The 56,379-nt window shown below is 68.1% G+C and carries 47 protein-coding genes, 1 pseudogene and 1 riboswitch (2 of these 49 only partly in view); of the genes and pseudogenes, 28 read left to right on the top strand and 20 right to left on the bottom strand.

Annotated features, from left to right (window positions below; genetic code table 11):
- A protein-coding gene (locus tag ACTWJ5_RS06100) for a DciA family protein (protein ID WP_009617929.1) crosses the window boundary here: on the bottom strand, nt 1-333 show its 5' portion. Its footprint begins 123 nt before the window's first position; the window shows 333 of its 456 coding nt (coding positions 1-333); its start codon is at nt 331-333; the stop codon falls past the left edge of the window.
- A gap of 305 nt (nt 334-638) precedes the next feature.
- Between ACTWJ5_RS06100 and secA the strand changes: the two genes are divergently transcribed.
- From secA to ACTWJ5_RS06120, 4 genes are all read left to right on the top strand, one after another.
- A complete protein-coding gene (secA, locus tag ACTWJ5_RS06105; RefSeq protein ID WP_444437787.1) occupies nt 639-3,392 on the top strand; it encodes a preprotein translocase subunit SecA in 2,754 nt (917 codons plus the stop codon).
- A 95-nt stretch (nt 3,393-3,487) separates the two neighbouring features.
- Nucleotides 3,488-4,705, top strand: coding sequence for a bifunctional glutamate N-acetyltransferase/amino-acid acetyltransferase ArgJ (gene argJ, locus ACTWJ5_RS06110; protein ID WP_043272380.1), 1,218 nt, complete (start codon nt 3,488-3,490; stop codon nt 4,703-4,705).
- A 121-nt stretch (nt 4,706-4,826) separates the two neighbouring features.
- Nucleotides 4,827-5,450 (top strand): glutathione S-transferase family protein, encoded by a 624-nt coding sequence (locus ACTWJ5_RS06115; RefSeq protein WP_009617934.1) that lies wholly within the window; start codon nt 4,827-4,829, stop codon nt 5,448-5,450.
- A 28-nt stretch (nt 5,451-5,478) separates the two neighbouring features.
- Nucleotides 5,479-6,429: a Nudix family hydrolase gene (locus tag ACTWJ5_RS06120; protein ID WP_444437790.1), complete on the top strand. Its 951-nt coding sequence runs from the start codon at nt 5,479-5,481 to the stop codon at nt 6,427-6,429.
- 447 nt (nt 6,430-6,876) lie between these two features.
- On the opposite strand, the gene ACTWJ5_RS06125 is transcribed toward ACTWJ5_RS06120, so the two are convergent.
- The 4 genes from ACTWJ5_RS06125 to ACTWJ5_RS06140 are packed head-to-tail and all read right to left on the bottom strand — an operon-like array spanning nt 6,877 to nt 11,473.
- Entirely contained in the window at nt 6,877-7,449 is a 573-nt protein-coding gene (locus ACTWJ5_RS06125) for a cob(I)yrinic acid a,c-diamide adenosyltransferase (RefSeq protein ID WP_074977793.1), read from the bottom strand.
- A 3-nt stretch (nt 7,450-7,452) separates the two neighbouring features.
- Nucleotides 7,453-9,498: a sensor histidine kinase gene (locus ACTWJ5_RS06130; protein WP_024128173.1), complete on the bottom strand. Its 2,046-nt coding sequence runs from the start codon at nt 9,496-9,498 to the stop codon at nt 7,453-7,455.
- A gap of 58 nt (nt 9,499-9,556) precedes the next feature.
- Nucleotides 9,557-10,471: a putative 2-dehydropantoate 2-reductase gene (locus tag ACTWJ5_RS06135; RefSeq protein WP_256514421.1), complete on the bottom strand. Its 915-nt coding sequence runs from the start codon at nt 10,469-10,471 to the stop codon at nt 9,557-9,559.
- 36 nt (nt 10,472-10,507) lie between these two features.
- Entirely contained in the window at nt 10,508-11,473 is a 966-nt protein-coding gene (locus ACTWJ5_RS06140) for a response regulator (RefSeq protein WP_043272385.1), read from the bottom strand.
- Nucleotides 11,474-11,623: 150 nt separating this feature from the next.
- On the opposite strand from ACTWJ5_RS06140, the gene ACTWJ5_RS06145 reads away from it, so the two are divergent.
- The gene (locus ACTWJ5_RS06145; protein ID WP_249917727.1) at nt 11,624-12,103 is read left to right on the top strand and encodes a YajQ family cyclic di-GMP-binding protein; all 480 of its coding nucleotides are present in this window, start codon (nt 11,624-11,626) and stop codon (nt 12,101-12,103) included.
- Nucleotides 12,104-12,222: 119 nt separating this feature from the next.
- A complete protein-coding gene (locus tag ACTWJ5_RS06150) occupies nt 12,223-13,071 on the top strand; it encodes a mechanosensitive ion channel family protein (RefSeq protein WP_074977801.1) in 849 nt (282 codons plus the stop codon).
- A 262-nt stretch (nt 13,072-13,333) separates the two neighbouring features.
- Here ACTWJ5_RS06150 and ampG read toward each other — a convergent pair whose 3' ends face one another.
- Nucleotides 13,334-15,148 (bottom strand): MFS transporter AmpG, encoded by a 1,815-nt coding sequence (gene ampG, locus ACTWJ5_RS06155; RefSeq protein ID WP_444437794.1) that lies wholly within the window; start codon nt 15,146-15,148, stop codon nt 13,334-13,336.
- Between the two features lie 39 nt (nt 15,149-15,187).
- On the bottom strand, nt 15,188-15,568 hold the full coding sequence (locus tag ACTWJ5_RS06160) for an MGMT family protein (RefSeq protein ID WP_444437796.1): 381 nt from the start codon (nt 15,566-15,568) through the stop codon (nt 15,188-15,190).
- A 192-nt stretch (nt 15,569-15,760) separates the two neighbouring features.
- On the opposite strand from ACTWJ5_RS06160, the gene ACTWJ5_RS06165 reads away from it, so the two are divergent.
- Nucleotides 15,761-16,765, top strand: a complete 1,005-nt coding sequence (locus tag ACTWJ5_RS06165; RefSeq protein ID WP_064582111.1) for a DUF481 domain-containing protein — start codon at nt 15,761-15,763, stop codon at nt 16,763-16,765.
- 368 nt (nt 16,766-17,133) lie between these two features.
- Here the strand turns inward: ACTWJ5_RS06165 and ACTWJ5_RS06170 are convergent, their stop codons facing one another.
- On the bottom strand, nt 17,134-17,892 hold the full coding sequence (locus ACTWJ5_RS06170; protein ID WP_074977803.1) for an SDR family oxidoreductase: 759 nt from the start codon (nt 17,890-17,892) through the stop codon (nt 17,134-17,136).
- A gap of 106 nt (nt 17,893-17,998) precedes the next feature.
- Here ACTWJ5_RS06170 and ACTWJ5_RS06175 point away from each other — a divergent pair, with 106 nt between their 5' ends.
- From ACTWJ5_RS06175 to ACTWJ5_RS06230, 12 genes are all read left to right on the top strand, one after another.
- On the top strand, nt 17,999-18,736 hold the full coding sequence (locus ACTWJ5_RS06175) for a HugZ family pyridoxamine 5'-phosphate oxidase (protein ID WP_444437798.1): 738 nt from the start codon (nt 17,999-18,001) through the stop codon (nt 18,734-18,736).
- 64 nt (nt 18,737-18,800) lie between these two features.
- On the top strand, nt 18,801-19,268 hold the full coding sequence (locus ACTWJ5_RS06180; protein ID WP_074977807.1) for an FxsA family protein: 468 nt from the start codon (nt 18,801-18,803) through the stop codon (nt 19,266-19,268).
- A gap of 192 nt (nt 19,269-19,460) precedes the next feature.
- Nucleotides 19,461-19,754 (top strand): co-chaperone GroES, encoded by a 294-nt coding sequence (locus ACTWJ5_RS06185; RefSeq protein ID WP_009617968.1) that lies wholly within the window; start codon nt 19,461-19,463, stop codon nt 19,752-19,754.
- A gap of 46 nt (nt 19,755-19,800) precedes the next feature.
- Nucleotides 19,801-21,441, top strand: a complete 1,641-nt coding sequence (gene groL / locus ACTWJ5_RS06190; RefSeq protein WP_074977810.1) for a chaperonin GroEL — start codon at nt 19,801-19,803, stop codon at nt 21,439-21,441.
- A 75-nt stretch (nt 21,442-21,516) separates the two neighbouring features.
- Nucleotides 21,517-21,580, top strand: a riboswitch (Fluoride riboswitch).
- 63 nt (nt 21,581-21,643) lie between these two features.
- Nucleotides 21,644-22,027, top strand: a complete 384-nt coding sequence (gene crcB, locus ACTWJ5_RS06195) for a fluoride efflux transporter CrcB (RefSeq protein WP_074977812.1) — start codon at nt 21,644-21,646, stop codon at nt 22,025-22,027.
- A gap of 172 nt (nt 22,028-22,199) precedes the next feature.
- Entirely contained in the window at nt 22,200-22,883 is a 684-nt protein-coding gene (locus tag ACTWJ5_RS06200; RefSeq protein ID WP_009617976.1) for a response regulator transcription factor, read from the top strand.
- On the top strand, nt 22,873-24,150 hold the full coding sequence (locus tag ACTWJ5_RS06205) for a sensor histidine kinase (RefSeq protein ID WP_074977814.1): 1,278 nt from the start codon (nt 22,873-22,875) through the stop codon (nt 24,148-24,150). Before ACTWJ5_RS06200 ends, ACTWJ5_RS06205 begins: the two co-directional genes overlap by 11 nt.
- A 79-nt stretch (nt 24,151-24,229) precedes the next feature.
- Nucleotides 24,230-24,901 (top strand): class I SAM-dependent methyltransferase, encoded by a 672-nt coding sequence (locus tag ACTWJ5_RS06210; protein WP_009617980.1) that lies wholly within the window; start codon nt 24,230-24,232, stop codon nt 24,899-24,901.
- 2 nt (nt 24,902-24,903) lie between these two features.
- Nucleotides 24,904-25,608, top strand: coding sequence for a lipopolysaccharide kinase InaA family protein (locus ACTWJ5_RS06215; RefSeq protein ID WP_074977817.1), 705 nt, complete (start codon nt 24,904-24,906; stop codon nt 25,606-25,608).
- The gene (locus ACTWJ5_RS06220) at nt 25,605-25,835 is read left to right on the top strand and encodes a hypothetical protein (protein WP_009617982.1); all 231 of its coding nucleotides are present in this window, start codon (nt 25,605-25,607) and stop codon (nt 25,833-25,835) included. The genes ACTWJ5_RS06215 and ACTWJ5_RS06220 overlap by 4 nt, the downstream gene beginning before the upstream one ends.
- Before the next feature lie 770 nt (nt 25,836-26,605).
- Nucleotides 26,606-27,814 (top strand): nicotinate phosphoribosyltransferase, encoded by a 1,209-nt coding sequence (gene pncB, locus ACTWJ5_RS06225; RefSeq protein ID WP_253391506.1) that lies wholly within the window; start codon nt 26,606-26,608, stop codon nt 27,812-27,814.
- 81 nt (nt 27,815-27,895) lie between these two features.
- Nucleotides 27,896-29,371: a helicase HerA-like domain-containing protein gene (locus tag ACTWJ5_RS06230; protein ID WP_069861808.1), complete on the top strand. Its 1,476-nt coding sequence runs from the start codon at nt 27,896-27,898 to the stop codon at nt 29,369-29,371.
- Nucleotides 29,372-29,908: 537 nt separating this feature from the next.
- Here ACTWJ5_RS06230 and ACTWJ5_RS06235 read toward each other — a convergent pair.
- The 6 genes and pseudogenes from ACTWJ5_RS06235 to ACTWJ5_RS06260 form a co-directional block, all read right to left on the bottom strand.
- Complete coding sequence (locus ACTWJ5_RS06235; RefSeq protein ID WP_444437805.1) at nt 29,909-31,798, bottom strand: methyl-accepting chemotaxis protein; 1,890 nt, start codon at nt 31,796-31,798, stop codon at nt 29,909-29,911.
- 621 nt (nt 31,799-32,419) lie between these two features.
- Nucleotides 32,420-33,184 carry a methyl-accepting chemotaxis protein gene (locus ACTWJ5_RS06240; RefSeq protein WP_444439543.1) on the bottom strand — a complete coding sequence of 255 codons (765 nt, stop codon included), beginning with the start codon at nt 33,182-33,184 and terminating at the stop codon, nt 32,420-32,422.
- Nucleotides 33,185-33,322: 138 nt separating this feature from the next.
- Nucleotides 33,323-34,315: pseudogene (locus ACTWJ5_RS06245) on the bottom strand (cache domain-containing protein); the annotation flags it as partial.
- 121 nt (nt 34,316-34,436) lie between these two features.
- Nucleotides 34,437-34,913 carry an A24 family peptidase gene (locus ACTWJ5_RS06250; protein ID WP_074982944.1) on the bottom strand — a complete coding sequence of 159 codons (477 nt, stop codon included), beginning with the start codon at nt 34,911-34,913 and terminating at the stop codon, nt 34,437-34,439.
- Nucleotides 34,914-34,986: 73 nt separating this feature from the next.
- Nucleotides 34,987-36,456, bottom strand: a complete 1,470-nt coding sequence (locus tag ACTWJ5_RS06255) for an inorganic phosphate transporter (protein WP_074982946.1) — start codon at nt 36,454-36,456, stop codon at nt 34,987-34,989.
- Between the two features lie 162 nt (nt 36,457-36,618).
- The gene (locus tag ACTWJ5_RS06260; protein ID WP_074982948.1) at nt 36,619-36,843 is read right to left on the bottom strand and encodes a hypothetical protein; all 225 of its coding nucleotides are present in this window, start codon (nt 36,841-36,843) and stop codon (nt 36,619-36,621) included.
- Nucleotides 36,844-37,017: 174 nt separating this feature from the next.
- Between ACTWJ5_RS06260 and ACTWJ5_RS06265 the strand changes: the two genes are divergently transcribed.
- Nucleotides 37,018-37,320 carry a PsiF family protein gene (locus tag ACTWJ5_RS06265; RefSeq protein ID WP_009618000.1) on the top strand — a complete coding sequence of 101 codons (303 nt, stop codon included), beginning with the start codon at nt 37,018-37,020 and terminating at the stop codon, nt 37,318-37,320.
- Between the two features lie 779 nt (nt 37,321-38,099).
- On the opposite strand, the gene ACTWJ5_RS06270 is transcribed toward ACTWJ5_RS06265, so the two are convergent.
- The 3 genes from ACTWJ5_RS06270 to dmeF form a co-directional block, all read right to left on the bottom strand.
- Nucleotides 38,100-38,234, bottom strand: a complete 135-nt coding sequence (locus ACTWJ5_RS06270) for a hypothetical protein (RefSeq protein WP_009618002.1) — start codon at nt 38,232-38,234, stop codon at nt 38,100-38,102.
- 117 nt (nt 38,235-38,351) lie between these two features.
- Complete coding sequence (locus ACTWJ5_RS06275; RefSeq protein ID WP_444437808.1) at nt 38,352-39,251, bottom strand: pseudouridine synthase; 900 nt, start codon at nt 39,249-39,251, stop codon at nt 38,352-38,354.
- A gap of 71 nt (nt 39,252-39,322) precedes the next feature.
- A complete protein-coding gene (gene dmeF / locus ACTWJ5_RS06280) occupies nt 39,323-40,261 on the bottom strand; it encodes a CDF family Co(II)/Ni(II) efflux transporter DmeF (RefSeq protein ID WP_444437810.1) in 939 nt (312 codons plus the stop codon).
- Nucleotides 40,262-40,324: 63 nt separating this feature from the next.
- On the opposite strand from dmeF, the gene ACTWJ5_RS06285 reads away from it, so the two are divergent.
- The gene (locus tag ACTWJ5_RS06285) at nt 40,325-40,603 is read left to right on the top strand and encodes a metal/formaldehyde-sensitive transcriptional repressor (protein WP_074982956.1); all 279 of its coding nucleotides are present in this window, start codon (nt 40,325-40,327) and stop codon (nt 40,601-40,603) included.
- A 1-nt stretch (nt 40,604) separates the two neighbouring features.
- Here ACTWJ5_RS06285 and ACTWJ5_RS06290 read toward each other — a convergent pair whose 3' ends face one another.
- Nucleotides 40,605-40,835, bottom strand: a complete 231-nt coding sequence (locus ACTWJ5_RS06290; RefSeq protein WP_444437812.1) for a DUF2789 domain-containing protein — start codon at nt 40,833-40,835, stop codon at nt 40,605-40,607.
- A 146-nt stretch (nt 40,836-40,981) separates the two neighbouring features.
- On the opposite strand from ACTWJ5_RS06290, the gene ACTWJ5_RS06295 reads away from it, so the two are divergent.
- Nucleotides 40,982-42,184 (top strand): MFS transporter, encoded by a 1,203-nt coding sequence (locus tag ACTWJ5_RS06295; RefSeq protein WP_444437813.1) that lies wholly within the window; start codon nt 40,982-40,984, stop codon nt 42,182-42,184.
- Nucleotides 42,185-42,215: 31 nt separating this feature from the next.
- Nucleotides 42,216-43,079, top strand: a complete 864-nt coding sequence (locus ACTWJ5_RS06300) for a LysR family transcriptional regulator (protein ID WP_043272399.1) — start codon at nt 42,216-42,218, stop codon at nt 43,077-43,079.
- Here the strand turns inward: ACTWJ5_RS06300 and ACTWJ5_RS06305 are convergent.
- Together ACTWJ5_RS06305 and ACTWJ5_RS06310 are read right to left on the bottom strand one after the other, a co-directional pair.
- Nucleotides 43,076-44,215 (bottom strand): HPP family protein, encoded by a 1,140-nt coding sequence (locus tag ACTWJ5_RS06305; RefSeq protein ID WP_074982961.1) that lies wholly within the window; start codon nt 44,213-44,215, stop codon nt 43,076-43,078. The two genes, ACTWJ5_RS06300 and ACTWJ5_RS06305, sit on opposite strands and share 4 nt — an antisense overlap.
- A gap of 244 nt (nt 44,216-44,459) precedes the next feature.
- A complete protein-coding gene (locus ACTWJ5_RS06310; RefSeq protein WP_253391513.1) occupies nt 44,460-45,062 on the bottom strand; it encodes a glutathione S-transferase family protein in 603 nt (200 codons plus the stop codon).
- Between the two features lie 139 nt (nt 45,063-45,201).
- Between ACTWJ5_RS06310 and ACTWJ5_RS06315 the strand changes: the two genes are divergently transcribed.
- The 5 genes from ACTWJ5_RS06315 to ACTWJ5_RS06335 form a co-directional block, all read left to right on the top strand.
- On the top strand, nt 45,202-46,104 hold the full coding sequence (locus ACTWJ5_RS06315; RefSeq protein ID WP_061560804.1) for a LysR substrate-binding domain-containing protein: 903 nt from the start codon (nt 45,202-45,204) through the stop codon (nt 46,102-46,104).
- Nucleotides 46,105-46,983: 879 nt separating this feature from the next.
- Nucleotides 46,984-50,472, top strand: a complete 3,489-nt coding sequence (gene recC, locus ACTWJ5_RS06320; protein ID WP_444437817.1) for an exodeoxyribonuclease V subunit gamma — start codon at nt 46,984-46,986, stop codon at nt 50,470-50,472.
- Nucleotides 50,469-54,149 (top strand): exodeoxyribonuclease V subunit beta, encoded by a 3,681-nt coding sequence (recB, locus tag ACTWJ5_RS06325; protein ID WP_444437819.1) that lies wholly within the window; start codon nt 50,469-50,471, stop codon nt 54,147-54,149. Before recC ends, recB begins: the two co-directional genes overlap by 4 nt.
- Nucleotides 54,146-56,188, top strand: a complete 2,043-nt coding sequence (gene recD / locus ACTWJ5_RS06330) for an exodeoxyribonuclease V subunit alpha (RefSeq protein WP_444437821.1) — start codon at nt 54,146-54,148, stop codon at nt 56,186-56,188. Before recB ends, recD begins: the two co-directional genes overlap by 4 nt.
- Before the next feature lie 76 nt (nt 56,189-56,264).
- A protein-coding gene (locus tag ACTWJ5_RS06335) for an ATP-binding protein (protein ID WP_444437823.1) crosses the window boundary here: on the top strand, nt 56,265-56,379 show its 5' end (the start). 2,684 nt of this gene lie beyond the right edge of the window; only the first 115 of its 2,799 coding nucleotides appear in the window; it begins with the start codon at nt 56,265-56,267; its stop codon lies beyond the right edge, outside the window.

Below are 56,379 nucleotides of genomic sequence, written 5' to 3' on the forward strand. Positions count from 1 at the left end.
GCGCACCGGCGCCTGGCGCTCGACCTGGGGCTGGACCTTGAACAGGATGTGCTGCAGCCCGGCGAACTCGTCGAACATCTGCAACTGGCGCAGCAGGCGCTTCTGCTGGTAGCGCAGGCGCGTGGCCCAGTGCGCGTCGGTGAGCACCAGCAGCAGGTTGCCACCGCGCCAGGAGGCGACCCTGCAGTGCGGGCGCGCGGCCGGCTGCAACTGGCTGTCGAGCAGCTGTTGCAACTGGGCGAGGCGCTGGGCCTCGTTGAACAGCGACTGCAGCGGCTTGGCTTCGCGCAGCAGCTTGGTGGTGGCCTGTGCGGGCAGCGGGCGGAACGCCATGGTGAAAATTCCGGGGTTGTTGAGCGCCGATGGTATCAGAATGCGGTCATCGCCGGCCGTCGCGCCGACGCCCGCCGACGTCGAGCCTTGAACTTTGCCTGCGCGACACAATATAAAGCAGGCGGACTGCCAGTCCTCCCCCGAGTTCCTGCCGGGCAATGTGCGCGCATGGAAAGTCCCCGGCATGACCTGGGCACTTCTTTCGTTCACGTTTCCGAGTAGAATGCCCCCTTTGCCGTCGATGCAAGCCGCGGCCAGCCAGTCGGGCAGCCCTCCATTCCCCAAGTTCGGATGACCCAGTCGATATGTTTGCGCCTTTGTTGAAAAAACTCTTTGGAAGCAAGAACGAGCGCGAAGTGAAGCGCATGGCCAAGCAGGTCCAGGCCATCAATGCGCTCGAACCACAGATGGTGGCGCTTTCCGATGAGCAACTGAAGGCCAAGACCGAAGAGTTCAAGGCGCGCGTGGCCAAGGGCGAAAGCCTCGACGAGCTCCTCCCTGAAGCCTTCGCCGTGTGCCGCGAGGCGGGCAAGCGGGTGATGGGCATGCGCCACTTCGACGTCCAGCTGATCGGCGGCATGACCTTGCACGAGGGCAAGATCGCCGAGATGCGCACCGGTGAGGGCAAGACCCTGGTGGGCACCCTGGCGGTGTACCTGAACGCGCTGTCCGGCAAGGGCGTGCACGTGGTCACCGTGAACGACTACCTGGCCCGCCGCGACGCCAACTGGATGCGTCCGCTGTACGAGTTCCTCGGCCTCTCGGTGGGCATCGTCACGCCCTTCCAGCCGCCGGAGGAGAAGCGCGCGGCCTACGCCTCGGACATCACCTACGGCACCAACAACGAATTCGGCTTCGACTACCTGCGCGACAACATGGCCTTCAGCCTGCAGGACAAGTTCCAGCGCGAGCTGAACTTCGCCGTGGTCGACGAAGTGGACTCCATCCTCATCGACGAGGCACGGACCCCGCTGATCATCTCCGGCCAGGCCGAAGACAGCTCCGAGCTGTACATCAAGATCAACAAGCTGATCCCGCGCCTGAAGCGCCACATCGAGGAAGTCGAGGGTCAGGTGACCCAGCAGGGCCACTACAGCATCGACGAGAAGACCCGCCAGGTCGAACTCAACGAGCAGGGCCACGCCTACGTCGAGGAACTGCTGAGCCAGGCCGGCCTGCTCGGCGAGGGCGAGAGCCTCTACTCGGCGCACAACCTCAGCCTGCTGACCCACGTCTACGCCGCGCTGCGTGCCCACACCCTGTTCCACCGCAACGTCGAGTACATCGTCCAGGGCGACCAGGTCCTGCTGATCGACGAGCACACCGGCCGCACCATGCCCGGCCGCCGCCTCTCCGAAGGCCTGCACCAGGCCATCGAGGCCAAGGAAAACCTGCCGATCCAGGCCGAGAGCCAGACCCTGGCCTCCACCACCTTCCAGAACTACTTCCGCCTCTACGCCAAGCTGTCCGGCATGACCGGCACCGCCGACACCGAGGCCTTCGAGTTCCGCCAGATCTACGGCCTGGACGTGGTGGTGATCCCGACCCACCGCCCGGTCGCGCGGAAGGACTTCAACGACCTGGTCTACCTGACCCAGGAAGAGAAGTACGCCGCGATCATCACCGACATCCAGCAGAGCCAGGCCCTGGGCCGCCCGATCCTGGTCGGTACCGCGTCCATCGAGACCTCCGAGTACGTGTCCAAGCTGCTGGAACAGGCCGGCATCGAGCACAAGGTGCTCAACGCCAAGTACCACGAGAAGGAAGCCGAGATCATCGCGCAGGCCGGTGCGCCGGGCTCGGTGACCATCGCCACCAACATGGCCGGCCGTGGTACCGACATCCTCCTGGGCGGTAACTGGGAAGCCGAGATCGCCAGCCTGGAGAACCCCAGCGACGAGCAGATCGCCCAGATCAAGGCCGAGTGGCAGAAGCGCCACCAGCAGGTGATCGAGTCCGGCGGCCTGCACGTGATCGCCTCCGAGCGCCACGAATCCCGCCGCATCGACAACCAGCTGCGGGGCCGTTCCGGCCGCCAGGGCGACCCGGGCTCCAGCCGCTTCTACCTGTCGCTGGAAGACAACCTGATGCGCATCTTCGCCTCCGACCGGGTGAAGAACTTCATGAAGGCCCTGGGCATGCAGCCGGGCGAGGCCATCGAGCACCGCATGGTCAGCAACGCCATCGAGAAGGCGCAGCGCAAGGTCGAAGGCCGCAACTTCGACATCCGCAAGCAACTGCTCGAGTTCGACGACGTGGCCAACGAGCAGCGCAAGGTGATCTACCACATGCGCAACAGCCTGCTGGCCGCGGAGAACATCGGCGACACCATCGCCGAGTTCCGCGAGGAAGTGCTGAACAACACCATCAGCCAGCACATCCCGCCGCAGTCGCTGCCCGAGCAGTGGGACATCGCCGGCCTGGAAGCCGCGCTGTACAGCGACTTCGGCCTGAAGCTACCGGTCCAGCAGTGGCTGGACGACGACGAGAAGCTCTACGAGGAGACCCTGCGCGAGAAGATCCTCGCCGAGCTGGTCGCCGCCTACAACGAGAAGGAAGATCTGGCCGGCGCCGAGGCCCTGCGCACCTTCGAGAAGCAGATGCTGCTGCGCGTGCTGGACGACCTGTGGAAGGACCACCTGTCCACCATGGACCACCTGCGCCACGGCATCCACCTGCGCGGCTACGCGCAGAAGAACCCGAAGCAGGAGTACAAGCGCGAGTCCTTCAACCTGTTCCAGGAACTGCTGGACTCGATCAAGCGCGACACCATCCGCGTGCTGTCCTTCGTCCAGGTCCGCCGCGAGGACCCGGCCGAGGAAGAGGCGCGCCTGCGCCGCGAAGCCGAGGAAATGGCCAAGCGCATGCAGTTCCAGCATGCCGAGGCGCCGTCCATCGACCAGGCCCCCGATGCCGAGGAAGGCGAAGAAGGCGAGCAGGGCCCGGGCCAGGTCGTGCCGCTGGAGCCGGTGCGCGCCGAGCCGAAGATCGGCCGCAACGAGCTGTGCCCCTGCGGTTCCGGCAAAAAGTACAAGCATTGCCACGGCCAGGTGAACTGATCCGCCTGCCGTCGTAACCCCCGACGCCGCGACCGGCCCTGCCGCTCGCGGCGTTTTTCACATTCGATCCACCCTTTTTCCTGAGGAGCACATCCATGGCTGTCGGTCTCGGCCCCATCTCCACCCTGCACCCGGTCCCCGGCTTCGAACTCGGCATCGCTTCCGCCGGCATCAAGCGCCCCGGTCGCAAGGACGTCGTGGTGATGCGCTGCGCCGAAGGCTCCAGCGTGGCGGGTGTGTTCACCACCAACGCCTTCTGCGCCGCGCCCGTGCTGCTGTGCAAGCAGCGCTTCCTCGGGCCGGTGCGCTACCTGGTGACCAACACCGGCAACGCCAACGCCGGCACCGGCGAGCCGGGCCTGGCCAACGCCTCGGCGGTGTGCGCCAAGCTGGCCGAACTGGCCGGAGTGGACGAAAGCCAGGTGCTGCCGTTCTCCACCGGGGTGATCGGCGAGCCGCTGCCGGTGGCCAAGATCGAAGCCGCGCTGCCGGCCGCCCTGGCTGCCCTGGGCCCGGACAACTGGGCCGAGGCCGCCGCCGGCATCATGACCACCGACACCCTGCCCAAGGGCGCCAGCCGCCAGTTCGTGCATGACGGCGTCACCGTCACCGTCACCGGCATCAGCAAGGGCGCCGGCATGATCAAGCCGAACATGGCCACCATGCTCGGCTACATCGCCACCGACGCCAAGGTCGCCCAGGGTGTGCTGCAGGACCTGCTGCGCGACGCGGCGAACAAGTCGTTCAACCGCATCACCATCGACGGCGATACCTCCACCAACGACAGCTGCATTCTGGTCGCCACCGGCCAGGCCGCGCTGCCGGAGATCACCCAGGCCAGCGGCGCGCTGTTCAGCGCCCTGAAGCAGGCGGTGATCGAGGTGTCCATGGAGCTGGCCCAGGCCATCGTCCGCGACGGCGAGGGCGCCACCAAGTTCGTCACCGTGCAGGTCAACGGCGGCGGCACCCACCAGGAGTGCCTGGACGTCGGCTACGCCGTGGCCCACTCGCCGCTGATCAAGACCGCGCTGTTCGCCTCCGATCCTAACTGGGGCCGCATCCTGGCCGCGGTCGGCTACGCCGGCGTGCCGAACCTGGACGTCAGCAGGATCGACGTCTTCCTCGACGAAGTCTGCATCGCCAGCCGCGGTTGCCGCGCCGCCAGCTACACCGAGGACCAGGGCGCGCGGGTAATGGCCCAGGAAGAGATCACCATCCGCATCGAGCTGGGCCGCGGCGACTGCAGCGAGACCATCTGGACCACCGACCTGTCCCACGAGTACGTGAAGATCAACGCGGAATACAGGACTTGAAAGCGGCTATAGGCTGAAGGCTGTAGGTACGAGCGATAGAGCTTGATGTCCGGCGCGGGGTGATACGCTCTTCGCCTTCAGCCTTCAGCCTTCAGCCTTCAGCCGGCGCGAGGAACGAGCGATGAAACTGGTCATTGGCAGCAAGAACCTATCGTCCTGGTCGTTGCGTGGCTGGCTGGCCATGCAACTGACCGGCGCGGAATTCGAAGAAGTGCTGATCCCGCTGGGCGGCGTCGACACCGCGCGGCGCATCCGCGAGCACTCGCCCACCGGCAAGGTGCCGGTGCTCAAGTGCGAGGACGGGGTGATCTGGGATTCCCTGGCGATCGCCGAATACCTGGCCGAACGCTTCCCCGAGGCGCACCTGTGGCCGCGCGGCGAGGCGGCCCGGGCGCTGGCGCGGTCGATCTGCGCGGAGATGCACAGCGGCTTCCTCGCCCTGCGCTCGCACATGCCCATGGACCTGCAGCGGCACAAGCCGCTGGCCAAGGTGCCGCCCGAAGTGGAAACCGACATCGCCCGCGTCATCGAGCTGTGGACCCTGTGCCGCCAGGGCTTCGGCCAGGACGGGCCGTTCCTGTTCGGCCACGCCAGCATCGCCGACGCCTTCTACGCGCCGGTGGCCACGCGCCTGCGCAGCTACGCCGTGGAGCTGCCGCCGCTGGCCAAGGCCTACGTGGACACCATCTACCAGTGGGCGGCCTTCCAGCCCTGGCTGCAGGCCGCGCTGGCCGAGCGCCCCTGAGCGCCGGCAACCGACGAGGAGTAATGCTGTGAAACGAGTACATGTCGCCGCCGCCGTGATCCGTGGCGCCGATGGCCGCGTGCTGATCGCCCGGCGCCCGGACGACAAGCACCAGGGCGGCCTGTGGGAATTCCCCGGCGGCAAGGTGGAGGAGGGCGAGCCGGTGCAGGCCGCGCTGGCCCGCGAGCTGGAAGAGGAGCTGGGCATCCGCGTCGAGCGCGCCCGGCCGCTGATCCGCGTGGCCCACGACTACCCGGACAAGCAGGTGCTGCTGGACGTCTGGGAGGTCTCGGCGTTCTCCGGCGAACCCCATGGCGCCGAAGGCCAGCCGCTGGCCTGGGTGGCTCCCCGGGAGCTGCCTGACTACGAATTCCCCGCCGCCAACCGGCCCATCGTGCAGGCCGCGCGGCTGCCCGAGCGCTACCTGATCACACCCGACGGGCTGGAGCCGCAGGAAGTCCTGCAAGGCATCCGCGCCGCCGTGGCTGAGGGCGTACGCCTGATCCAGCTGCGCGCGCCGAACATGTACAGCCCGGAGTACCGCGACATGGCGGTGGACGCCGTCGGGCTGTGCGCGGGCAAGGCGCAACTGATGCTCAAGGGTCCGCTGGAATGGCTGGGCGACTTCCCCGCCGCCGGCTGGCACCTGACCGCCGAGCAACTGCGCAAGTACGCCCCCAACGGCCGCCCGTTCCCCCAGGACCGCCTGCTGGCGGCGTCCTGCCACGGCGCCGAGGAACTGGCGCTGGCTAGCGCCATGGGCGTGGACTTCATCACCCTGTCGCCAGTGCAGCCGACCCAGAGCCATCCGGGCGAACCGGCGCTGGGCTGGGATGTGGCGCAGCAACTGGTGGAAGGCTTCAACGAGCCGGTATTCCTCCTCGGCGGCCTGGGCCCGCAGGACCTGGAGCGTGCCTGGCAGATCGGCGCCCAGGGCGTGGCGGGCATCCGCGCGCTCTGGCCGAAGGCCGGGGCGTAGGCCGGAGCAGCCAGGCCGTACCGAGGTGCTCTTCGTAGGAGCGAGCTTGCTCGCGAATGAGCCCCGCAGCGGTTCCTGTTCGCGAGCAAGCTCGCTCCTACGAAAAGCCGTGTTCCCCAGCAACGTAGGAGCGGACCTTGTCCGCGATAGCCGGACGTATCGGCGCGGATCGCGGATGAGATCCGCTCCTACGCTGCCCCACTCACTCATGCCATTCCCATTGTAGGAGCGCGCCCTGCGCGCGATTCGCGGGCAAGGCCCGCTCCTACAGTTTTGCCGTGAGGCATGGCGTTTCCCCGTAGGAGCGGACTCTGTCCGCGATAGCCGGAGGTATCGGCGCGATTCGCGGATGAGATCCGCTCCTACGCTACCCCACTCATGCCATTCCCATTGTAGGAGCGCGCCCTGCACGCGATTCGCGGGCAGGGCCCGCTCCTACAGTTTGTTTCAGGCGGGCTTTTCCGCCGCCTTCCACAGCACTTCGGCGACGCCCTGGCGCTTGGCGGCCATGCGGGCCGCCACGAACAGCAGGTCCGACAGCCGGTTCAGGTAGCGCAGCCCGGCGCCTTCCAGCGGCTCCTCGGCGTTGAGCTGCTGGCAGCGGCGCTCGGCCTTGCGCGCCAGGGCGCGGCATACGTGGATCTGCGCCACCAGCCGGGAGCCGCCGGGGAGGATGAAGTCCTTCAGCGGTTCCAGTTCCTCGTTCCAGGCGTCGATGGCCTGCTCCAGGCGCGCCACCTCGTGGTCGTCCAGGGCGCGGTATTCCGGCATCGCCAGTTCGCCGCCGAGGTCGAACAGGCGGTGCTGCACCGGCGCCAGCACCGTCAGCAACTGGTCCAGCGCGGCGCTGCGGGCTTCCTGCAGGTCGGCCAGCAGCAGCCCCAGCTGGCTGTTCAGCTCGTCCACGCAGCCGATGGCTTCGATCCGCGGGTGGTGTTTCGGCACCCGGCTGCCGTCGGCCAGGCCGGTCTCGCCGGCGTCGCCCGTGCGGGTGTAGATCTTCGACAGGCGATAGCCCATGCCTCAGAGCTCCTTGTTCTGCGGGGGCGGCAGCGCCACCGGCGCCACGGGCTCGTCGCCCAGCGGCAGGCGCAGGGTGAAGCAGGTGCCCTGGCCGAGTTCCGATTGCACTTCCATCTGCCCCTTGTGGTTGTTGGTGATGATGAAATACGACACCGACAGGCCCAGGCCGGTGCCCTGGCCCACTTCCTTGGTGGTGAAGAAGGGCTCGAAGATGCGCTTGCGCACCGTTTCCGGCATGCCGCAGCCGTTGTCTTCCACCTGCACTTCCGCCCACGGCGGGTTGAGCCGGGTGCGCAGGACGATGCGGCCGTGCTCGCCTTCCTCTTCGTCGTCGCGCAGGTGGATGGCCTGGGCAGCGTTCTTCAGCAGGTTGAGCAGCACCTGCTCGAATTCGTTGGCGATGACCGGCACCGGGCCCAGGCGCGGATCGAACTCGTGGACGATCTCCAGCGACTTGAAGTCGAAGCCGCCGGCCAGGTCGAAGTCGTTGCCGGCGATCTCCACCGCCTGCTCGATCAGCGAGGGCAGTTCGCAGGGAGCCATCTGCCGGTGGCTGCGGCGGCTGAAGGCGAGCATGTGGGTGACGATCTTGGCGGCGCGCGAGCCGGCGTACTGGATGCCGTCCATCAGCTTGGGAATCTCCCGCGCCTCCAGGTAGTGGTTGAGGTCGTCCAGGGCGACGCCCACCTCGGCCGCCACTTCCAGGTTCTTCGGCAGTTCCGGCGACAGCCGCCGGCGAATGTTCTGCACGTTGTGCAGGATGGCCCCCAGCGGGTTGTTGATCTCATGGGCCATGCCGGCGGCCAGGCCGCCCACCGAGAGCATCTTTTCCGACTGCACCATCAGTTCTTCCATGCCCAGGCGCTCGGTGATGTCGTCGATGCGGATCACCGCGCCGCGGCCGGTGCCGCCCATCAGCGGGTAGAAGGTCAGGGCGTAGTGCCGTGGCGAGTCGATCAATGCCCAGGTGACGCGCTCCACGCGCTCCACCTTGTGCTGTTCGGCGGCGCGGGTCAGTTGCAGCAGGAAGGGCTTGAGCGAAGGGAAGGCGAGAAACACCGGCTGGTTCACCGCGTCGTCCAGGCTGGTGCCGGAAAGCCGGCTGGCCTCCTGGTTCCACTGGGTGACGTAGAGCTGCTCGTCCACCGCGATCAGCGCCGAGGGCATGGAGTCGATGATGCTGTTGAGGTAGTGCTGGAAACCGGTGAGCTTCTTCTCGATCTTGCTGCGCACCTGCACTTCCAGCTCCAGCTTGCGGTTGGAGCGGCGGGTTTCCTCGGCCAGGTCCTGGGCCTGGGCCATGGCGTCCTGGGCGTCGTCGCGGGCACGCTTGAGCTGCTGCTCGCGGGCCTCGATGCGGGTCAGCATGGTGTTGAAGGCGTCGGACAGGCGGCCGATCTCGTCGGCGTTGCCGCGTTCGGCGCGCAGCGAGTAGTTCTCCTCGCGGGTGACCTGGCGCGACAGCTCTTCCAGGCTGCGGATCGGCCGGGTGATCAGGCGGCGGATCTGCCGGGCGATCAGCATCCACAGCAGCACGCTGACGGCCAGGATCGCCAGGCTGGCGGTCAGCGTGCCGGTGTAGAAGGCGCCGGGCAGCTCGCTGCTGGCCACCAGCAGCAGGTAGCCGTTGCGCCCGCCGGGCTGCGGCAGTTCGAACAGGGCGTTGAGGCGGTATTCGTGGGCGCGCCAGCGTTCCAGGTCCTCCAGGTGCCTGGGCAGCGAGCCTTCCCGGGGCGACTGGGCGATGCGCGTGCCGTTGGCGTCGTAGAGCGCGGCGGCGCGCAACGGCTGGTAGTCGTCGAGCTGGTGCAGCAGGGTATCGGCCTGCTCCGGGGAACTCAGCGCCGGGTAGCTGAGCGCCGGGTTGGCGATCAGCCGGCCGATGGTCTGCAGGGCCTGGGGCGCCACGCTGTCCTGGGAGATCCAGTAGGCCGCGCTGATGAACGCCAGGTTGGCCGCCAGCAACACGGTGGCCAGCAGCACCAGCAGGGCGGCGAGGATCTTCTGGCCGACCGGCAGGTTTTCCAGGCGCTGGCGCAGGTTGATGAAGGACGGCATAGGGGCTCGGCGATCGAAAGCGGGGGCGGGCAGGTTAGCCCGCCGCTCAGGCCTCGGGCAATCCGCGTTGGCGCAGCGCGTCGCGCAGGCGCCGGTGCAGGGCGTTCAGCCCGGGCAGCGCCAGGTGGCGGCGCTGGCCCTCGGCGCAGGCATGGCCGAGCAGGTAGGCGATTTCGGTGCGCCGCCCGTTGGCCACGTCCTGGTACATGGAGGAATAGTTGGCCGCGGTGGCGGCGATCACCCGTTCCACTTCGCCCTGCAGCTCCCGCGCTGCCGTGTCGTAGCCGCAGGCGTGGAGCAGTTGGCCGAGTTCGTCGCACAGGCCGGCGACTTGCTCGGCATGGCCGGCCAGTTCGCCGTTGCGGCAGTGGTGCAGCACGCTCAGCGGGTTGATCGCGCAGTTCAGCGCCAGCTTGCGCCACAGCCGTTCGAGGATGTCGCCGCTCCACTGCACGGGGATGTCGGCGCGGGGCAGGTCGTCCAGCCAGGCCGGCGCCGGGCCGCCGCGCTCGTCGCCGAGCCAGGTCTGCCCGCGGCCGGCGAAGACCACGCGGAAGTCGCCGTCGCGGAACGCCCCTTCGGTGCTGGAGGCGTACAGGCAGCGTGCCCGCGGCAGGTGCGCGGCCACCGCCTGCTGGCTGCCCAGGCCGTTCTGCAGGAGGATGATCTCGGCGCCGGGCGCCAGGTGCGCGGCCACGCTGGCGGCGGCTTCCTGGGCGTCGTAGGCCTTGCTGGCCAGGAGCAGGCGCTGGATCGGGGCGTTCAGGTGCCCGGCGGTTTCCGCGGGGATCGGGTAGAGGCTCTCGCGGCCGTCCTCGCAGAGGGTGAGGCCGCCGCGGGCGCGGTACGCCGCCAGGCGCTGGCGGTCACGCAGCAGCAGCTGCACGGGCAGGCCGGCGCGGGCCAGGCGGGCGGCCCAGAGGCTGCCGAGGCTGCCGGCGCCGAGGATGGTCCAGTTCATGGTGGGCTTCGCGTGTCGATGGGCGTACAGCGAAGTCTAGCGCACCCCGGGCAGCCGGCTGGCGTTGATTCGCCCGCTGGCATAGGCGTCGGGCAGCAGCTGGCGGGCCTGTTCCATCACCTCTTCGGCCTGCAGCGGCAGGGACTTGGCGTCCAGCCCCACCAGGCCGATGCCGGCCTTCAGGCTGACGAAGCCGCGGCTGGTCTTGAAGGCCTTGAGGTTGAGCCCTTCGTGCAGGCGGCGGAAGCTGCTCGGCGAGCATTCCTGGAGGTCGTCGATCAGGGTGATGAGGCCGAAGTGCTGCTCGTCGATGCGCGTCAGCACGTCCAGCGGCCGCACCAGTTGCTGCAGGCGCCGGCCGATGCCGTGCAGCAGCTCCTGGTGGAAGCCGGGGAAGTGCTGGCCGTCCTGCTCCAGCAGGACGGGAATGCCGATCAGCAGGTAGCACACCGCGCCGCCGCGGGATTCCACCTGGCGAATGCTGTCGGCGAGCTTCTGCCGCAGGTAGCGCAGGTTGCCCAGGCCGGTGGCGGCGTCCACCAGGTTGCGCTCTTCCAGGCGGTTGATGTTCTCGGTGAGCAGGCGGTTCTCCACCAGCAGGCGCTGCAGGGTGTTGCACAGGCGGTCGGCGGCCAGCACCCGCGGCACCAGTTGCTCGCTCATCGCCGTCTTGCTGACGAAGTCGTCCACGCCGCGGTCGAAGGCCTCGGCCAGGGCGTTGTCGCCCTCCTTGCCGGTGAGCAGCATGATGTAGGTGTAGTGGTCGCCGCTTTCGTCCAGCTGGCGTACCCGCGCGGTGAGCTCCAGGCCGTCCATCTCCGGCATCAGCCAGTCGGCCAGGAGCACGCTCACCGGTTCCCGTTCCAGCAGTTGCAGGGCCTCGCTGGCGCTGCTGGCGAAGCGCACGTTCTGGTAGCCGGCCTGGCTCAGCGCCCGGCCGATCATGGCGCTGGAGAATTTCGCGTCGTCGACCACCAGGATGCTCAGATGGTTGGTTGGCATGGGGCAGGGAACTCGGAGGAGGCGGGGATTCGCCGGTTCTGGGCCGGGCGCGTGCTTGTGGCTCAGTTATAATGAGCGCGCATTTTTACCGTCAAGCCAGGCGCGTGCCCGAGTGTGAACCGGATCGCGCCGTCCATCTGGAGAGATGACATGCCTTCGTTCGACGTGGTGTCCGAACTGGACAAGCACGAACTGACCAACGCCCTGGACAACGCCGGCAAGGAGCTCGAGCGCCGCTTCGACCTCAAGGGCAAGTGCAGCTTCGAGCCCAAGGACAAGTCGGTTACCCTGACCGCCGAGGCCGATTTCATGCTGGAGCAGATGCTCGACATCCTGCGCAGCAACCTGATCAAGCGCAAGATCGACATCCAGTGCATGGAGCTCAAGGATGCCTACCCCTCTGGCAAGGTGGTCAAGCAGGAAGTGAACTTCCGCGAGGGCATCGACAAGGACCTGGCGAAGAAGATCGTCGGCCTGATCAAGGACCGCAAGATGAAGGTCCAGGCCGCCATCCAGGGCGAGCAGGTGCGCGTCACCGGCAAGAAGCGCGACGACCTGCAGGACGTGATCGCCATGCTGCGCGGCGAGTCCCTGGGCATGCCGGTGCAGTTCAACAACTTCCGCGATTGAGCGGAACCTCGTTGTCCGGGCGGCGTCGCAAATAGAGCGCCGCTCGGCGAATACCGATCGCCATGGTTCGCCATGGCGTTCGTATTTCTAATAATCGAAAACCAAGGGGGCCCCATTCCATGGACATGAATTACGACCAGCTAGTACGGAGCGCAGAGGCCTGGATGCCGGTGGTGCTGACTTACCTGGGCAACGCCGTGCTGGCGCTGATCACCCTGCTGATCGGCTGGTGGCTGATCAACCTGCTGACCCGCCGGGTGGGCGGGCTGATGGCCAGCCAGCGGGTGGACAAGACTCTCCAGGGCTTCATCGGCAGCCTGGTGAACGTGGCGCTGAAGATCCTCCTGGTGGTCAGCGTGGCCTCGATGATCGGCATCCAGACCACCAGCTTCGTCGCCGCCATCGGCGCCGCCGGCCTGGCCATCGGCCTGGCCCTGCAGGGCAGCCTGTCGAACTTCGCCGGCGGCGTGCTGATCCTGCTGTTCCGTCCGTTCAAGGTCGGCGATGCCATCGAGGCGCAGGGCGTCTCCGGCACCGTGGACAGCATCCAGATCTTCCACACCGTGCTGCGCACCGGCGATAACCGCACGGTCATCATGCCCAACGGCGCGCTGTCCAACGGCATCATCACCAACGTCTCGAGCCAGGCCACGCGCCAGGTGATCTTCGACATCAAGCTGGCCTTCGACGCCGACCTGGACGCGGCCCGCGGCATCCTCCTGGAACTGGCCCAGGACCCGCGCGTGCTCAAGAACCCGGCGCCGGTGGTGGTGGTCTCGGCCCTGGGCGAGAACTCGGTGACCCTGTCGCTGCGCCTGTGGACCGCCAACGCCGACTTCGGCGCGGTGACCTTCATGCTCAACGAGCAGGTGCGCCTGTGCCTGCGCGACCGCGGCATCGACCTGGCCCTGCCGAGCCGGGTGGTGCGGGTGGTCAGGGGCTCCGAGGAAGAAGCCTTGGCCGAGTGAGGGCGAGTCCATGGAAAAGGCCGGCATATCGCCGGCCTTTTGCGTTTCTGCGCCGGCCTTGCCGGCGCAATCGCGGGCAGGGCCCGCTCCTACAGGTCAAGGGGGAATTCTGGCGTAGGATGGGTGGAGCGAAGCGATACCCATCGCCATGACCGCATGGGTTTCGCAGGCTCAACCCATCCTACGAAGGCGCCTCGGTGCAGATTCCCCTGTAGGAGCGCGCCCTGCGCGCGAATCGCGGGCAGGGCCCGCCCAAGGCAGCTCAGCCGCTGCGCTCGGCACTGTGCCGCGTGGCTGCCGGTTCTTCCGGCTCGCTCGGCACGCCGTCGGGCATGCCCTTGTCGCGGCGCATCCATAGCCAGCCGATCAGCAGCAGGGTGGGGATGCCGAGCACAGCGGTGACGAAGAAGAAATGCTCGTAGCCCATGTGCTCGACCATCTTGCCCGAGTAGCCGCCGATGAAGCGCGGCAGCAGCAGCATGGTGGAGCTGAGCATGGCGTACTGGGTGGCGGAGAACTTCAGGTTGGTCAGGCTCGACAGGTAGGCGACGAAGGCCGAGGCCGCCAGGCCGCCGCTGAAGTTGTCGAGCATGATGGTCAGCACGAACATGCTGACGTGGGGCTCGAATTCGCGCAGCAGGGTGAAGACGTCTTCGCTGATCACGCTCGGGTCGGTGATCGGCCCCATGTGCGCGAGCATGGCGAACAGCAGGTTGGTGCCGGCCGAGGCGGCGCCGGCGATGAACAGGATCGGCAGGATGCTGAAGCGGGCGATGAGCAGGCCGCCGGCCGCCGCGCCGACCAGGGTCATGATCACCCCGAACAGCTTGCTGACGGTGGCGATCACTTCCTTGGAGAAGCCCATGTCGATGTAGAACACCCCGGCCATCACCCCCATCACGGTGTCGGAGAGCCGGTAGGTGGAGATCAGCCCGAGCAGCAGCAGCGCCTGCCAGCGGTAGCGGCGGATGAACTCGGTGATGGGCGTGAGCACCGGCGCCATCAGCAGGCGGCCGGGGGCCGACAGGCAGCTCAGGGCGATCAGCAGGTAGAGGCTCGCCAGCCACCATTTGCCGGCGCCCGCGGAGTTGGTCATGGCTGTCCCGGTCACCAGCAGGATGATCAGCACTATCACCGACACCGCCTGGTGGACGAAGTCGAACTGCGGCACGCCCTTGCCGTGGGCGGCGACCAGCAGCGGCCGGCGCACCCGCGAGAGCAGCTCGCGCACCGGGCGGATCTGCTTGCGTCCGCGCGGGCTCAGGCAGAGGACGATGAACAGGGCGTAGAGCGCCGCCCGCGGCCAGGCCTGGTTGGTCAGCGCGGTGAGCATGGCCGGCACCGAGATCAGCAGCACCAGCAACTGCAGCACCGAGAGCAGCTGGTGGTTGAAGGCGTAGGCGGAGTTGCCCACCGCCTGCGGCTGGACGTTCACCTCGGGCTCGCGGATCAGCAGGCTGGTGACCAGGCCGGGGAGGATCAGCAGGGCGAACAGCGCGTAGGTCAGGCCCCAGGCCGCCTGGCTGTAGTGCAGGCTGCTGGAGCCCAGCCATTCGGCGAGGAACAGCGCGCCGGCGCTGGCCAGCAGCACGGCGCCGCGGTAGCCGGTCATGTAGCAGGCGGCCAGGGCGGCCTGGCGGGTGTTCTCGGCGATCTCCAGGCGGTAGGCGTCGATGGCGATGTCCTGGGTGGCCGAGGCGAAGGCCACCACCAGGGCCAGGCCGATCAGCCACGGCAGGTGGCTCTGCGGGTTGCACAGGGCCATGCCGAGCAGGCCGATGGCGATCAGCGCCTGGGAGAACACCAGCCACGAGCGGCGCCGGCCGAGCCGGCCGACGATGGGCAGGCGCCACTGGTCGAGCATCGGCGACCACACCCACTTGAACGCGTAGACCAGCCCCAGCCAGCTGGCGAAGCCGATGGTTTCCCGCGCCACGCCGGCTTCCCGCAGCCACACCGAGAGGGTGGTGAAGACCAGCATCGTCGGCAGCCCGGCGGCGAAGCCGAGCAGCAAAAGCGCGAGACTGGCGGGAGACTTGTAGGCAACCAGTGCCTCTCGCCAGGAGTGCTTCTTCATGAAAGGTTTCCAGCACGCAAAAAATTATCGCGAACTCTACTAGCAGAGCCCGGCGTGAAGCCAGCCATGCCGACGTATGTCCACCCGATCGTTGTGGATTCGGACTCCCTCGGCGCGCAATCGTGCCCGTTGTTCGTCGCCGCCCGGGCTGCCCAGCGGCAGACTGATGCGCCCGCCGGCGGCGATCACCCGGTGCCAGGGCAGACGCGAGCCCTCCGGCAACTGGCTGAGCACGCGGCCCACCAGGCGCGCCGAGCGGCCCAGGCCGGCCATGCGGGCCAGCTCGCCGTAGCTCACCACGTAACCTTCGGGCACCTGGGACAGCGCCAGGTAGATGGCTTCGCGGCGCACCTGCAGGCTTTCCAGGCCGAGGTCGGCGACATTTTCAGGGGCGGGGGCGGGCGGTTTTCTCGAAGGCATGGGGCGGCTTTCCGATGGCTGCGGGCCAGGTCGACAGCATATCGCCAGGCACCGTCGGGGCAATGATGCAGGAGGTACCCTTCATCCATCCAGTTGAACTCCCTGCATGGGCCCCGGTCAGTCGTTGCTCTGGTGTCGGGTATGCGGATAATGCCCGGCTTTTTTTCCAGCCATCCGAATTGAATGCCGCTCATGCTGTCGAGAACCCTACTGTGCCTTGCCGTCGCCGCCGCTCCCCTGACTTCCCTGGCCGATACCGTCTGGTTGAAGAACGGTGACCGGCTGACCGGCAAGATCAAGCTCTACGACGGGGGCCGCCTGGTGCTGGCCACCGACTATGCCGGCGAGGTCACCCTGACCGGCGACAAGATCGCCACCCTGCAGACCGAGCAGAACCTGCTGGTCAAGCACGACGAGGATGCCACCGGCGAGCACTCCAAGGGCCTGAAGGCCGCCGAGCCGGGCAAGGTCACCCTGGTCAACGGCGCCGAGGAGACGATACCGCTGGCCAGCATCGAGCAGATAGTGCCGCCGCGCCCGCTGCTGCAGGACTGGGTATGGAAGGGCCAGGTGGACTTCTCCGTCGACCACACCATGGCCGAGAACGACGTCGAGGACTACGACGTCGACTTCAAGACCAACGCCCGCCACGGCATGTGGCGGCACAACCTGCAGGGCGAGTACAACCGCGAGAAGAAGGACGACTCGGTCAGCGTCAACAACTATTCCGCCGAATACGCCCTGGACCGCTTCCTGGACGAGCACTGGTTCTGGCAGGGCAAGGTGGAATACAAGCGCGACTGGGTCGAGGACCTGGAGAAGAAGCGCACCGTCGGTACCGGCCCCGGCTACCAGTTCTGGGACAACGAGCTGGGCGCCTTCTCCCTGGCCACCCTGGTCAACCGCAACGACTACGACTTCGTCGGCGGCGAGAAGGACCACTTTTATTCGGCGAGCGTGAAGTGGGACTACAACCGCTACCTGTTCGCCAAGCAGTTCGAGATCTTCACCAACGGCGAGGTGGGCAAGCCGCTGTCTTCGAAGGTGGACTACGAGGTGGAGAGCGAGGCGGGCGTCCGCTACAAGCTGACCTCCTGGGCGGCCCTGAGCCTGAAGGGCGAGTGGGACCGCCTGAGCGCCGAGGACGGCGGGGTGAACCAGCGGCGCTATACGCTGGGGATCGGGGTGGGGTGGTAGGCAGGCTTTTCGTAGGAGCGAGCTTGCTCGCGAAAGGGGCTCGCCGGCGGCTGCGGTGTTGGGTTCTAGAGCGCCCTCTCCCCAGCCCTCGGCTGCGCGCCCCGCCCTGAAGGGAGAGGGGGGTTGTCCGTGCCGAGAGAAGGTATGGTTTCAGTCGGTAATCACTGTGCTAGCCGGCTAACGCCGAACTATCAGCATCTGCCCAACGGTTCCCTCTCCCTTCAGGGAGAGGGTTAGGGAGAGGGTGCTCTCAGTCTTGGCGCCAAAGTCCCCGGAAGCCCTGTTCGCGAGCAAGCTCGCTCCTACAAAAAAGCACCCCCAACAAAAAAGCCCCGCATCAGCGGGGCTTTTTCGTCAGCACGACGGAATCACAGACGCAACCCGCCATCCAGTTCCAGCACGCGGCCGGTGTAGTAGTCGTTCTCGAGGATGTAGGCCACCGAGTGGGCGATCTCGTCCGGGCGGCCCAGGCGCTTGAGCGGGATGCCGCTGGTCATCTTCTCCAGGGCCTCGGGCTTCATGCTGGCGACCATGTCGGTCTCGATGAAGCCCGGCGCCACGCCGGCCACGCGGATGCCGTAGCGCGCCAGTTCCTTGGCCCAGACCACGGTGTCGGCGGCGACGCCGGCCTTGGCCGCGGAATAGTTGGCCTGGCCCATGTTGCCGGCGCGGGAGATCGAGGAGATGTTGACGATCGCGCCCTTGTTGTCCAGCTCGATCATCTTCGCCGCCACTTCGCGGGTGCAGAGGAACACGCCGGTCAGGTTGACGTCGATCACCGCCTGCCACTGGGCCAGGCTCATCTTGCTCAGCTGGCCGTCCTTGACCTTGATGGTCAGGCCGTCGCGCAGGATGCCGGCGTTGTTCACCAGGCCGTTGATGGCGCCGAAGTCGCTGGCCACCTGGGCCACCATGTGGCTAACCTGTTCCTCGTTGGCCACGTTGCACAGGTAGGCGCGGGCGTCGCCGCCGGCGGCCTTGCAGGCGGCGACGGCCTCGTCCAGTTTCTCCTGGTTCAGGTCGACCAGCGCCAGTTTCGCTCCCTTGGCGGCGAGGAACTCGCCCATGGCGCGGCCCAGGCCCTGGCCGCCGCCGGTGATGATGATGACCTTGTCTTGCAATTGCATGGTTGGAATCCCCACGGCAATGTCGAGTGATTGGCCTCGCCGGCAACGGTGAACGAATTTTCTGTGCCCGTCCGTTTGCGACGGATTCTTAGCGAGGAGTCATAAGGTGAGCGTGAAAGCTGCCAAGAATGCCCGAGAATTGCTGCTCAAGGAATACCGGGCAGTGCTTTCCACCCAGTCGAAGAAGTGGCCGGGCTACCCCTTCGGCTCGGTGGTCCCATACTGCCTGGACGGCGCCGGCCGGCCGCTGATCCTGATCAGCCGGATCGCCCAGCACACCCACAACCTGCAGGCCGACGCCAAGTGCTCGCTGCTGGTCGGCGAGCGCGGCGCCGACGACATCCAGGCCGCCGGCCGCCTGACCCTGCTGGCCGAGGCCCGGCAACTGGAGGACGTCGAGGAGATCGAGGCCGCGGCGGAGCGCTACTACCGCTTCTTCCCCGGCTCGCGCGACTACCACACGGCCCACGACTTCGACTTCTGGGTGCTGCAGCCGGTGCAGTGGCGCTTCATCGGCGGCTTCGGCGACATCCACTGGCTGGGCGCCGACAGCGTGCCGCTGGCCAACCCCTTCGTCGGCGAGGTGGAGCGGAGCATGGTCGGGCACATGAACCAGGACCACGCCAACGCCATCGCGCATTACCTGGAGCTGGCCGGCCTGCCGGTGGGCGAGGCCCCGGAACTGGTGGGAATCGATACGGAAGGTTTCCACCTGCGCGTCGGCTCCATCCTCCACTGGCTGCCGTTCCCGGCGCCCTGCGCCAACCCCGGCGAGGTTCGCCAGGCGCTGGTGCAACTGGCGCGGGCGCAGGCCTGGCCGGGCAACGAGGTGATCCAGGCTTGAAATAGGCGGGTGTCGGCGCCAACTACTGAATATCCGGGCCGACGCCCCGCCAAGGACCCCTGAAATGCGAGTTACCCTGTTCTTCCTGCTGCTCTTCCCGCTGATCGAACTGGCCGTGCTGATCAAGGTCGGCAGCGTCATCGGCGTGGGCTGGACCCTGCTGCTGCTGGTCGCCAGCGCCTTCCTCGGCGCGGCGCTGCTGCGCGTGGCCGGCCTGGCCACCCTGTGGCGCGCCCGCGAGCGCCTGGCCCGCGGCGAGATGCCCGAGCAGGAAATGCTCGAGGGCCTGCTGATCGCCGTCGGTGGCGCCCTGCTGATGCTGCCGGGCTTCATCAGCGACGTCTTCGGCCTGCTCTGCCTGCTGCCATTCACCCGCAGCCTGCTGCTGGGCGGCCTGCGCCGGCGCATGCGCGAGCAGGAAGAGCGGCGCCGCGCCTTCGCCGGCGACCCGTCGGCGCAATCCCGCGGCCCGCAAGGGCCGAACGTGATCGAGGGCGAGTTCGAACGCCGCGACAACGATCGCCTGCGCTGAAAATTTTTTCTTCACGGCCTTGAAATGCCCCACGACGACCTCATGTAGCAGGCACCGCAAGGTCCCTGTCATTCGGACAGGCTGTCTTACGCGGCTCGCCCGTCGGGCCGCAAACCGGCGAAGCCGGCTTCAACAAAACCTGCCGGACACTGATCCGGCCGTTGTAAACCACTGTTTGGGAGAGTTACGACTATGAAGCTTCGTCCTCTGCATGATCGCGTCGTCATCCGTCGCAGCGAGGAAGAAACCAAGACCGCAGGCGGCATCGTGCTGCCGGGTTCCGCCGCCGAGAAGCCGAACCGTGGCGAAGTGGTCGCCGTCGGTGCCGGCCGCGTGCTGGACAACGGCGAAGTTCGCGCTCTGGCAGTGAAAGTGGGTGACAAGGTGGTGTTCGGCCCCTACTCGGGCAGCAACGCCATCAAGGTCGACGGCGAAGAACTGCTGGTGATGGGCGAGTCCGAGATCCTCGCCGTCCTGGAAGACTGATCAGTCCGCCCCAACCCCACTGAATTCGATTTAGAGGAAACAGAACATGGCTGCTAAAGAAGTCAAATTCGGCGATTCCGCTCGCAAGAAAATGCTGGTCGGCGTGAACGTGCTGGCCGATGCCGTCAAGGCCACCCTCGGCCCGAAAGGCCGCAACGTGGTGCTGGACAAGTCCTTCGGCGCACCGACCATCACCAAGGATGGCGTGTCCGTTGCCAAGGAAATCGAACTGAAGGACAAGTTCGAGAACATGGGCGCCCAACTGGTGAAAGACGTTGCCTCCAAGGCCAACGACGCCGCCGGTGACGGCACCACCACCGCCACCGTCCTGGCCCAGGCCATCGTCAACGAAGGCCTGAAGGCCGTTGCCGCCGGCATGAACCCGATGGACCTGAAGCGCGGCATCGACAAGGCCACCATCGCCATCGTCGCCCAACTGAAAGACCTGGCCAAGCCGTGCACCGACTCCAAGGCCATTGCCCAGGTCGGCACCATCTCCGCCAACTCCGACGAATCCATCGGCCAGATCATCGCCGAAGCCATGGACAAGGTCGGTAAAGAAGGCGTTATCACCGTCGAAGAAGGCTCGGGCCTGGAAAACGAACTGTCCGTCGTCGAAGGCATGCAGTTCGACCGCGGCTACCTGTCGCCCTACTTCATCAACAAGCCGGACACCATGGTGGCCGAGCTGGAAAACCCGCTGCTGCTGCTGGTCGACAAGAAGATCTCCAACATCCGCGAAATGCTGCCGGTGCTGGAAGCTGTCGCCAAGGCCGGCCGTCCGCTGCTGATCGTCGCCGAGGACGTCGAGGGCGAAGCCCTGGCCACCCTGGTGGTCAACAACATGCGCGGCATCGTCAAGGTCGCCGCCGTCAAGGCCCCGGGCTTCGGCGATCGCCGCAAGGCCATGCTGCAGGACATCGCCGTCCTGACCGGCGGTACCGTCATCTCCGAAGAAGTCGGTCTGAGCCTGGAAGGCGCCACCCTGGAGCACCTGGGTAACGCCAAGCGTGTTTCCATCAACAAGGAAAACACCACCATCATCGACGGCGCCGGCGCCCAGGCCGACATCGAGGCCCGCGTCGCCCAGATCCGCAAGCAGGTCGAAGAGACCTCCTCGGACTACGACCGCGAGAAGCTGCAAGAGCGCCTGGCCAAGCTGGCCGGCGGTGTTGCCGTGATCAAGGTCGGCGCTGCCACCGAAGTCGAGATGAAAGAGAAGAAAGCCCGCGTCGAAGACGCCCTGCACGCTACCCGCGCTGCGGTGGAAGAGGGCGTGGTCCCCGGCGGTGGCGTGGCCCTGGTGCGCGCACTGCAGGCCATCGAAGGCCTGAAGGGCGACAACGAAGACCAGAACGTCGGCATCGCCCTGCTGCGCCGCGCCGTCGAATCCCCGCTGCGCCAGATCGTCGCCAACGCCGGTGACGAGCCGAGCGTGGTGGTCGACAAGGTCAAGCAAGGCTCCGGCAACTTCGGCTTCAACGCCGCTACCGGTGTCTACGGCGACATGATCGAGATGGGCATCCTGGACCCGGCCAAGGTCACCCGTTCGGCCCTGCAGGCCGCTGCCTCCATCGGCGGCCTGATGATCACCACCGAGGCCATGGTTGCCGAAGTGGTGGACGACAAGGCCGCTCCGGCCATGCCGGACATGGGCGGCATGGGTGGCATGGGCGGCATGATGTAAGCCTCCCGGCCCCTGGCTGAGAAAAAGCCCCGCTTCGGCGGGGCTTTTTCGTTTCCGGCCCTTTGTGCCAAGATGTGCCGCGCAGGAGATGGCATTCCTCCTTCAACCGCTCCCCGTGGCTGATGATGCCTACGCATTCACCTGGACCAGGCGCGTAGGCGTTCGCCTGCGGCCTGTCCGAAAGCCCCTCAAGGACAGGATCATGTGGAAACCCGTTCTCGCCATCGCCCTCGGCGCCGCCATCGGCGCGTTGCTGCGCTGGTACCTCGGCCTCAAGCTGAACAGCCTGATGCCCAACGTCCCTCCCGGCACCCTGGCCGCCAACCTGATCGGCGGCTACATCATCGGCGTCGCCGTCGCCTACTTCGCCAGCGCCCAGGGCATCGCCCCGGAGTGGCGGCTGCTGATCATCACCGGCTTCTGCGGCGGCCTGACCACCTTCTCGACCTTCTCCGCCGAGGTCGTCACCCTGCTGCAGGAAGGCCGCCTGGCCTGGGCCATGGGCGCGGTCGCCGTGCATGTCTGCGGCTCCCTGGCGATGACCCTGCTCGGCCTGTTCACCGGCAACTGGCTGATAGGCAGATGAACCGCCGCGGGGGCGCTGCGAGTTCGCCCCCGCGACTCTTCGCGACACCTCTCCCGCGATCCCCTTCACGCCCCGGCTGGCGCGGCCTGGCGCTTTGTGAAAAAAACGTCAAAGACGCTTAAGTTCCAATTAAGCGAGCTAGTCTAGGGTGCCCTGCAAAGCGGAGAGGAACATGCGGATTCTGTTGGTGGAAGACAATCGGGACATCCTGGCCAATATGGCGGATTACCTGGGGCTCAAGGGTTACACGGTGGATTGCGCGCAGGACGGCCTGTCCGGCCTGCACCTGGCGGCCACCGCGCACTACGACCTGATCGTCCTGGACGTGATGCTGCCCGGCCTGGACGGTTTCACCCTGTGCCGGCGCCTGCGCGAAGACGCGCGGCGCGACACCCCGGTGATCATGCTGACCGCCCGCGACCAACTGGATGACCGCCTGCAAGGCTTCCGCTCCGGCGCCGATGACTACCTGCTCAAGCCCTTCGCCCTGTCGGAGCTGGCCGCGCGCATCGAGGCGGTGCTGCGCCGGACCCAGGGCGGCGGCCGCCGCGAGCTGCAGGTGGCGGACCTGAGCTACAACCTCGACACCCTGGAAGTGAACCGCGCCGGCAAGGCGCTCAAGCTCAACCCCATCGGCCTCAAGCTGCTGGCCGTGCTGATGCAGAAGAGCCCCCACGTGGTGCGCCGCGACGTACTCGAGGAAGCCGTCTGGGGCGACGACTGCCCGGACAGCGACAGCCTGCGCAGCCACGTCCATCAACTGCGCCAGGTGATCGACAAGCCTTTCGCCCTGCCGTTGCTGCACACCGTCCATGGTGTCGGCTACCGCCTGGCGGAGGAAACGAATGGAGTATAGGCAGAGCCTTTCCCGCCGGATCGTCTTTGCCTTCGTGTTCATGACCGCGCTGGTCGGCGGCCTGTTTTCGCTGAGCATCGTCGGCGTGGTGCACGTGGTCGAGGAACGCCTGATCTCCCGTGACCTGGGCGGCGAACTGGACCGCATCATCAACGAGGACCTGCACAGCGGCAGGGGCCCGCGGCTGGACCCGGGCATGCGCTTCTTCGTCAGCGATGGCGTCGGCATCTATGCCATGCCGCCGGCGCTGCGGCGCCTGGAGTCGGGCTTCCACGAAGTGTTCGACGGCGAGCTGTCGTTCCACGCGCTGGTGCGCGACACCGACGGCCGCCGCTACGTGCTGCTGCAGGACCAGAGCGATTTCGAGGCGCGCGAGCAGGTGCTGTACGCCGCCGTGGTGACCGGCTACGTGCTCAGCCTGGCGCTGGCCGGCCTGCTCGGCTGGCTGCTCTCGCGCAAGGTGATGGAGCCGGTGGTGCGCCTGGCGCGCCAGGTGCGCCACCGCGACCAGTTGCTGGACCTGGCGCCGCCGCTGGCGCCGGACTACGCCCACGACGAGGTCGGCGAACTGGCCGAGGCCTTCGACTATGCGATCGGCCAACTGCACCAGGTGCTGACCCGCGAGAAGCTGTTCACCAGCGACGTCAGCCACGAGCTGCGCACGCCGCTGATGGTGATCGCCACCAGCAGCGAGCTGCTTGCCGAGGAGCCGGGCCTGAGCCCGAAGGCGCGCACCCAGCTGGCGCGGATCACTACCGCCAGCGAGGAAATGCGCGACCTGGTACAGACCTTCCTGATGCTGGCGCGCTCGCGCACCAAGGAACTGGACATCGCCCCGCGGGCCGGCCTGCAGCGCATCGCCGACGACCTGGCCGGGCAATGGCGCGGGCCCATCGAGGCCAAGGGGCTGCAGCTGATCTACGAGGTGCGGGGAGTGCCGCCGGAGGAATACAACGCGGCTTTCCTGCGCTCGGTGATGAGCAACCTGTTGCGCAACGCCATGCACTACACGGACGCCGGACATATCCGCTTGCAATTGACCGACAGCGGTTTCGTCGTCGAGGACAGCGGTCAGGGCATCCCCGAGGAACAGCGCGAACGCATGTTCCAGCCCTTCGTCCGCGGCCCGCAACAGCGCGGCGAGGGCCTTGGCCTGGGCCTTTCGCTGGTGAAGCGGATCTGCGCGGCGGAAGGCTGGGAAGTCGGCCTCACGCCGGCGCAACCGCACGGATGCCGTTTCGAGGTTCGCCTGGTGGGCGAGCCTTGACGAATTTTTCACATGCGCATGACCGCATGGATACAGAATCACCCTTAGTTTCGTATAAAAAATGAGCAGGAACCCCATCATGAGCGACAAGCCCGTCGAGCTCGAGTTTTCCCAGAAATACGACCGTCAGCATGCCGAGCGCTACCTGCGCAAGCATCGCAGTGGGCTGTCCCGGAAACTTTCCCATTGGCGCGATGTCCAGATCGCCCGCCAGGCGCTCAAGCTGGCCGGCCAGCCGAACCTGGTGCTGGACCTGCCGTGCGGCGCCGGTCGCTTCTGGCCGATGTTGGCCGAGAAGGACAACCGGGTGATCATCGGCGCGGACAATTCCGCCGACATGATCGCCGTGGCCTGCGCCGGCCAGCCGGAGGAGGTTGTCAAACGCGTGCGACCTTTGCAGACTTCGGCGTTCGCCATCGATTTGCCGGACAACGCCGTCGACAGCATTTTCAGCATGCGCCTGATGCACCACATCGGTGAACCGAGCGACCGCATGACCATGCTGCGCGAGTTCCACCGCGTGACCCGCGACAGCGTGATCCTCTCGCTGTGGGTCGACGGCAACTTCAAGGCCTGGAAACGTCGTCGCGCCGAGGAAGGGCGCAAGAAGCACGCGTACCAGAACCGCTTCGTGATTCCTGCCCGCAGCATCGAGGAGGAGTTCCGCCAGGCCGGTTTCTCGGTGCAGGACCATATCGATTTCGTCCCGCTGGTGCACATGTGGCGGGTCTACATTCTGCGTAAGGAGTAATGATGGGCGCTGATTTGGCAGCTCTGCAGCGAATTTCCGGTGAAGATGCCATCGATCGCTGGTTGCAGATTCCCGGCAAATGGGTAGAGGAGCCGAATCGGCGGCGGGGCGGCGAAAGCGGGGTCCAGCGCGTGCTGACCGACGATGGCCGCCTGCTCTATCGCAAGCAGCAGGTCGGGCATATCTACCGCGACCTGCTGCACCCCTTCGGCTACCCGACCGCCATCCGCGAGCGCGATGCGCTGCAGGCCGCCGCGAGCCTGGGCGTCAAGGTGCCGACCCTGGTCTACGCCGGCTGCCGCAAGGTGGACGGCGAATGGCAGGCGTTGCTGGTCACCGAGTCGCTGGACGGCTATTCGAGCCTGGAAGACTGCTACGCCCGCGGCGACCACGAGCGCTGGGGCGAGGCCGTGCACCAGCGCATCCTGCAGCAGTACGGCAAGACCCTCGCCAGGCTCAACCTGGGCCGCTGGCAGCATGGCTGCCTGTACCTCAAGCATGTCTTCGTCAAGGTCGAGGGCGAGCAGATCGACGTCGCCCTGATCGACATGGAAAAAGCCCGCCAGCGCTTCAGCGCCCGCCGCGCGGCCCGCCACGACCTGCGCCAGGTGAAACGCCGTTCGTCGTGGACGGAAGCGCAGTGGCAAGCCTTTGTCTATGGTTACGAGGCGGCGTTTGGCAGCGCCATCAAAGGGTTGCAGACATGAAACTAGAAATCACACGAAGTTTGCTCCTCGTTGGCGCCTTGGGCGTGGCAACGCTGGCGGCGGCTGCCTGGCATGAGCCGGGTCCCGAGGTGATCGGCTCCCATGGCGAGCAGGCCAGCTGCCGTGTGCCGGCGAATGTGCAGGCCAAACAGGCGGCGCGGCCGGACCACGATCTGCTGTTGTTCCTCTTTGGCATGTCGCAGGGTGGTGTCAGCGCGCCACGTTGAGCCCGCGACGGCGGGGAATTCCGGGCGTTAAGAAAAGAATGCCGTTTCTCTCCATGGGGGAAACGGCATTTTTCATATGGGATGAGGCTATCGCTTGTGAACCTTGGTCCCCTTGCACCCAGCCTGACCCCCGTCATTCCCGCGAACGCGGGAACCCAGTGACTTGGGGGCTTGGTGTACCGCGCCGCTCCGAGTGCTCGGATGTCTCTTGTTTCGCCCCCTCGGGCGAGTCCCTTTTGTCAAACGCCACAAAAGGAACCAAAAAGGCTTGCCCCGACATACGGGCCCGATGGAGCCGGGCTACCCTCACGAATTCCCCCGCCACGGAGGCCCGCCCCGAGGGTACGTCCCTGTAGCCCGCGGGGCTCTCGCGACATCCATGTCGCATGACCTCCTGAGCGGGGGTTTCGCTCGGCCTTCTGAAGGGGCGTTTCGGAGTGCGCGGATGTTTCTCTGGAAGTCCCAAGAGCAAACGCGCTTTTGCTTTTGCTCTTCGTAGGAGCGAGCTTGCTCGCGAACCCAAAGTCTCTGGGTTCCCGCGTTCGCGGGAATGACGAGGTGGAAGGATGGTGCCTGACTTCCAGGCCACTCCGGACAGCTCCCTCTCCCTTCAGGGAGAGGGCTGGGGAGAGGGCGCTCTTGAACCCAGCCCCGAAACCACCAACAGGCTCCACCCCAAATGCACAGCATCCCCCCTCATCAGGGTTTTTTCTGCCGCCTGCCGAACACATCCCGTTAGACTGCAAGCTGACGACAAGCGAGAGGCGAGCATGGCTGAGTCCGCATTCACCCCCTTCGGCGTGCAGAACCTGCTGGATACCGACTTCTACAAACTGAGCATGATGCAGGCGGTGCTGCACAACTACCCCAACGTCGAGGTGGAGTGGGAGTTCCGTTGCCGCAACCGCGAAGACCTGCGCCCATACCTGGCGCGCATCCGCGAGCGCATCGAGGCGCTGGCCGGGTTGAGCTTCAGCAGCGAGCAACTGGCCTTCCTCGAACGCATTCCCTTCTTCAAGCCGGACTTCATCCGCTTCCTCGGCCTGTTCCGCTTCAACATGCGCTACGTGCAGACCGGCATCGAGAACGACGAGTTCTTCCTGCGCCTGAAAGGCCCCTGGCTGCACGTGATCCTCTTCGAGGTGCCGGTGCTGGCGAGCATCAGCGAGGCGCGCAACCTGCAGCGTTATCCACAGGTGACCCTGGAGCTGGTGCGCGAGCGCCTGAGCGACAAGCTCGACTGGCTGCGCCGCGAGGCCAGCGCCGAGGAACTGGCCGGCTTCAAGATGGCCGACTTCGGCACCCGCCGGCGCTTCTCCTATGCCGTGCAGGAATGCGTGGTGCGCGAGCTGAAGGCGAGCTTCCCCGGGCGCTTCGTCGGCACCAGCAACGTGCACCTGGCGCGCAAGCTCGACCTCAAGCCGCTGGGCACCATGGCCCACGAATGGCTGATGGCCCACCAGCAGCTCGGCCCGCGGCTGATCGACAGCCAGGCCGCCGCGCTGGACGCCTGGGTCCGCGAGTACCGCGGCCAGCTGGGCATCGCCCTGACCGACGTGATCACCATGGACGCCTTCCTGCGCGACTTCGACCTGTACTTCGCCAAGCTCTTCGACGGCCTGCGCCACGACTCCGGCGATCCGCTGGTCTGGGCGGAGAAGGCCATCACCCACTACGAGAGCCTCGGCATCGACCCGCGCAGCAAGACCCTGGTGTTCTCCGACGGCCTCGACCTGCCGCGCGCGCTGCACATCTACCGCTCGCTGCGCGGGCGCATCGACGTCAGCTTCGGCATCGGCACCCACTTCACCTGCGACATCCCCGGCGTCGAGCCGATGAACATCGTGCTGAAGATGACCGCCTGCAACGGCCAACCGGTGGCGAAAATCTCCGATACCCCGGGCAAGATGCAATGCAACGACGAGAATTTCGGCCGCTACCTCAAGCACGTCTTCCGCGTCGACGAGGCCCGCGGCTGAAAAGCGCTTCGGCGCCGTTGCGCTCGGGCGCGCGAAGCGCCAGTCTTGCCGGGTGACCTTCCGTTCACCAGGGGAGCAAGGATGTCAGCAAGCAACCAACTCATCATCGGCGCCGGTCCCGATGGCCAGCCCGTCAGCCAGCCGTGGAAGCTGGCCAACCGCCACGGCCTGATCGCCGGCGCCACCGGCACCGGCAAGACGGTGACCCTGCAGCACCTGGCCGAGAGCTTCAGCGATGCCGGCATCGCGGTGTTCGCCGCCGACATCAAGGGCGACCTCTGCGGCCTGGGCGCGGCGGGCAACCCGCAGGGCAAGGTGGCCGAGCGCATCGCCTCGATGCCCTGGCTGGGCTACCAGGCCAAGGCCTACCCGGTGAGCCTGTGGGACGTCGCCGGCCACAGCGGCCACCCGCTGCGCACTACCCTCAGCGAGATGGGCCCGCTGTTGCTGGGCAACCTGCTGGAGCTGACCGACAGCCAGCAGGCCGCGCTCTTCGCCGCCTTCAAGGTGGCCGACCAGCAGGGCCTGCTGCTGCTCGACCTGAAGGACCTCAAGGCGCTGCTCAATTACCTCAAGGACCACCCGGAAGTGCTCGGCGACGACCGCGCGCTGTTCACCGGCGCTTCGTCCCAGGCGCTGCTGCGGCGCCTGGCGACCCTCGAGCAGCAGGGCGCCGAGGCCTTCTTCGGCGAACCGGCGCTGCAGCTGGAAGACATCCTGCGCCCGGATTCCGACGGCCGCGGGCGCATCCACCTGCTCGACGCCAGCAAGCTGGTGCACGAGGCGCCCAAGGTCTATGCCACCTTCCTGCTCTGGCTGCTGTCGGAACTGTTCGAGCAACTGCCCGAGCGCGGCGACGCCGACAAGCCGGTGCTGGCGCTGTTCTTCGACGAGGCGCACCTGCTGTTCAACGGCACGCCCAAGGCCCTGCACGACCGCCTGGAGCAGGTGGTGCGGCTGATCCGCTCCAAGGGCGTGGGCGTGTACTTCGTCACCCAGTCGCCCAGCGACCTGCCGGACGACGTCCTGGCCCAGCTCGGCCTGCGCATCCAGCACGGCCTGCGCGCCTTCACCGCTAAGGAGCAGAAATCCCTGCGCGCGGTGGCCGACGGCTTCCGCCCGAACCCGGCGTTCGACACCCTGAAGGTGCTCACCGAACTGGGCATCGGCGAAGCGCTGGTGGGCACCCTGGAAGAGAAGGGCACGCCGGCCATGGTCCAGCGCGTGGCCATCGCCCCGCCGCAATCGCGCATCGGCCCGCTGACCGACGCCGAGCGTGCGCAGATCATCCGTACCTCGCCGCTGGCCGGTCGCTACGACAAGCCGATCGACCGCGAATCGGCCTACGAACGCCTGACCGGCCGCACCGACGACAAGATGGCGCCCAGCGAAACCAAGGCCGACGCCGGCAGCAGCCTGGGCAGCATGGCCGGGGAAATTCTCGGCAACCTTGCCAGCCAGACCATGAAGACCGTGGTGCGCCAGGCCGCCAACCAGATCGGCCGCGAGCTGGTGCGCGGGCTGATGGGCTCGCTGCTGGGGGGCAAGCGGCGGTAGGTGGGCATATCGCTTACAGCCGGCGCCGCGATGCTCTTCGTAGGAGCGAGCTTGCTCGCGAACCGCATGGCACCGCGTTTGTTCGCGAGCAAGCTCGCTCCTGCGAAAATCGCTGCCAACCGGTGATGTAGGAGCAACTGTCTTGCGCCGAGGTGCTCTTCGTAGGATGGGTTGAGCTTGCGAAACCCATGCGGTTGCGGTGATGGGTATCGCTTCGCTCAACGCCATCCTACGAAAAGCCGTGCTTCCTGGAGCCGTAGGAGCGGACTCCGTCCGCGATGGGCTGGGCATGGGAACGGATCGCGAACGGAGCGTAGGGCGTATAACGCTCCGCGTTATACGCCGCTTGACCTTGGTTCCAGGCCCTTGCACGGTCGAGCCCGGACCTCTGTTTCCGCGCACTCCGGGCTTGGCCATGAAGGTGGCCTGTGGATGAGGTGTATCGGCGTATAACCGCGAACGGTTATACGCCCTACGCATGTGCAGACACCGTGCATGAAAAAGGCGCCCGAAGGCGCCTTGTTCATGGAGGGCGGATCAGATACGGAAGCTGTCCACCAGGTGCCGCAGTCGTCCAGCCTGGTTTTCCAGGTCGGCGCAGGCGCGCAGGGTGGCCTTGAGGTTCTCCACGCCTTCCTGGTTGAGGGTGTTGATCTCGGTGATGTCCATGTTCAGCGAATCGACCACCGCGGTCTGTTCTTCGGTGGCGGTGGCTACCGACTGGTTCATCGCATCGATCTCGCTGATCCGCCCGGTCACGCTGGCCAGGCGCTGGCCGGCGCGGTTGGCGATCTCCACGCTCTCCAGGCTGTAGCGCTGGCTTTCGCCCATGGTGGTGACCGCCTCGCGGGCACCCACCTGCAGTTCCTCGATCATGCCCTGGATCTGCTGCGCGGCCTCCTGGGCGCGGTGCGCCAGGTTGCGCACCTCGTCGGCCACCACGGCGAAGCCGCGGCCCGCCTCGCCGGCGCGGGCGGCTTCGATGGCGGCGTTGAGCGCCAGCAGGTTGGTCTGCTCGGAGATGCCCTTGATCACTTCGAGAATCTGCCCGATGTTCACCGTGCGGCTGTTCAGCGACTCGATGTGGGTGCTGGCGTAGCTGATCTTCTCCGACAGTTGGTTCATCGCGCTGATGGTCTGCTCCACCACCTGGCGGCCGTCGCCGGCCTGGTGGCTGGCGTCGCTGGCGTGGTGCGAGGCATCGGCGGCGTTGCGGGCGATCTCCTGGGCGGCGGCGCCCAGCTCGTTGATCGCCGCGGCAACGCTGTTGGTGCGGTTGGCCTGTTCATCGGAGTTGGCCATGGACGAGTTGGATGCATTGACCACCAGTTGCGACACGTCATGCAGCTGGCGGGCCGTGCCGGCCACTTCGCGGATGGACTCGTGGATACGCTCGACGAAGCGGTTGAAGGCTTCGGCCAGGGCGCCGAACTCGTCGCGGCTGTGCACCACCAGGCGCTTGGTCAGGTCGCCTTCGCCCTGGGCGATGTCCTGCATGGCGCGGCCCATGGCGGTGAGGGGCTGCATCAGCACGCGGATCAGCATGCCCAGCAGCAGGAGGATCGCGACTATGGCGACCAGCGCTGCGATCACCGCTGAGGTGCGGAAGGTGCTGAGCATGGCATAGGCCTTGTCCTTGTCGATGGACAGGCCGATGTACCAGTTCACCGAAGGCAGGCCCTTGACCGGGGCGAAGGCGAGGATGCGGGTGGCGCCGTTGAGTTCGCTCTCGCTGAAGCCGTTGCCGATCCGCGGGGTGTTCTGCGGGTAGATTTCGCTGAGGTTCTTCATCACCTGCTGCTTGTCCGGGGCGACCAGCACCTTGCCGTCGCCGCTGACCAGGAAGGCGTAGCCCATGCCGCTGAAGTCCAGCGAGTTGATGATCTGCACGATGGCTTGCAGGTTGAGGTCGCCGCCGACCACGCCCACCGTCTTGCCGGCGGCCTGGGCCGGCGTGGCGATGGTGATGATCAGCTGGCCGGTGGCGGCATCGACGTAGGGTTCGGTCAGGGTGGTGCCGCCGGCGGCCAGGGCGTCCTTGTACCAGGGGCGGGTGCGCGGGTCGTAGCCGTCGGGCATCTTGTCGTCCGGGCGCATAGTGAAGGTGCCGTCGGCCTGGCCGAGGTAGGTGAAGCTGAAGGTCGAGGTCAGCGCCTTCTGCTCCAGCAGGCCGCCGAGGCTGGCCGGCGCGCTGTCGCGGCCGATGCTCTGGGCGGTGTGTTCCACCAGCAGGATGCGCCCGCTGAGCCAGTTCTGGATGTTGCTGGCGGTGACTTCACCCATTTCCTGCAGGTAGGACTCCAGGTCCGCGCGGATGGCGCTGCGCTGCAGGTAGTCGTTGTACAGGGTGAAGAGCGCGAATGCGGCGAAAACCACCAGAGAAGCGGCCAGCAGTATTTTGTGGCTGAACTTCAGGTTCTTCATCATCTTGTTTTTGCATCCAGGGATGGGGCCAGTGATTGGGGGCCTCGGCGATGGTTCCGAGCCCCCGGACTACAGACCGCGCGCCGGGTGGGGCGGCGGTGGGGGCCGCCCGCGGGTGACGTGCGGCCGGTGGCACTCCTGTGCCGGGAAGCCCTTGCCCGGGGCTGAAGCGCCGGCTGATGCGGCTTTCAGACAAGAAGTCGGCATTTTCCGTAGGAAGCTTTAGCGAGGCGGACGAACGGTAGCGGTCGGAGGGTGAAAGGCAGAGACGTGCGTAGGGCGTATAACGCTCCGCGTTATACGCCGCTTGACCTTGGTTCCAGGCATTTGTTCGGTCGAGCCCGGACCTCTGTTTCCGCGCATTCCGGGCTTGGCCATGGAGGTGGCTTGTGGATGAGGTGTATCGGCGTATAACCGCGAACGGTTATACGCCCTACGGGTGCCCATGCCCCGCTCCTACCCTACGGGTGGGCACGGCTTCTCGTAGGAGCGAGCTTGCTCGCGAATGAGCCCGGCAGCGGAGTGTGTTCGCGAGCAAGCTCGCTCCTACGAAGAGCACAGGGCATGGCCGTCCGGACGCAAATGAAAAAGGCGCCCGCAGGCGCCTTGTTCATGGATGGCGGATCAGATACGGAAGCTGTCCACCAGGTGCCGCAGTCGTCCGGCCTGGGTTTCCAGGTCGGCGCAGGCGCGCAGGGTGGCCTGGAGGTTTTCCACGCCTTCCTGGTTGAGGGTGTTGATCTCGGTGATGTCCATGTTCAGCGAGTCGACCACCGCGGTCTGCTCCTCGGTGGCGGTGGCCACCGACTGGTTCATCGCGTCGATCTCGCTGATGCGCCCGGTCACGCTGGCCAGGCGCTGGCCGGCGCGGTTGGCGATTTCCACGCTCTCCAGGCTGTAGCGCTGGCTTTCGCCCATGGTGTTGACCGCCTCGCGGGCGCCCACCTGCAGTTCCTCGATCATGCCCTGGATCTGCTGCGCCGACTCCTGGGCGCGGTGCGCCAGGTTGCGCACCTCGTCGGCCACCACGGCGAAGCCGCGGCCCGCCTCGCCGGCGCGGGCGGCTTCGATGGCGGCGTTGAGCGCCAGCAGGTTGGTCTGCTCGGAGATGCCCTTGATCACTTCGAGAATCTGCCCGATGTTCACCGTGCGGCTGTTCAGCGCCTCGATGTGGGTGCTGGCGTAGCTGATCTTCTCTGACAGTTGATTCATCGCGCTGATGGTCTGCTCCACCACCTGGCGGCCGTCGCCGGCCTGGTGGCTGGCGTCGCTGGCGTGGTGCGAGGCATCGGCGGCGTTGCGGGCGATTTCCTGGGCGGCGGCGCCCAGTTCGTTGATCGCCGCGGCCACGCTGTTGGTGCGGGTGGCCTGCTCGTCGGAGTTGGCCATGGACGAGTTGGAGGCGTTGACCACCAGCTGCGACACGTCATGCAGCTGGCGCGCGGTGCCGGCCACTTCGCGGATGGATTCGTGGATGCGCGCGACGAAGCGGTTGAAGGCCTCGGCCAGCAGGCCGAACTCGTCGCGGCTGTGCACCGCCAGGCGCTTGGTCAGGTCGCCCTCGCCCTGGGCGATGTCCTGCATGGCGCGGCCCATGGCGGTGAGTGGCTGCATCAGCACGCGGATCAGCATGCCCAGCAGGAGGATGATGGCGACGATGGCGACCAGGGTGGCGATCACCGCCGAGGTGCGGAAGTCGCTGAGCATGGCGTAGGCGGCGCTCTTGTCCAGCACCAGGGCGACGTACCAGGACACGCCCGGCAAGCCCTCGACGCGGGTCATGGAGACCAGTTGCGTATGGCCGTCGACCTGCACTTCCTGCACCCCGGGGCGAACCTGCGGGGCGCCATGCGGGTAGACCTCGGTGAGGTTCTTGAACACCTTCGCGTCGTCCGGGTGCAGGAGGATCTTGCCGGCGTCGCTGACCAGGAAGGCATAGCCGTCGCCGTCGAACTTCAGCGAGTTGAGGATGGCGGTGATGGTCTGCAGCTTCATGTCGCCGGCGGCCACGCCGACCAACTGGCCGTTGCGCATGACCGGCATGGACATGGCGAGGATCTGCTCCTTGGTGCCGGCGTCGAGGAAGGGCTCGGTGACGATCAGCCGGCCGGCGGCCGCGGCGTCCTTGTACCAGCCGCGCTGGCGCGGGTCGTAGCCGTCGGGCATGGGCGAATAGGGGCGCATGGTGAAGACGCCGCTGGCGGCCTCGCCCAGGTACACCGATTCGAAGTTCCGCTGCAGCACCTGCTGCTCCAGCACGTGCTGGATGCGCTCGGCGGTGGGCTCGCCATCGGCCAGTTGCGCGGCTTCCATCTCCACCAGGTGGATGCGGCCTTCCAGCCAGCTCTGGATGTTGCTGGCGGTGAGGCTGCCGACCTCGCGCAGGTAGGACTCGGTGTCCTCCTGGATGGCGCGGCTCTGGCGGAAGTCGTTGAAGAAGATGAAGCAGGCGAAGGCGAAGATCACCACGAGGGAGGCCGCCAGAAGGATCTTCTTGGCGAAGGACAGCGAGCGAAGCATGGGTAGAGCATCCTGCGGGAACGACGGTGTGGGCAGGTTGTATCGGCCGTCTTCTGTAGGACTTTAGCTTTGCGATGGGAAAATGACGTCAGAAAAGAATGACGGATCCCGCGGGCATCGTTCAGGTGAATGCCAGTTGCAGCAGATAGCCGGTAAAGATCGAGAAAACGAAGGGAAAAGACTTGGAACGGCTGACATCGAAGGATTTCAGCCGCGCCACGACGGGCTGCGGAAGCCTGTGCGAATCGATCGAAAGCCTGCTGCCCAGCATCAGCAGCAGCGTCGCCAGGCAGGCCAGGCCCAGGCTATAGAGCAGGGTGTCGGGGTCGCTGGCCAGGCCCAGCGCGGCCAGTAGCTTGACGTCCGCCGCGCCCAGCTTGCCGAGCAGGTAGCCGGGCAGGCTCAGCCCCAGGCCCAGGGCCGCCGCGGCGAGGGCGGCCGCCACGGAATGCTGGGTCAGGCTGTGGCCGTGCAGGTAGAGGTAGGCGGTGGCCGCGGCCAGGCCGCCGAGGGTCAGCAGGTTGTCCACCTTGCGGCGGCGCAGGTCCTGGTAGGCACAGGCCGCCAGCCAACCGAGCAGCATCCATGTCGCCAGCATTCGCTCGTGTCCTGCTCAGGTCAGGCCCGGATGGCCAGGCGACGCCTGCGCGGGGCAGGCGTCGGCGGGGCCGTCAGTAGAAGCGCGAGGCCAGCCAGAACAGACCGGCGGCCAGGGCCATGGAGGTGGGCAGGGTGAGGATCCAGGCCATCAGGATGTTGCGCACGGTGCCGCCCTGCAGGCCGCTGCGGTTGGCGACCATGGTGCCGGCCACGCCCGAGGACAGCACGTGGGTGGTGGACACCGGCAGGCTGTAGAGGTTGGCCATGCCGATCGCCGCGGTGGCGGTGAGCTGGGCGCTGATGCCCTGGGCGTAGGTCATGCCCTGCTTGCCGATCTTCTCGCCGACGGTGAGCACCACGCGCTTCCAGCCGACCATGGTGCCTACGCCCAGGGCCAGGGCCACCGCGATGATCACCCAGAAGGGCGCGTATTCGGTGGTGCTGGTCAGGTCCTTGCGCAGCTTCTCCAGGTCGGCCTTCTCGCGCGCCGGCAGGCTGTCGAGCTTGCCGACCTTCTTCGCGGTGTCGTCCAGGCACAGCAGGTAGCGGCGCACCTGCACGCGGCTGTCGGCGGACAGCTCGTTGTAGCTGGAGATGCCCTTGATGTCGCTCAGCAGGCCCTTGAGGGTGGACTCGGTCTGCTTCGGTTCGCAGCGGTACAGCTCGGGCATCTCGCCGTCGGCTCCCTTGCCCAGGGCGAGCATGTCGCCGAGCACGTCGGTGTGGCGCTGGTAGAACTGGCTGAGGTGGATGGCGGCGTCGCGGGTGCGTTCGATCTGGTAGGTGGTGCTGTTGAGGTCGAGGACGAACTTGGCGGGGACGATGCCGATCAGCACCAGCATGATCAGGCCGATGCCCTTCTGGCCGTCGTTGGAGCCGTGGACGAAGCTCACGGTCATGGCCGAGAGCACCAGCACCAGGCGGTTCCAGAACGGCGGGTGCTTCTTCTCGTCGACTTCGCGGCGGGTTTCCGGGGTCTTGTGCATCTTCGACAGCGGGTACATCCACTTCAGGCCGATCAGCACCAGGGCGGCGACGAAGAAGCCGGCCAGCGGCGAGAAGATCAGCGACATGGCGATGTCGATCGCCTTCTGCCAGTTCACCCCGTCGGCCAGCGGCACGCCGGTGATGACGGCGTTGGCCAGGCCGACACCGAGGATCGAGCCGATCAGGGTGTGCGAGCTGGAGGCGGGGATGCCGAAGTACCAGGTGCCCAGGTTCCAGGCGATGGCCGCGGCCAGCAGCGAGAACACCATGGCCAGGCCGTGGCCGCTGTTGACGTTGATTAGCAGTTCCACCGGCAGCAGGTGCACGATGGCATAGGCCACGCCGACGCCACCGAGCAGCACGCCGAGGAAGTTGAAGATGCCGGAGAGGATGACCGCGCGGTAGGGCGACATGGCCTTGGTGTAGATCACCGTGGCCACCGCGTTCGCGGTGTCATGGAAGCCGTTGATGAACTCGAAGGCCAGGACGAAGCCCAGCGCCAGCACCAGGCTGATGCCTACCCAGAGGTCGAGTCCGCTGAAGAGATCGAACATGAAGTTTCTGTGACCGGTCGGTGACGGGGCGGCGATTATGCCAGAAGCGATAGGATGTCGTCTGAAACCTGAAGCGATTCTCGGAATCCAGCGACACCCGGTCGCACGGGGCTTGCAGCGCTGCGGGCAATGCTCTGCAACGTTTTCGAGGGGCCCCGCGGCTCAGTTCGCGTCCTGTTCGGCCTGGCGTTGCTGGGCCTTCTGCAGGTCGGTCTGCATCTTCTCCAGTTCCCGGTCGAAGGCCTTGTCCTGCACGGACGGGCGCTTGCGCCAGGGCTTCTTGTCGGGGTCGGGCTGGGCGGCGTAGAGGGTGACCTCGCCGCCATAGACATCCTTGTAACGCTGTTCCTGGCGCTCCAGTTCGGCGCGCAGTTCGTCTTTCGTCACCTGTGTTCCTGATGGCGTGTGGCTGATGGGGGGATATGCGGGAAAAGCATAGCAGGCGCGATTATAACCGCTGGCGGGGCGCTGTCAGCCGGGGGCGGGAAGAGCGGGTGGGTTCGCACAAATGTAACAGCAGGCTACGCTCAGGAAGCGATCAACATTCGAGGAGACCGCTCCATGATCAAGCTCCGCCTTCCCCTGCTGCTGTGTGCGCTGTTGTTCTCGGTGCAGGGTTTCGCCGCCAACACCGCCCAGCAGGAAAAGATGAAGACCTGCAACGCCGACGCCACCGCCAAGTCGCTCAAGGGTGACGAGCGCAAGACCTTCATGAGCAGCTGCCTGAAAGCCGGCGGCGGCGATACCGGCAAGAAGCTGACGCCGCAGCAGGAGAAGATGGCCCAGTGCAACAAGGACGCCGCGGCCAAGGCGCTGAAGGGCGACGAGCGCAAGACGTTCATGAGTGGTTGTTTGAAGAAATAGCGGAGGCGGGGCGCTGGTGTGGCCGGGGCGTTCGGCGTGGCCGGTGAACCCGATCGCGGACGAAGTCCGCTCCTACGCCCGTGCTTCCCTGTAACCGTAGGAGCGGACTCCGTCCGCGATTCGGCGGATAACGCCATACGCCAAGCCCACCGTAGGGCGTATAACCGTTCGCGGTTATCCGCCGCCACACCCAAGCCCCCAGCCAACGCCCAGGCCAGCCCCGGAGCCGCCGGGCGCCAAGGCCAAACGGCGGATAACGCGGAGCGTTATTCGCCCTACGGATTTCCAGAGAAACCTCCGAGCGCACCGGAACGCCCCTTCAGAAGGCCGAGCGAAACCCGCGCTAGGGACGTACCCTCGGGGCGGGCCTCCGTGGCGGGGGAGTTCGCGAGGGTAGCCCGACTCTGTCGGGCCCGTATGCGGGGCAAGCCTTTTTGGTTCCTTTTTGCGGGGGTGGCCTTCCACCGTTTGACAAAAGGGACTCGCCCGAGGGGGCGAAACAAGAAACATCAACGCACTCGGAGCGGCGCGCTACACCGAGCCCAACCCCAAAAGTCTCTGGGTTATTCCCCTTCGGGCCAGCGCAAGCGCTGTTCGCGATGGAGCCGCGTCCCGCGTTCGCGGGAATGACGGGGGTGGGGCAGGAGCGAGAGGGCAAGGTTCACGAGGCCCCCTCGTTCAAACCCCCGAACACAACAACCAGGCCACCGCCAGCAGATAGAACAACACCGACCCATCCTCGCCCAACGGCGATTGAAGAACATGCCGTGCGTTCATGTTCATGCCTTCACCTCCGCCGACCAGTAGCCCTGGGCATTGCGGAAAGGCTGCCGGGCCATCTGCTCCGGGCGGGTGATGCCGTTGGCGCGCAGGGCGTTGACCAGCGCCGAGAAGGACTTCGCGGTATAGCTCATGGCGGGCTCCTTGCGTTCCGTCAGTGGGGGACGGAGCTATGAAAACGCAACGGCCACCATCAACGGAAATGGAACTTCCTGCTTTCGACTATTGATGAAATCGATGAAAGGCCCGGCTCACCAGTCCAACTGCAACTGGCTGTCGAACTGCCGCGGCCGGCCCGTCAGCGGGTCGTCGAAGGCCAGGTGCCGGGCCAGCAGCTGCAGCGGGTGGGAATAGTCGTCGCTGCGCCGCTGCTCTTCCGGCAGCAGCTGTGGATAAAGCGGATCGTTGCGCAGCGCCGCGCCCAGGGCGGCCATGTGCACGCGCAACTGGTGGCGCTTGCCGCTCACCGGGTAGAGCGCGTAGCGCCACCAGTGCTCGCGGCGCTCCAGCACCTCGATGCGGGTTTCGCTGTTGATCGCGCCCTCGGCCTCGCGCATGAGGATGAAGGGCTCGCCGTCCACCAGGCGGCTGCGCCGCACGTGGGGGAAGTCCAGCTGCGGCAGCGGCGGGGCGATCGCCTCGTAGCGCTTGTGCATGCGCCGCTCGCGGAACAGCGCCTGGTAGGCCGCGCGGCTGGCCGGGTTGGCGGAGAACAGCACCAGCCCGGCGGTGGGCCGGTCGATGCGGTGCAGCGGCACCAGCAGCGGGTTGTCCAGGCGCCGGGCCAGGCGCGCCAGCAGTGTCTGTTCGACGTACTGGCCGGAGGGCGTCACCGGCAGGAAGTGCGGCTTGTCGACCACCACCAGGTGTTCGTCGACGTGCAGGATGCGTTCTTCGAAGGGGATCGGCGTTTCCGCCTCCACCTCGCGGAAGTAGTGCACGCGCAGGCCCTCGCGGTGCGGTGTGCTGGCGTCCAGCGGCTTGCCCTCGGCGTCCAGCACGCGGCCGCGGGCCAGGCGCTGCAGCCAGGTCTCGCGGGGGATCGCCGGGAAGCGCGCGCACAGGCAGTCGAGCACCGTCGACCAGGGCCCGGCCGGCAGGTGCAGGGTACTGGCGCGGTGCTGGGCGGCGGAAAACGGCTTCTCGGACATGGTCGGCGGTGGCGGTCGGGGGCGTGCATTAGGCCGCAGATGGTTGCGTCCGTCAAAGACCGCTCGGCATCTCAGGCCGGGTTGACCTCGACCGTCACGTGGGCCAGTTCCTCGTGTTCCACCAGCAGCGCCTTGAAGTCCTCCGGCCGCGCCGGGCTGGCGCTGCTGAGGCTGAGGATGCAGGCGTACTTGCGCTTGCCCACCCGCCACAGGTGCAGGTCGGTGATGCGCGCCGGGTAGGGACCGGCGGCGATGGCCTGGCGCACTTCCTCCAGCACCGGCGCGTCCATCTCCGCGTCGAGCAGCACCCGGCTGCTCTGGCGCAGCAGGCCGCGGGCCCAGATCGCCACCAGCACCGCGCCGACGATGCCCATCAGCGGGTCGAGCCAGGCCGCGCCCCAGAGCATGCCGCCGAGCAGCGCGACCATGGCCAGCACCGAGGTGGCGGCGTCGGCCAACACGTGCAGGTAGGCGGCGCGCAGGTTGAGGTCGTGGCCATGGGCGTGCCCGTGGTCATGCTGGTGATCGTGATCATGGCCATGCCCGTGGTCATGACCGTGATGGTCGCGCAGCAGCCAGGCGCAGGCCAGGTTGACCAGCAGGCCGAGCGCGGCGATGGCGATGGCCTGGGCGTAGTGGATGGGCGAGGGCGCGAGCAGCCGCGCGACCGACTCGAACAGCATCAGCGCCGCCACGGCGAGCAGCAGCAGGGCGCTGCTGTAGCTGGCCAGCACCTCGATCTTCCAGGTGCCGAAGGCGAAGCGCCCGTCGCCCTTCAGGCGCCGCGCCGCGACGTAGGCGAAGAACGCCAGGCCCAGGGCCAGGGCATGGGAGCTCATGTGCCAGCCGTCGGCGAGCAGGGCCATGGAGTTGAAGTACCAGCCGCCGGCGATCTCCAGCACCATCATCAGCGCGGTGAGCACCACCGCGCGCAGGGTGTTGCGCTCGGCCAGCGGGTTGCTTTCGTTGAAGTCGTGCTGGTGCGACTGGTCGAGGGCGGGGGCTGGCATGCGAAAATGTCCCGGAGTCATTTTCAGATACTATACCCCAGTATACTTTCAGGACGTCAGCCCATGGCCCACACCATCCGTGACAAACGCAAGCTGCTCACCCGCATCCGCCGCATCAAGGGGCAGAGCGAGGCGCTGGAACGCGCGCTGGAGAAGGAGGAGGGCGACTGCGCCGCGGTGCTGCAGCAGATCGCGGCGATCCGCGGCGCGGTCAACGGCCTGATGGCCGAGGTGCTGGAAGGGCACCTGCGCGAGCACCTGGCGGCCGAGGCGCGCACGCCGCAACAGCGCGCGGAAGACCTCGACCAGGTGATGAGCGTGCTGCGTTCCTACCTGAAGTAGCTCAGTGGGACAGCCGCGCGGCCAGTTCGTCGACTTCCTCGGCCCAGTCCGAGTCCTCTTCCAGGGCCTCGCGGATGAAGGTCGCCTGGGCCTCGTTCCAGAAGGGCGCGTCGGCCAGGGCCTGGTCCGCGGGCAGGCGGTGCGCGGCGAGGAAGGCGTCGATCTCCTGGCGCCCGCTGGGCAGGCCCAGTTGCTTGAACAGCTCGGTGAAGGTGTGGGGTGTGGTGTCCATGGCGGGCCTCCTGTGGTCGGTCGTGCATCAACTATAGGCGTTCGGCGCGGGCCGGTCGGCCGCGGAATCGATAGGTGGCTTTCAATTTTTCCGGCGCCGGGCAATGATGGCGCAGTCCCTGACATCCCCTCGCGCCAGGCCCGTTCATGAGCTCTCCCGAGCAGCGTCCGCACGCCATCACCCTGCAGATCGTCTCGATCGTCGGTTTCACCTTCCTGCTGTTCCTGTGCATCGGCTTCCTGCTGCCGGTGCTGCCCGGCTTCGTCCACCACGAGCTGGGCTTCGACGCCACCACCGCCGGCCTGGTGATAGGCGCGCAATACCTGGCGACCCTCGCCTCGCGGCCGCTGGCCGGGCGCCTGACCGACACCCTGGGGGCCAAACGCGCGGTGATCTACGGCCTGCTCAGCCTGGCCGGCGGCGGGGCGCTGGTGCTGCTGGCCACCAGCCTGCAGGCGCTGGTCTGGACGAGCCTGGCGCTGCTGCTGGGCAGCCGCCTGCTGATCGGCTTCGCCCAGGGCCTGATGGGCATCGGCACGGCGAGCTGGGGCATCGCCCGGGTCGGCGCGCAGAACACCGCGCGGGTGATCTCCTGGAACGGCATCGTCTGCTACGGCGGCATCGCCCTGGGCGCGCCGCTGGGCGTGGGCATGGCCGCGCACCTGGGGCTGTGGAGCCTGGGCGCCGGCATCCTGGCGCTGGCCGGGCTCGGCCTGCTGCTGGCCCGCGGCAAGGCGCCGGCGCCGATCATCGCCGGCACGCGCATGGCCTTCTTCGCCGTGCTCGGCCGGGTACTGCCCTACGGTATGTGCGTGGCCCTGGGCTCCATCGGCTTCGGCAGCCTGGCCACCTTCATCACCCTCTACTACGGCAGCCGCGGCTGGGCCGACCCGGCCTGGTGCCTGAGCCTGTTCGGCATCAGCTTCGTCGGCGCGCGGCTGCTGCTGTCCTGGACCATCAACCGCTTCGGCGGCTTCAACGTGGCGGTGCTCTGCCTGCTGGTGGAAAGCGCCGGCCTGCTGCTGTTGTGGCAGGCGCCTAGCCCGGCCTTCGCCCTGCTCGGCACGGCGCTGACCGGCGCCGGGCTGTCGCTGGTGTACCCGGCGCTGGGCGTCGAGGCGGTGCTGCGCATTCCCGCCGCCAGCCGCAGTTCGGCGCTGGGCGCCTACGCGCTGTTCTTCGACCTGGCCCTGGGCCTGGCTGGCCCGCTGATGGGCGCGGTGGCCGCGCACTCGGACTACGCCAGCATCTTCCTGGTGGCCGCGCTGCTGGCCGCCTGCGGCTTCCTCATCTGCCTCTGGCTGCTGCGCTTCACCCGCCAGCGCCACGAGGAACTGGACTTCGACTAGACTGCGGCTTCCCCCGCCGTGACCGCTTCCCATGGACATCGAACTGGCGCGCACCTTCCTGGAAATCGCCCGTGGCGGCAGCTTCGTCGCCGCCGCGCAGCGCCTGCACGTGACCCAGACCACGGTCACCGCGCGGGTGCACAACCTCGAGACGCAATTGGGCTGCCGGCTGTTCCAGCGCAGCCGCGCCGGCGCCCGGCTGACCGATGATGGTGAACGCTTCCTCGGCTACGCCAACCAGCTGGTGCAGACCTGGGACGCGGCGCGCCGCGACCTGCCGCTGCCGGCGGGCTACCGCGAGGTGCTCAACATCGGCGGCGAGCTGAGCCTGAGCAACCCGCTGATGCTCGCCTGGACGGTGCGCCTGCGCCAGCGCATGCCAGCCCTGGCCCTGCACGCCGAGATCGGCAGCGGCGAGCGCCTGCAGAAGCAGCTGGAGCTGGGCGTGCTCGACGCCGCGCTGGTCTACCGCCCGGACTACTGGCCGGGCATGCAGGTGGAGCAGTTGCTGGAGGAGAAGCTGATCCTGGTGCGCTCGACGCAGCAGCCGGAGCCCTACATCTACATCGACTGGGGCGAGGAATTCCGCCGCCAGCACGACGCCGCGCTGCCCGACCGGGCCCACGCCGCCACCAGCTTCAGCCTCGGCCCGCTGGCCCTGCAGCACCTGCTGCAATGCGGCGGCAGCGGCTATTTCCGCACGCGGGTGGTGCACAGCTACCTGCAGGCCGGGGTGCTGGAGCGGGTGCCGCTGGCGCCGGAATTCATCTACCCGACCTACCTGGTGTATTCCCGCGAGAAGGATTCGCCGGCGCTGCAGAACGCCCTGGCCATCCTCCGCGAGGTGGTGGCCGGGGACATCGACTGGTCGCAGCGCTGGGACTACGAGGCCTAGACCGCCACCTGCAGGGCGCGCTCGGCCTGCACCTGCGGCTGCAGCCAGAGGTGGCGGAAGGCGGCGATAAGGTCGGTCTGGCTGAGCATGCCGACCAGCCGGCCGGCGCCGTCGACCACCGGCAGGCAGTGCCGGCCCTGGTCGGAGAGCAGCTGGATCAGCTCCGGCAGCTGGGCGTCCTCGCGCAGCGACTGCACGCGGTGCGTCATCAGGTTGCCGACGCGCTGGCCGAAGGGCGAGCGCAGGCGGCGCTGGCCGCGGAACAGGTCGCTCAAGGTGAGGATGCCCACCAGGTGGCCGCGGTCGAGCACTGGCAGGGCCTTGAGGTGGTGCTTGTCGAGCAGGCCCCAGGCTTCCTCGATGCGCGCGTCCGGGCTGACCGAGCGGATGTCGCGGGACATGATGTCGCGCGCGCGGATGCCGCCCAGCAGGCGTTCGCTGGCGTGCTTCTCGGCGGCCAGCAGCAGGCGTTCGAGGTCCTCGGGCGTCACGTCGACGAAGCCGCCGGCGCTGGCCAGGGCGCTTTCCAGGTCGTCGGCGTGCAGGCCCAGGCGCTCGCCGGGCAGCGGGTCGGCGGTCAGGTGCGGGTTGCTGGCCGGGACGGCGAGCTTGCGCGGGTAGGGCGCGCGGGTGAGGTTGTTGTAGACCAGGGCCAAGCCGATCAGCGCCAGCGAGGCCACGCCCACCGGCAGCAGCAGGTGCAGCAGATGCTGGTCCACCAGCGGCCCGCCCACGGCCAGGCTGAAGGCCATGGCCGTGCTCGGCGGATGCAGGCAGCGCAGGCCGAGCATCAGTAGCACCGCCACCACCATGGACAGCGACGCCTGCGGCCAGCTGTGGCCGAGCCAGTGGCCGAGCAGCAGGCCCACCAGCGCCGCCACCAGATTGCCGCCCAGCAGCGACCAGGGCTGCGCCAGCGGGCTGGACGGCACGGCGATGGCCAGCAGGGCCGAGGCGGCCAGCGGCGGGCCGATGCGCAGCATGGTGTCGACGCCGAACAGCCAGGCGCACAAGGGCATGCACAGGCCCAGGGCGAACCCGCAGCCGAGCACCGCGCGCAGCCAGTCGCGGTTGGACGAGGGGCCGGCGCAGGGCGCCAGGCGGTGCAGCCAGGCGCCGAAGGCAGCGGCTTTCATCGCGGCACCTCGCGGGAGGCGCCGGGAAGGGGGGCAGTCAATGGATGCATGTCACGCAGGCACCGCGCATCACGATTCCGGGCTGGGCCGGTCGGGCGGGCGCTTCCTTATGGTTGGTCGAGCGGCGATTCGTCGCAGGGGCGAGGCCGACGGCCATCCTAGACAGCGTGACGATCCATATCCAATGAATGTTATTGCTGTTTGAGTGCAATATCGGTGAAGTGTGGGCGCGCCCGCGCGGGGCTCACACCGGTGGGAAGGCCTTGAACGCCTCCAGCGTCTCGGCGTAGGCGGTCCAGTCGCGCAGGGCCGGGTAGTCGCCGGCGGCCACGCGCTCGGCATGCACCAGCTGGATGAAGGTCCAGGCCACGGCGGCGCTCAGGCCAGCCTGGTCCAGGCGGCCGTCGCGCGGCAGCGGCTGCGTCAGCAGCTCCAGCTCCAGGCCGGCGCAGGCGGCGCGCAGCTGCTGGTCCACCCGGGCGTACCAGGCGGCGTCGCGGCGGGCCTCGTCGCGCTGCAGCTCGTAGTACAGCTGCACGGCCTTCTCGCAGGCCGCCAGGGCCAGGCCCAGCAGGCGCGTGGCGCGCACCCGCTCGGCCGGCTCGGCGGGCATCAGGCTGCGCCCGGCCTGGTGTTCGGCCAGGTCGATGATCAGGCTCGAATCCATCAGCACCTGGCCGTCGTCCAGCACCAGGCTGGGCGCCTTGACCACCGGGTTGATGGCGCGGAACTCCTCGACGTGGCGGAACACCGAGAGCGAGCGGTGGCTGAAGTCGACGTCCAGCAGGCGCAGGCTGATGGCCACGCGGCGGACGTAGGGCGAGTCGAGCATTCCGATCAGTTGCATGGAGGCATCCTGTTATTGGAGATTACATGGGGTGGCCGGCTGCGAAGGCCGCATGGCAGCGCTGCTGTCGCTAAATCTAGCGGCTGGAAAGGCCGGAAAAAATCGACGATTTATAACTGCAAGGGTTAGCGGAACTTACATGAGCGCCTATCCACCCCTGTCCGCGCTGCGCAGCTTCGAGGCCGTGGCCCGGCTCGGCAGCGTGACCCAGGCCGCCGCCGAGCTGCACGTCACCCACTCGGCGGTCAGCCAGCAGGTGCGCCAGCTGGAGGAACTGCTCGGCGTCACCCTGCTGCAGCGCGAGGGCCGCGGCCTGCGCCTGAGCGAGGAGGGCCGCCTCTACGCCCTGCAGGTGCGCCGCGCCCTGCGCGACATAGCCGAAGCCACGCGCCTGGCGCGGGCGCGGCCCAGCGAGGGGGAACTGGTGGTGGCGGTGCTGCCGTCCTTCGCCCAGCAATGGCTGCTGCCGCGCCTGCCGGGCTTCCGTCAGCGTCATCCCGAATACCGCCTGCGCCTGCTGGCCAGCCTGGAAGTGATCGATCTGCGCCAGGGCCTGGCCGACGTGGCCATCCGCATCGGTCAGGGGCACTGGGAGGGCCTGGCCCAGCAACGCCTGTTCGACGACGAACTGCTGGCGGTCTGTGCCCCGCACTTCAACGGCGGGCGCCTGCCGCGCACGCCGCAGCAGATCCTCGCCGGCCCGCTGATCCACGGTTTCGAATCCTGGCTGCCCTGGTGCCAGGCGGCGGGCGTGGCGCTGCCCGAAGGCGACGGCCTGTTCACCGTCAACGACTCCAACCTGGTGGTGGAAGCCCTGCGCCTGGGCCTGGGCATAAGCGTCGAACGCCGCAGCCTGGTGGCCGGCGCCCTGGCCCGCGGCGAACTGGTGCAACTGGGCGAGGTCAGCGCGCCCTACGCCTACCCCTACTGGCTGGTGTGGCCGCAGCGGGAGGAGACGCGGACCAAGGTGGCGGTGTTTGCCCAGTGGTTGGCGGAGGAGGTGGAAGAGTACCTGGGGCGGGGTGATTCGCGTCCATCGTAGGGCGGATAACCGTCCGCGGTTATCCGCCGTTGGCCGCGCCACCGGGGCGTCCGGCGTGGGCGGTGAACCCAATCGCGGACGGAGTCCGCTCCTACGTCCGTGCTTCCTTGTAACCTACGGATTTCCCGAGAGATTTAGGTGCTGAGTTCAAGAGCGCCCTCTCCCCAACCCTCTCCCTGAAGGGAGAGGGGGCTGTTCGGAGTGGGTGGGGAGTTTGGAGTCAGCCTGATACTCCCTAACCTCACCCCGTCATTCCCGCGAACGCGGGAACCCAGTGACTGCGGGGTTCGCGAGCAAGCTCGCTCCTACGAAGAGCAAAGCAGCTCTGCTCTGGCTTTTGCTCTTGAGTCTTCCAGAGAAACATCCGCGCACTCCGGAACGCCCCTTCAGAAGGCCGAGCGAAACCCGCGCTCAGGAGGTCATGCGACATGGATGTCGCGAGAGCCCCGATGGGCTACAGGGACGTACCCTCGGGGCGGGCCTCCGTGGCGGGGGAATTCGCGAGGGTAGCCCGACTCTGTCGGGCCCGTATGCGGGGCAAGCCTTTTTGGTTCCTTTTTGCGGGGGTGGCCTTCCACCGTTTGACAAAAGGGACTCGCCCGAGGGGGCGAAACAAGAAGGCCGGGCAAACTCGGAGCGGCGCAGAAACACCCAAGCCAAGGCAACTGGGTTATTCCCCTTCGGGCCAGCGCAAGCGCTGTTCGCGATGGAGCCGCGTCCCGCGTTCGCGGGAATGACGAGTTCAAGATCGAAGCACGCGCTTAGCGACACAGACCGTCGCCCCACCCCGATAAAATCCCCCCCTCGCAGGAAAAACCCTCCCACCCCACCCCGGCTTCTGCTCAAATTGCCGGGCCCCCCGGCAAACCTGGAGAAACGATGAGCGAAGCCCTGAGCCCCGGCCTGATGGTCATCCACGGCAACCACCCCGAGGCGCTGCGCGACCTGCTGGTGGCCTGGATGGCGCGCTACCCGCTGGCGCCGCTGGAAAGCGAAACCATCCTGGTGCAGAGCAACGGCATCGCCCAGTGGCTGAAACTGGCCCTGGGCCGCGACGTCGCCGACGGCGGCTGCGGCATCACCGCGGCGCTGGACGTGCAGCTGCCCGCGCAGTTCCTCTGGCGCGCCTACCGCGGCGCGCTGGGCAAGGACCAGGTGCCGGAAGTCTCGGTGCTGGACAAGGCGCCGCTCACCTGGCGCCTGATGCGCCTGCTGCCGACCTTGCTGGCGCGCGAGGAATTCCAGGCCCTGCGCCGCTTCCTCGCCGACGACGCCGACCTGCGCAAGCGCTACCAACTGGCCGAGCGCCTGGCCGACCTGTTCGACCAGTATCAGGTGTACCGCGCCGACTGGCTGGAGGACTGGAGCGAGCACCGCGACCAGTTGCGCACCGCCGGCGGCAACCTTCGCCCGCTGAACGACGACGAACGCTGGCAGGCCGAGCTGTGGCGCGCTCTGCTGGCGGAGGTGGGCGACGACGGCCTGGCCGGCAGCCGCGCCGGCGTGCACCGGCGCTTCCTCGAACGCCTGCGCGAAGGCGCGCCGCCCAGGGGCCTGCCGCGCCGGGTGGTGGTGTTCGGCATCTCCGCCATGCCGGCGCAGACGGTGGAAGCCCTGGCCGCGCTGGCGCAGGTGGCCCAGGTGCTGCTGTGCGTGCACAACCCCTGCCGCCACCACTGGGCCGATATCGTCGCCGACAAGGACCTGCTGCGCCACGAATACCGCCGCCAGCAGCGCCGCCCCGGCGTGCCGCTGCAGCTGGACGACGACCTCCAGCACCAGTACGCCCAGCCGCTGCTGGCGGCCTGGGGCAAGCAGGGCCGCGACTACATCAACCTGCTCGACCAGTACGACAACCCCGAGAGCTACCGCAGCCGCTTCGGCGAGGTCAGCGGCGGGCGCATCGACCTGTTCAGCGAGGAATCACCGGCGCACCTGCTCGGCCAGTTGCAGGACGACATCCTCGAACTGCGCCCGCTGGCCGAGACCCGCGGGCAATGGCCGGCGCTGGAGCCGGCGCGGGACCGCTCCGTCCGCTTCCACCTGGCCCACAGCGCCCAGCGCGAGGTGGAGGTGCTGCACGACCAGCTGCTGGCGCGCTTCGATGCCGACGCCACCTTGCGCCCGCGCGACGTCATCGTCATGGTCCCCGACATCGACGCCTACGCGCCGCACGTCCAGGCGGTGTTCGGCCAGCTCGGGCGCGACGACCGGCGCTTCATCCCCTTCACCCTGGCCGACCAGGGCCAGCGCGGCCGCGAGCCGCTGCTGGTGGCCCTGGAGCACCTGCTGCAACTGCCCGACAGCCGCTTCGCGGTGAGCGAGATCCTCGACCTGCTGGACGTCGGCGCCCTGCGCGCGCGCTTCGGCATCGGCGAGGCCGACCTGCCGCTGCTGCAACGCTGGATCGACGGCGCCGGGGTGCGCTGGGGCCTGGACGGCGGGCAGCGCGAAGATCTCGGCCTGCCCGCCGCCGAAGAGGCCAACACCTGGCGCTTCGGCCTGCGGCGCATGCTGCTGGGCTTTGCGGTGGGCGAGGGCGAGGCCTTCCAGGGCATCCAGCCCTATGCCGAGATCGGCGGCCTGGACGCCGCCGTGCTCGGCCCCCTGGCCGGCCTGCTGCAGCGCCTGGCCGAGGCCTGCGAACGCCTGGCCGAGCCGGCGCCGCCGGAGGTCTGGCGCGAGCGCCTGCGCCAGCTGCTCGACGATTTCTTCCTGACCCGCGACGAGCACGACGAACTGCTGCGCCAGCAACTGCTGCAACTGCTCGAACGCTGGCTGGAAACCTGCGGGCGCGCCGCCTTCGGCGAACTTCTGCCGCTGTCGGTGGTGCGCGAGGCCTGGCTCGGCGGCCTCGACGCCGGCGGCCTGAACCAGCGCTTCCTGGCCGGCGCGGTGAGCTTCTGCACGCTGATGCCGATGCGCGCCATTCCCTTCCGCGTGGTCTGCCTGCTGGGCATGAACGACGGCGACTACCCGCGCCAGCAGCCGCCGCTGGACTTCGACCTGATGCGCAACGACTACCGCCCCGGCGACCGCTCGCGGCGCGAGGACGACCGCTACCTGCTGCTCGAAGCCGTACTCTCGGCGCGCGACCAGCTGTACGTCAGCTGGGTGGGCCGCAGCATCCGCGACAACAGCGAGCGCCCGCCCTCGGTGCTGATCGGCCAGCTGCGCGACCACCTGGCGGCCGGCTGGTCGCTGCCCGGCCAGCCCGGCGACGGCAAGGCGCTGCTCCACGCGCTGACCACCGAACATCCGCTGCAACCCTTCAGCCGCCGCTACTTCGAAGGCCGGGGCGAGGGCGTCGACGGCTTCTACACCTACGCCCGCGAATGGCGCGAGGTGCACCGCGACGACGAGCCGGCGGCACAGGCCGAGGCGCCGCTGCCCGAACTGCTGCCGGACGCGCCCATCGGCCTGCGCGTGCTCGCCGACTTCCTCGCCAGCCCGGTCAACGCCTTCTTCCAGCAGCGCCTGAAGGTGCGCTTCGCCGAGGAAGACCTGACCGGCCACGACGAGGAAACCTTCGCCCTCGACGGCCTGCAGGTCTGGCAGCTGCAGTTCGAACTGTGCGAGCGCCTGCGCCCGTGGATCGAGCAGCACTGGGCCGACGGCGAACTGCCCGGCCGCATCGTGGGGCAGCTGGCGCGCCTGCGCGGCGAGGGGCGCCTGCCGCTGGCGGCCTTCGGCGCCTTCAGTGCCCGCGAGCTGAGCGCGCCGCTGGGCGGACTGCTGACGCGCTACCGCGAGGAACTGGAGCACTGGAGCGAGGCCGAGGAAGGCCAGCGCGAGCTTATCCACAGCCACGCGGCCAGCGGCGTGGAGCTGGGCGACTGGCTCGGCGGCCTGCGGCGCAACGCCGAGGGCCACTGGGCCAGCGTGCAACTGGTCAGCGGCAAGCTGCACGAAGGCCGCGGCTACAAGTGGCACAGCCTGGTGCGCCACTGGGTGCGCCACCTGGGCCTGCAACTGTGCGGCGCGCCGGTGCACAGCCTGCTGGTCAGCCAGACCGGCACCCTGGAACTGCCGCCGCTGACCGCGGAGATCGCCCGCGGTCACCTGGACGCGCTGATCACCGCCTGGCTCGAAGGCCTGCGCCGGCCGCTACCGGTGGCCTGCAAGGCGGCCTTCGCCTGGCTGGGAGCCGGCGGTGACGAAGCCCGCGCCGCCAGCGAGGCGGCCAAGCGCTACGACGGCGGCTTCGGCAGCACCGGCGAGGCAGCTTCCTCGCCGGCGCTGGCGCGGGTCTACCCGGACTTCGCCAGCCTCAACGCCAGCGGTGAATTCGCCACCTGGGCCGAGAACCTCTACGGCCCGCTGTACCAGCTGCTGCAACGCCGCGACGACGAGGAGCAAGGCCAATGAGCCGCGAACTGCGCGCCCTGGAATTCCCCCTGCACGGCAGCCGCCTGATCGAGGCCAGCGCCGGCACCGGCAAGACCTTCACCATCGCCCTGCTGTACCTGCGCCTGGTGCTCGACCACGGCGGCGAACTGGCCTTCGGCCGGCCGCTGAGCCCGCCGGAAATCCTCGTGGTGACCTTCACCGACGCCGCCACCCAGGAGCTGCGCGAACGCATCCGCGCGCGCCTGGGCGAGGCCGCCGCCTGCTTCGCCGAGCCGGCGTTGCAGCACGATGCGCTGCTGGTGGAGCTGCGCGCCAGCTACCCGGAGCAGCGCTGGCCCGGCTGCGCGCGCCTGCTGCGCCTGGCCGCCGAATGGATGGACGAGGCCGCCGTGTCGACCATCCACAGCTGGTGCTACCGCATGCTCCGCGAGCACGCCTTCGACAGCGGCAGCCTGTTCACCCAGGACCTGATCACCGACCAGAGCGAACTGCTCGCCGAAGTGGTGCGCGACTACTGGCGGCGCAACTTCTACCCGCTGCCGGCGCCGGCGGCGAAGGTGGTCGGCGACATCTACAAGGGCGGCCCCGAAGCCCTGGCGCGCCTGCTGCAGCCCTTGCTGGCGCAACAGGAGGCCGGCTTCCGCTATGCCGACCAGCCACTGAGCGCGCCCGGCTCGCTGCGCGAGCTGCTGGAGGAAACCGGCGCCTTCTACGCGCGCCTGGACGAACTGGAGCAACAGGCCCGCGCCGCCTGGGCCACCGATGCCCAGGGCCTGCGCCAGCTGCTGATCGACCTGCGCCCGCAGCTCAACGGCAACAGCTACCGCAACAAGGATGACGACGCCGTCTTCGAAGGCTGGCTGCAGGCGCTGGAAGCCTGGAGCCTGGGCGGCGCGGCGCCGGACAACCTCGCCCGCTTCGGCCAGACGCGGATCAAGGTGAAGGGCAAGACGCCGGTGCCCGAGCATGCCGCGTTCCAGGCCATCGATGCTTGGCTGGAGGCCGCCGAGCAGCAGCCGGACATCGCCCCGCAACTGCTGCTGCACGCCCTGGGGGAAATCAGCCGCGCCCTGGAGGCGGAGAAGCAGCGCCGCGCTGAACTAGGCTTCGACGACCTGCTGGCGCGCCTGGACCGCGCCCTGGCCGGCCCCGGCGGCGAGCACCTGGCCGAGCGCATCCGCGAGCAGTTCCCGGTGGCGCTGATCGACGAATTCCAAGACACCGACCCGCTGCAGTACCGCATCTTCGAGCGCATCTACCGCATCGCCGAGAATCCTCGCGACTGCGGATTATTCATGATCGGCGACCCCAAGCAGGCGATCTACGCCTTCCGCGGCGCCGACATCCACACCTACCTGCGCGCCCGCGCCGCCACCGCCGGGCGCCACTACACCCTGGGCACCAACTACCGCTCGACGCTCGCCGTGGTGGAGGCGGTGAACCACTGCTTCGCCTTCGCCGAGGGCCACGAGCGCGGCGCCTTCCGCTTCGCCGCGCAGGGCGACAACCCGGTGCCGTTCCAGGCGGTGGCCGCCAAGGGACGCGACGAGCGCCTGCTGATCGACGGCGAGGAAGCCGCGGCGCTGACCCTCTGGCAGCTGGAGAACGACGGCCAGGTGGTCGGCAGCCGGCTCTACCGCGAGCAGATGGCCGCCGGCGCCGCCAGCGCCATCCGCCACTGGCTGAGCCTGGCCCAGCAGGGCCGCGCCGGGCTGTACAAGGCCGATGGCACGGGCCGGGCGCTGCGCCCGGCGGACATCGCCATCCTGGTGCGCGGGCGCAGCGAGGCCGAGGCGGTGCGCGCGGAACTGGCGGCGCGGCGCCTGGCCAGCGTCTACCTGTCCGACCGCGACTCGGTGTTCGACAGCCCCGAGGCCGGCGACCTGCTGCACTGGCTGCGCGCCTGCGCCGAGCCGGGCAACGACGCCCTGCTGCGCAGCGCCCTGGCCACCCGCACTCTGGGCCTGGGCTGGCAGACCCTGGAACGGCTGAACCAGGACGAACAGTTCTGGGAAGGCATGCTCATGCGCTTCCGCGACTACCGCAGCCAGTGGCAGCAGCAGGGCGTGCTGCCCATGCTGCGCCGGCTGCTGGCCGACTTCGAACTGCCGGCGCGGCTGCTGCGCCGCGCCGACGGCGAGCGCAGCCTGACCAACCTGCTGCACCTGGCCGAATGGCTGCAGCGCGAGGCCGCCGAGCTGGACGGCGAGCACGCCCTGCTGCGGGTGCTGGCCGAGCAGTTGGCCAGCCCGTCGAGCGAGGAAATCCTTCGTCTGGAAAGCGACGCCGACCTGATCAAGGTGGTGACCATCCACAAGTCCAAGGGCCTGGAATACCCGCTGGTGCTGCTGCCGTTCATCTGCAGCTGGAAGGAGCTGGACGGCAAGAGCCAGACGCCGCCCAGCTTCCAGGGCGAGGAGGGCAAGGTGATCGAACTGGCGCGCGGCAAGGACCTGGCCGAGGCCGCCTACCGCCTGGCCAACGACGAACGCCTGGGCGAGGACATGCGCCTGCTCTACGTGGCCCTGACCCGCGCCCGCCACGCTCTGTGGCTGGGCGTGGCGCCGCTGGTGGCGGGCAACGCGAAGAACCCCGAGCTGCACAAGGGCGCCTTCGGCTACCTGCTCGGCGGCGGCGCGGCCATCGCCCTGGACGGCTTCGCCGGCTGCCTGCAGGCCCTGGGCGGCGGCTGCCCCGGCATCCGCATCGAGCCCGTGCCGGCGGTGGACGCCACGGCCTACGACGAGGCCCGCGCCGGCCAGCTCGGCCAGGCCCGCGAGCCGCAGCGGCGGGTGGCGGAGAAATGGTGGATCGCCAGCTATTCCGCGCTGGCCACCCTGGACGCCGAAGGCGATGCGCCGGCGCCGGCCAGCGAACCCATCAGCGCCGAGGAAGCCACCCTGCGCGAAGGCGACGCCGACAGCGCCGCGGCCGAACTGGCCCAGGCCGCGCCGGCCGCCGGCAGCCTGCACGCCTTCCCGCGCGGGCCCAACCCCGGCAGCTTCCTCCATGGCCTGCTGGAATGGGCCGCCGACGAGGACTTCGCCGCCGTGGCGGAGCAACCCGAGGCCCTGCGCGACCTGATCGCCCGGCGTTGCCAGCTGCGCGGCTGGGAAGCCTGGATCGAGCCCCTGGCGCAGTGGCTGCCGGCCTTCCTCCAGGCCAGCCTGGCGGTGCCCGGCGCGGCGCCGGTGCAACTGGCGGCGCTGGCCAGCTACCAGAAGGAAATGGAGTTCTGGTTCGCCGTGAAACCCACCGACAGCACCCGCCTCGACGCCGCCGTGCGCGCCCACGTGCTGCCCGGCGAGGCGCGCCCGGCGCTGCAGCCGACGCAGCTGGGCGGCATGCTCAAGGGCTTCATCGACCTGGTCTTCGAACACGAGGGGCGCTACTACGTGGCCGACTACAAATCCAACTGGCTCGGCCCCGACGCCGCCGCCTACACCGCGCCGGCCCTGCGCGCGGCGGTGCTGGAGCACCGCTACGACCTGCAGTACGCGCTCTACCTGTTCGCCCTGCACCGCCTGCTCAAGGCGCGCCTGGCGGACTACGACTACGACCGCCACGTCGGCGGCGCGCTCTACCTGTTCCTGCGCGGCGGCGAGCACGGCGTGTTCCACGAGCGCCCGCCGAAGGCGCTGATGGAGGCGCTGGAAGCGCTGTTCAGCCAGCACGCCGAGGAGGTGCCGGCATGACCCGCGAGCAACTGCTGGAACTGCTCGGCCAATGGGCCGGACGCGGCTGGCTGCGCGAGCTGGACCGCGCCTTCGCGGCCTTCCTCGTGGAACAGGCGCCCGACGCCGAGCCGCTGCTGATCCTCGCCGCCGCCCTGGCCAGCCACCAGTTGGGCCGCGGCCACGTGTGCCTGGACCTGGCCGCGACCCTCGCCGACAGCCGCTTCGCCTTGTCGCTGCCGCCAGACGGCGAACTGGAAGGCACGCCGCTGACGCTGCCCGGCGAACTGCTCGATGGCCTCGACCTGGCCGCCTGGCAGGCCGCCCTGGCCGACCCGCGCCTGGTGGGCGAGGGCCCCGGCGCCACGCCGCTGGTGCTGGCTGGCCCGCGCCTGTACCTGCGCCGCTACTGGCAGTACGAACGCGAGGTGCGCGCCGGCATCGACCAGCGCCTGGCCCGCGGCGAGGCCCTGCGCGCGGCGCTGCCGATGGATGCCCTGCGCCAGGCCCTGGACGCGCTCTTCCCGAAACGCCCCGGCGCCCCGGCGGACTGGCAGAAACTGGCCTGCGCCCTGGCCGCCGGCAACGCCTTCGGCATCGTCACCGGCGGCCCCGGCACCGGCAAGACCACCACCGTGGTGCGCCTGCTGGCGCTGCTGCAGAGCCTGGCCCTGGGCGGCGAGGGTGGCCGGCCGCTGCGCATCCGCCTGGCGGCGCCCACCGGCAAGGCGGCGGCGCGGCTCAACGAATCCATCGCTAACGCCGTGGACCGCCTGGACCTCGGCGCCTTCGCCAACGGCGAGCAGATACGCCAGCAGGTGCCCAAGGAAGTCACCACCCTGCACCGCCTGCTCGGCAGCCGCCCGGACAGCCGCCAGTTCCGCCACCACCCCGGCAACCCGCTGGCGCTGGACCTGCTGGTGGTGGACGAGGCCTCCATGGTCGACCTGGAAATGATGGCCGCGCTGCTCGGCGCGCTGCCGGACAAGGCGCGGCTGATCCTGCTCGGCGACAAGGACCAGTTGGCCTCGGTGGAAGCCGGCGCGGTGCTCGGCGAACTGTGCAGCCGCGCCCGCGAAGGCCACTATCGCGCGGCCACTCGTGACTGGCTGCAGGCAGTCAGCGGCGAGCACGTCGACGATGATTTGCTCGACGCCCACGGCCAGCCCCTCGACCAGGCCGTGGCCATGCTCCGCCACAGCCACCGCTTCAGTTCCGCCAGCGGCATCGGCCAGCTCGCCGAGGCGGTCAACGCCGGCGACGTGGCGGCCATGCGCGCGGTCTGGGAACAGGGCTACGCCGACCTGGCGCGCCTGGCCCTGGACGCCCGCGACGACCGCGGCCTGCGCGAACTGGTGGTGGAAGGCGGCGGCCGCTACTTCCTCGACGCCGCCGCCCGCCCGGATGTAGCCCCGCCCCAGGGCTACCGCCACTACCTGCAGGTGCTGCGCGACACCCGCCCGGCGCCGGACGCCGCCCAGGCAGACTTCGACGCCTGGGCCGGGCGCGTGCTCGCCGCCCACGGCCAGTTCCAGGTGCTCTGCGCCCTGCGCCGCGGCCCCTGGGGCGTGGACGGGCTGAACCTGCGCATCGCCGACCTGCTGCAGGATGAGGGGCTGATCCAGCCCCACGGCGGCGCCTGGTACCTCGGCCGTCCGCTGCTGGTCACGCGCAACGACTACGGCCTGGGCCTGATGAACGGCGACATCGGCATCACCCTGGCGCTGCCCCGGGAGGAGGGCGGCGAACGCAAATGGCCGCTGCGCGTAGCCTTCGCCGACGGCCGCGGCGGCATCAAGTGGGTGCTGCCCAGCCGCCTGCAGGCGGTGGAAACGGTGTTCGCCATGACCGTGCACAAGTCCCAGGGCTCGGAATTCACCCACGCCGCCCTGGTGCTGCCCGACGCGCTCAACCCGATCCTCACCCGCGAGCTGGTCTACACCGGCATCACCCGCGCGCGCAGCTGGTTCAGCCTGGCCAGCGCCGGGCGCGGCCAGTGGGTGCTGGAGGCGGCGATCGAGCGGCGGGTGCAGCGGGCCAGCGGGTTGCTGGAAGCTTGAGGGGCAAAATTGCGATAGGCATCACAATTAGAATTGTCTGATGTCAGATTGAGGTCATTGCCTACAAGCTGACGGGATGAAGTTAGGACAATTCCTTCGTCCGCTGGACGCCTCCTTTTCCACTCCCAGCGCCGCCCGCAAACTGCTGCGCCTGCTCAGCGGCGCGCTGCTGCTGTGCCTGCTGTGCAGCC

The sequence above is a fragment of the Pseudomonas sp. A6 genome (assembly GCF_052367875.1).
Lineage (GTDB): Bacteria > Pseudomonadota > Gammaproteobacteria > Pseudomonadales > Pseudomonadaceae > Pseudomonas > Pseudomonas citronellolis.

Coding starts and splice junctions, on each gene's coding strand:
- secA (WP_444437787.1), top strand. CDS start 639: ATGTTTGCGCCTTTGTTGAAAAAACTCTTTGGAAGCAAGAACGAGCGC.
- argJ (WP_043272380.1), top strand. CDS start 3,488: ATGGCTGTCGGTCTCGGCCCCATCTCCACCCTGCACCCGGTCCCCGGC.
- ACTWJ5_RS06115 (WP_009617934.1), top strand. CDS start 4,827: ATGAAACTGGTCATTGGCAGCAAGAACCTATCGTCCTGGTCGTTGCGT.
- ACTWJ5_RS06125 (WP_074977793.1), bottom strand. CDS start 7,449: ATGGGCTATCGCCTGTCGAAGATCTACACCCGCACGGGCGACGCCGGC.
- ACTWJ5_RS06135 (WP_256514421.1), bottom strand. CDS start 10,471: ATGAACTGGACCATCCTCGGCGCCGGCAGCCTCGGCAGCCTCTGGGCC.
- ACTWJ5_RS06140 (WP_043272385.1), bottom strand. CDS start 11,473: ATGCCAACCAACCATCTGAGCATCCTGGTGGTCGACGACGCGAAATTC.
- ACTWJ5_RS06145 (WP_249917727.1), top strand. CDS start 11,624: ATGCCTTCGTTCGACGTGGTGTCCGAACTGGACAAGCACGAACTGACC.
- ACTWJ5_RS06150 (WP_074977801.1), top strand. CDS start 12,223: ATGGACATGAATTACGACCAGCTAGTACGGAGCGCAGAGGCCTGGATG.
- ampG (WP_444437794.1), bottom strand. CDS start 15,148: ATGAAGAAGCACTCCTGGCGAGAGGCACTGGTTGCCTACAAGTCTCCC.
- ACTWJ5_RS06160 (WP_444437796.1), bottom strand. CDS start 15,568: ATGCCTTCGAGAAAACCGCCCGCCCCCGCCCCTGAAAATGTCGCCGAC.
- ACTWJ5_RS06165 (WP_064582111.1), top strand. CDS start 15,761: ATGCTGTCGAGAACCCTACTGTGCCTTGCCGTCGCCGCCGCTCCCCTG.
- ACTWJ5_RS06170 (WP_074977803.1), bottom strand. CDS start 17,892: ATGCAATTGCAAGACAAGGTCATCATCATCACCGGCGGCGGCCAGGGC.
- ACTWJ5_RS06180 (WP_074977807.1), top strand. CDS start 18,801: ATGCGAGTTACCCTGTTCTTCCTGCTGCTCTTCCCGCTGATCGAACTG.
- ACTWJ5_RS06185 (WP_009617968.1), top strand. CDS start 19,461: ATGAAGCTTCGTCCTCTGCATGATCGCGTCGTCATCCGTCGCAGCGAG.
- groL (WP_074977810.1), top strand. CDS start 19,801: ATGGCTGCTAAAGAAGTCAAATTCGGCGATTCCGCTCGCAAGAAAATG.
- crcB (WP_074977812.1), top strand. CDS start 21,644: ATGTGGAAACCCGTTCTCGCCATCGCCCTCGGCGCCGCCATCGGCGCG.
- ACTWJ5_RS06200 (WP_009617976.1), top strand. CDS start 22,200: ATGCGGATTCTGTTGGTGGAAGACAATCGGGACATCCTGGCCAATATG.
- ACTWJ5_RS06205 (WP_074977814.1), top strand. CDS start 22,873: ATGGAGTATAGGCAGAGCCTTTCCCGCCGGATCGTCTTTGCCTTCGTG.
- ACTWJ5_RS06210 (WP_009617980.1), top strand. CDS start 24,230: ATGAGCGACAAGCCCGTCGAGCTCGAGTTTTCCCAGAAATACGACCGT.
- ACTWJ5_RS06215 (WP_074977817.1), top strand. CDS start 24,904: ATGGGCGCTGATTTGGCAGCTCTGCAGCGAATTTCCGGTGAAGATGCC.
- ACTWJ5_RS06220 (WP_009617982.1), top strand. CDS start 25,605: ATGAAACTAGAAATCACACGAAGTTTGCTCCTCGTTGGCGCCTTGGGC.
- pncB (WP_253391506.1), top strand. CDS start 26,606: ATGGCTGAGTCCGCATTCACCCCCTTCGGCGTGCAGAACCTGCTGGAT.
- ACTWJ5_RS06230 (WP_069861808.1), top strand. CDS start 27,896: ATGTCAGCAAGCAACCAACTCATCATCGGCGCCGGTCCCGATGGCCAG.
- ACTWJ5_RS06235 (WP_444437805.1), bottom strand. CDS start 31,798: ATGATGAAGAACCTGAAGTTCAGCCACAAAATACTGCTGGCCGCTTCT.
- ACTWJ5_RS06240 (WP_444439543.1), bottom strand. CDS start 33,184: ATGGCCAACTCCGACGAGCAGGCCACCCGCACCAACAGCGTGGCCGCG.
- ACTWJ5_RS06250 (WP_074982944.1), bottom strand. CDS start 34,913: ATGCTGGCGACATGGATGCTGCTCGGTTGGCTGGCGGCCTGTGCCTAC.
- ACTWJ5_RS06255 (WP_074982946.1), bottom strand. CDS start 36,456: ATGTTCGATCTCTTCAGCGGACTCGACCTCTGGGTAGGCATCAGCCTG.
- ACTWJ5_RS06265 (WP_009618000.1), top strand. CDS start 37,018: ATGATCAAGCTCCGCCTTCCCCTGCTGCTGTGTGCGCTGTTGTTCTCG.
- ACTWJ5_RS06270 (WP_009618002.1), bottom strand. CDS start 38,234: ATGAGCTATACCGCGAAGTCCTTCTCGGCGCTGGTCAACGCCCTGCGC.
- ACTWJ5_RS06275 (WP_444437808.1), bottom strand. CDS start 39,251: ATGTCCGAGAAGCCGTTTTCCGCCGCCCAGCACCGCGCCAGTACCCTG.
- dmeF (WP_444437810.1), bottom strand. CDS start 40,261: ATGCCAGCCCCCGCCCTCGACCAGTCGCACCAGCACGACTTCAACGAA.
- ACTWJ5_RS06285 (WP_074982956.1), top strand. CDS start 40,325: ATGGCCCACACCATCCGTGACAAACGCAAGCTGCTCACCCGCATCCGC.
- ACTWJ5_RS06290 (WP_444437812.1), bottom strand. CDS start 40,835: ATGGACACCACACCCCACACCTTCACCGAGCTGTTCAAGCAACTGGGC.
- ACTWJ5_RS06295 (WP_444437813.1), top strand. CDS start 40,982: ATGAGCTCTCCCGAGCAGCGTCCGCACGCCATCACCCTGCAGATCGTC.
- ACTWJ5_RS06300 (WP_043272399.1), top strand. CDS start 42,216: ATGGACATCGAACTGGCGCGCACCTTCCTGGAAATCGCCCGTGGCGGC.
- ACTWJ5_RS06305 (WP_074982961.1), bottom strand. CDS start 44,215: ATGAAAGCCGCTGCCTTCGGCGCCTGGCTGCACCGCCTGGCGCCCTGC.
- ACTWJ5_RS06310 (WP_253391513.1), bottom strand. CDS start 45,062: ATGCAACTGATCGGAATGCTCGACTCGCCCTACGTCCGCCGCGTGGCC.
- ACTWJ5_RS06315 (WP_061560804.1), top strand. CDS start 45,202: ATGAGCGCCTATCCACCCCTGTCCGCGCTGCGCAGCTTCGAGGCCGTG.
- recC (WP_444437817.1), top strand. CDS start 46,984: ATGAGCGAAGCCCTGAGCCCCGGCCTGATGGTCATCCACGGCAACCAC.
- recB (WP_444437819.1), top strand. CDS start 50,469: ATGAGCCGCGAACTGCGCGCCCTGGAATTCCCCCTGCACGGCAGCCGC.
- recD (WP_444437821.1), top strand. CDS start 54,146: ATGACCCGCGAGCAACTGCTGGAACTGCTCGGCCAATGGGCCGGACGC.